Raw genomic sequence first — 57,671 nt, 5'->3', positions numbered from 1 at the left:
TTTGTGAACCACGCCCCGAACACGCAGGGCATACGTCACAAAGGATATGCTCTAAGCTTTCGCGGGTACGTTTTCGGGTCATCTCTACTAAGCCTAGTGCAGATAGGCCATTTATGTTGGCTTTTGCACGATCTTTTGCGAGCGCAGACTCAAGCGAATGCAAGACTCGGCGTTTGTGCTCATCACTGATCATATCGATGAAATCGATAATAATGATGCCGCCTAAGTTACGCAAACGCAGCTGACGGGCAATGGCAGACGTTGCTTCGATATTGGTATTAAAAATGGTTTCTTCTAGGTTACGATGACCAACAAATGCCCCGGTATTGACATCAACAGTCGTCATCGCTTCAGTTTGGTCGATAATTAAATAACCGCCTGATTTAAGCTCAACTTTACGGTGTAGCGCTTTTTGAATTTCGGTTTCAACATCGAACAAGTCGAAAATAGGTCGCTCACCTGGGTAATATTCAAGTGCTCCCGATAAGATAGGCACAAACTCTTCAGTAAATTCTTTAAGCTCTTGATACGTTAATTTCGAGTCAACACGGATACGCTCCATGTCTTCACCAACGTAGTCACGTAGCGTACGAAACGCCAGTGTTAAGTCTTCATGCAAGATGCTTTCTTTACTGATCTTTTTACGCTTAGTGACGATTTTTTGCCACAGCTTTTTTAAGAATTCCGCATCATGACGCAGCTCTGCCTCAGACGCCCCTTCAGCCGCTGTACGAACAATAAAGCTGCCATCTTCGTCGCCATACTCAGCAACAATTTTCTTTAAGCGTAAACGTTCTTCTTCAGTTTCGATGCGCTGGCTTACACCCACATGTGTTGCATCTGGCATAAACACTAAGTAGCGAGAAGGAATAGTGATATCGGTCGTTAAACGTGCGCCTTTGGTGCCCAGAGGATCTTTAACCACTTGCACCATGATGTATTGACCTTGGCGCACAAGCTCACGGATATCTTGTACTTTTTTGATTGGCTGCTCGTCAACGCCTTCTACAATTGAGGCACTGTTAACAATGTCTGATGCATGTAAAAAAGCCGCCTTATCTAAGCCAATGTCGACAAACGCAGCCTGCATACCCGGAAGTACGCGACTAATTTTACCTAAGTAAATATTGCCCACGATCCCAAGGTTGCCAATTCGCTCTAGTTGGATCTCTTGCAGTACGCCGTTTTCAATTAGCGCAACGCGACTTTCGCTCGGTGTAACGTTGATCAGTAATTCAGTGCTCATGTTACCCTCTTAAAAATTCGTTTAATAACAGCTCTGTCTCATATAAAGGTAAGCCGACAACCGCAAAATAGCTACCCGAAATATGGCTAACGAAGCGCCCACCTAGGCCTTGTATACCATAACCACCGGCTTTATCTTGCGGCTCGCCACTGTGCCAGTAAGCATCAATTTCAGCATCACTAAGTGGCTTGAATGTAACATCGGTGATCACAAGACAACTTTTTACTTGCTCACTATCAGCAATTGCCACAGCGGTCATGACTTGATGAGTGCGGCCAGATAAGCGCTTCATGGTGGCGGTAAAATCAGTTTGGTCTAGCGGTTTACCAAGTGCAGTATCGTCAATGACAACCACGGTATCGCTGCCAAGCACAGGGCGGTCTGTGTAACCCATAGCAACGCCCGATTGTGCCTTGAGTCTGGCTAGGCGCTCTACATAATCACGAGGGGCTTCGTTTGGGAATTGGCTTTCATCAGCATCAACGCTAAATTGAGAAAACTCAACGCCAAGTTGGCTGAGCAACTCTTTTCGGCGCGGTGATGCAGACGCCAAATAAATTGCGGTTTGCATTATCTAATCCTGAAATGACGGCGATATTTACGCAAAATTAAGAATATCCACCACCAACAAAGCATGCCGGTTAGCACTGGCCACATATAATGCGGGCTAAAATAAACGCCCATTAAAAAGTGGTTTAGCCAAAATTGCATTAGGTGGTAAAGCGTTAAAAACAAAGCAATTAAAATGCTTTGCTGCCATAAAGAAAAGTTTCTAATTTTTTGGAAGTTACTCGCAGTGATAAATATACACACCGAATAAGTCAGTGAGTTCACACCGAGAGGCGAGCCAGAGGCAAGGTCCATCAATAGCCCAACGACCCAAGCTGTGCCAATATTTAAACGATGCGGCACCGCTAACGACCAATACATTAATACCATTAACACCCAGTCTGGGCGGTACGGTTCAAACGAAATTGGTAACGGCATTAGCGCCATTACCAATGCAAAAAAGATACTGATAGCAATCAGCAAAGAGTGACGACTATTCATTGCTGATGTTCTCCTGCTGATTGCGCCACAGCACAACCAATAAGCGAATACGGTCAAGTTGCGCAATTGGCTCAGCATAAACTTGTGCGAATGGACGCCCTTCATCACGGTTAATTTCGGTCACCACGGCAACCGGATAACCTTCTGGGAAGGTGCCACCAAGACCAGACGTAACCAAGATATCGCCAATGCGAACATCAAGGCTATGCGGCACATGCGACAGCTTTACCACGTTAATTTTGCCAATGCCCTCAACCACGGTACGCACATCATTACGTAATATACGCACAGGTGTGGCATGGGTTGTATCGGTCATTAGCAATACGCGAGAAGTCGTCGACCCGACTTGGGTGATTTGCCCCACTACACCCATTTCGTCAATCACTGCTTGGCCTTCACTTAGGCCATCCGTTGTACCACGGTTAATAACCACTTGGTGGCTATACGGGTTTGAATGAACAGAGAGGACTTGTGCAATGATTTTACGATTTGATTGCTTAGCCGATGAACCGAGTAAAGCGCGTAATTTATCGTTTTCACGAGATAAAAATGACAGTTGTTGTAGTTGTTCGCTTTGTAATAACTGCTTCTTTTTTAACGCTTCGTTTTCGGTTAATAGCTGTTCGCGGGTATGCAGATTCTTCGCGCCAATACTAAATAGCTCATACGGCAAATTGGCAAGATAAATAAGTGGGCTAACTAGGGTATTTAGACTGGTGCGAATTGTTGTACCACCTTGAGTGTAGCGATCGCCCACGATCAACACGACACTCAAAAGCACTGCGACAAAAAGTCGCAGCTGCAAAGAGATGGTACGACCAAACAGTAACTTCATTAGTCGTAGCTAAATACGTCACCACCGTGCATATCAATCATTTCTAATGCCTTACCGCCGCCACGCGCAACACAGGTTAATGGATCATCAGCAACCACAACCGGAATACCTGTTTCTTCCATTAATAGGCGGTCTAGGTCTTTCAATAATGCACCACCACCGGTTAATACCATACCGTGTGCAGAGATATCAGATGCAAGCTCTGGCGGAGACTGCTCAAGAGCAACCATTACCGCGCTCACAATCCCCATTAATGGTTCTTGTAGTGCTTCTAAGATTTCGTGTGAGTTCAGCGTGAATGAACGCGGTACACCTTCGGCTAGGTTACGACCACGTACTTCAATTTCAATTGGCTCATCTGTTTTGAAAGCCGAACCAATTTGGTGCTTAATGTTTTCAGCAGTTGCTTCACCAATTAAGCTGCCAAAGTTACGGCGTACATAGTTGATGATAGCTTCATCAAATTTGTCACCACCAATGCGTACAGATGAAGAGTAAACCACACCATTTAATGAGATAATAGCAACTTCAGTTGTACCACCACCGATATCAACAACCATTGAACCGGTTGCTTCAGATACAGGTAAACCTGCACCGATAGCCGCAGCCATTGGCTCTTCGATTAGATATACTTCACGAGCACCTGCACCCATTGCAGACTCACGAATAGCACGCTTTTCGACTTGTGTTGCACCACAAGGCACACAAATAAGAACACGCGGGCTTGGGCGCATAAAGTTGTTGTTATGCACTTGTTTAATGAAGTGTTGCAGCATTTTTTCGGTCACGTAGAAATCAGCAATAACGCCGTCTTTCATTGGACGAATCGCTTTAATGTTACCCGGAGTACGACCTAACATTTGCTTAGCTTCGGTACCTACAGATGCTACGCTCTTAGGGCCACCAGCACGCTCTTGACGAATAGCAACAACTGAAGGCTCGTTTAATACGATACCTTCTTCTTTTACATAAATTAGGGTATTGGCTGTACCCAAGTCGATCGATAGATCGTTTGAAAAAATACCACGGAGTTTTTTAAACATGAGGCTGGATGACCTTTGAAAATTCGTTCTTATACTAGCTGCTCTCACTCTATCATGCTAATCATGAAAAAGCGCAACTGCTTTAATTAAAATGCTAAAAAAGGAAGCATCCATTGCTTCCTTTTTAAATTCTTATCGTTCGCGTACTAAACGAAAACCGATATAGTTTGCACGAAAATCTGGCGCTAAGATTAAGCGCGTTGATACGCGTGCTAGGCTAGGAGCAAAATTCCATGCACCGCCTCGAACAGCCACATCAGACTGTCCTGACTTTTTGTTTGTCCATTCCCACACATTACCTACTGTATCGTATAGGCCAAATGCGTTAGGAGAAAACGACCCTGTTGGTGCTGCGCTCTTGTTTGACCATTCGCTACCACACCAGCCACAGTTCGCTAAATTCTTACCAATTTCGTTACCCCAAGGGTATTCAGTTTCTTTACCTGCACGTGCAGCGTATTCCCACTCAACCTCGTTAGGTAAACGAAATAGCTGACCTGTTTGACCCGATAACCAATCTGCATACGCTTTGGCATCGTTATAAGTTAAACAAACCGCCGGAAAATCACTTTCTTGATCAAAGCCTGGGTTACGCCAGTTTAGAGTTGCTTCCCATACTGGTTCACCATTTAAATAATACGCACAGCCGCGATCTTTTTCTGCTTCTGTTTTGTAGCCTGTATTCGCAACGAATTGCTCATACTCACCTACGCTTACTTCTTTGCTTTGCATTGCAAATGAACTTGCAATGGTTTTTTCTACTACAGGGCGCTCATTCGCTAAACCATTACCGTTAATATCACCCATTTTAAATTTACCAGCAGGGATAACCACAATGCTGGCAGAACTGGTTTTACTAACAATACTCGCAACAGGTGCTGTGACTGGTTGCTCTGGTACCGCAGTCACTTCTGCAACTACAGGTTCAGGCACTTTTACTAGGTTTGCATTAATGGTTTGTGCTTTACGCAGATCAATTCGCGCTTTGTAGCTTTTATATCCACGTTTGCGAATTTCAATATCATGAAAACCTTTTGGTAATGATGTCGTTAACCTAGTTGCGCCATAGCTCACACCATCAATAAACACTTCGTCATCATAAACATTTGAACGCAGTGTTATTTCAACCATTTTAGATTTTTTTAGATCAGGTAATGGTTCAACCTTTACTGGCTTTTTTACAGAGTAATCGCTTACTGGTTGTTCGCTCATACGCGAAACCGATACCACCTGGCTATTATCCTGAGAGTCACTGAATGTTAACTGACTATCAGAATATGTGGTGCCGTAGTTTGGTTGGAAGTTACCTGCCAGTGGCGAGCCATAATCTGCACAAAAACGGTTATCTAAATTAAGTAAGCTGCATAAACGGCTGCTGTTTACGTCACCGCGCATCGTCACACTTAAGTTAACGTTGTAGTTACCTTGACCACTGAAAGCACTATTTACTACATGACTACTTAAAATCTTAACTTGTGCACCAGCAAGGTTACGTTTTGGTTCAACTAAACGCTCTTCAGTTAAGTTAGCAAAAATTTGGTCTACAAAGCGTTTAGTGGCTTTTTGTAAGCCCATTTGCTGACCACGCTGCTCACAGGCAGCAAGTGTTTCGGTGCGCTTACAGTTAATTGTGTGATTAACCTCTAACGTGCCTTCACGCGTAAACTCATTACGTAAACGTTCAACACGTGCCGTTGCTAACTGCTCTTTTAAACTTTCTAAGGTGTTTAACTGGGTATGCTTTGATACACGAATTTGCTCGATATCTTTTCTATGCGAAGCAATTGCCGCCAATTGCATCGAAATATCATCTTTGTTTTGTTTATGATCAACCACCGCTTTTTGATAACGCGACTGTGCATTACTGATATCAAGCGTTGGGTCATCAATCAATCGGCGATACATCTCGTTCATTGCATCTAGCGCTTGATTCTTTTCTTTGTCTAGCTCTGTTGAGCGGGCGCGCAATAATTCGAGTTGTTTTTGTAACTGACTTTCTTCTTTTAGGTGTTTTTCGAGGATTAAGGTCGAGTTATCGTATTCGGCTTGTTTTTTACTGATCTCTGATTCAATGCCAGTTACCGTAGCAGTATCTTGTGCAAATGCACTAGTTGCTAGCAAACTAACTGAAATTAACAGAGATAAAGGAGCAATTCGCATATATTCCATTCCCAAAAAGCGGCAATTATTTGGTCATTATTATTTTTTTATAATTAAACTCTTATGCTATGTACTTGCAAGGCAAAACACAAGCTTTGTTCAATTATTATCTGAGTTTACATCTATTACCTTAGTTGATGCCAGTAAATAACAAAATCATTTGAGTTTAATTGACTAATTTCTATCTGTAAGACGACTTTGCTACAATTAGGCGTGTTTTTTTATGAAAATTAATGCCGTGAATAGTTCTTTCGAATCACCAGTACAATCAATTCATCACCCCTTATTAGCTGCGCGTAAAATTCAGCTGAGCATCAAGCGAGATGATCTTATTCATCCGCAAATTAGTGGCAACAAATGGCGTAAGCTCAAATTTAACTTAGATACGATGCAGCAACAGGGGAAGTCTGAACTACTCACTTTTGGTGGTGCATTTTCAAATCATATTCATGCCACGGCAACTGCGGGTAAACTATTTGGCTTTAAAACTCACGGTATTATTCGCGGCCCTGAATTAGACGAAGCAAATCCAACACTCAACTACGCAAAGCTATGCGGTATGAGCTTACACCCCGTAAATCGAATTACCTACCGGTTAAGGCACGACCAAACTTACTTAGCACAACTACAAGCGCAGTTTCCAAATGCCTACATATTGCCAGAAGGCGGCACTAACACAGCCGCACTTTTAGGCTGTAAAGAATTAGCGCAAAACCTACCAAGCTCTGATGTGATTGTTTGCCCAACCGGTAGTGGCGGAACACTAGCAGGTTTAATTGAGGGTGCACCACAACACACAACGCTGTTAGGTGTCGCAGTACTAAAGCAAGCACACTACTTAATTGATGAGATAAAGCAGCTAAGTAATAAAGCAAATCAGCAACAAAACTGGCAGCTGCTTTGCGACTTTCATGATGGTGGCTACGGAAAGTTTAGCGATGCTTTGTGGCAATTTTGCCAAACTTTTAGTGAGCGACACGCAATTCCGCTTGAGCCAATCTACAGCGGCAAAATGCTCTATGCCGTTTGGCAATTAATAGAACAAGGTTACTTTAGTGAAGGAACGCACATCATTGCAGTTCATACTGGTGGGCTACAAGGGTTAGATGGCCTTAAGTACCGAGGACTAATTGACTAACTGTAAGGTGTAATATCCGCCAGTTTTTGCAATGGCTCAGCAAAATAAAAGCCTTGAGCAGCAATGACACCTAGATTTTTTAAAGTCGCTAGCTCGTTCTGAGTTTCTACTCCAACTGCATAAACAGGAAAGTTTAACTCAGAGCCTTTGTTGATTATCTGCTTAACCATCTTTTGCTGCTGCGTGTTGGTGTCAATATTATGAATTAGCTCAAATGCCAACTTAATACTGCAAACATTTTTAATATTTTTGTAAGTCGCTAAATGCTCAGCAGTGCGCACATTATCAATGACAATGCCTGCCGACAGTTTTTCTAAACACTCGAACTGATCACTGAGCTTTTTGTGCTGTTTTAAATAATCGTCTTCACTGAGTTCAAACTGCAGTTTTTCTGCACTTTTAAATTCGACCATTTGTTGTTTAAACCATATCCAAAACTCGTCATTAAACCAATTCATTGCGTGCAAGTTTATACTAACAGTCAACGGGCCAGTTTCGTTTTTCAGCATTTTCTTCACTTGAGAAATAACAGTTTGGTCCAATAACAAAACATCTTTTTTACTGCTCATATGAGGAATAAAATGCCTAGCCGCAAGTAAGCCTAAACTCTTGTGACGAATACGGATCAACGCCTCATGCTGTAAAATGTCGCCGGTTTGTAAGTCGAATAAAGGCTGAAAAAACAACATAAAATGTTTTTTCTTTATGTACTCAAAAAGGTGCTCTTTACTATCTGCGAGCATACTTGACTGCGTATGCCCAAAAGGCAAACGATGAATATGCTGCCAAGCACTTTGTTTAGCCAGTGCTAATGCCGATTTAGTAAGCTGATAGACTACCGCCTGATCAGCTCCCGTACGGTAATTACACACGCCTATTTTTATATCCGATCGCGACAAGTCACTACGGTAGTTTAAACAGGCTTGATAAATAACCTGATGTAATCGCTTGGTGTATTTATCAACTTCTGTGGCAGGCACACTGTTTAATGTCACCGCAACGCCACCCGATGGCAGTAATTTAACAGAGCGATTTACTAGCTCACCAAATCCCTTTGCTATGACTAATTTAAAGTAATTATCAACGTCGAGATTAGCAGGAAATGGATTTTTCCAAAAAAACAGTGCAAACAAATGATTGTAGTTAGTTGGCACACCATACAAAATATTTAAATCTTGATGACCTAAAGGTTTTGGAGGGGCTATTTTCTTTGCCGCCAACTGAGTGCCCAAGGGCTCAAATGGTTTAATAACTGGTTTTTCAACCACCGCTAACTGCTTGAACATTTTTTTCCACCAGCGGAAACCCCAATACCCAGTGCCAAGCAATATTAGATTCAAGAACAAAAATAAGTGACTTTCAACCAGCCAAGAAGGCCAATGAAACAAGCGCAGATTAACCGTTTTGTAGCTAAACACCTCTTGCTCAAGGTTAATAAAATTTGCAAAGTTATGTGGCACATCACTGGCACTCATTGCAAAGCCTTGGCTCTTTACCAAGGTCGCAATAATATCTTGCGAAGCAATCGGGTCGAGATTTAATTCATACACTTGCTTTGCAAGCTCAGTACCTGTGCGATGAACTTTATCGTGCAACACATCACTTAAGAAAATATTAAAAACAACTAATAGCAAAAACGCGGCCGCCATATAAATGGCCTCCGGTTGCTTTATTTGTGAAGTTAAGTCTCGTTTCATTTCACAGGTTAGTTGCCCAAACATACACAAAGTGTTGTTCAAGAACCCCATAAATACAAGGCTGCAGGGCGATTAAAAGCAATTTCAGAATTATCCTAGAAATAACGCTGTCAAAAGTTTTGTAATTTTAAACACCTAGCAAAAAGGGTTAATGATAATTATTTTGTAACCAGCAAAGCCCACCTAAAGGAGTAGCAACAAAGTTTGAGTTATTAATAAAGCCAACACATGGGCTGGCTTTAAATCTTAGCTATTACTTTCAGAGGGATATTAATAATACTGACCGCAGCAGTTCAGTTAGTCTTGCTTATTAATTAACTTTAAACATATTGACGGCATTAGAGGTTCTTTGTTGGGCATTTTCTAAATCAACGATAAGCTTTGAAAGTAACGTTAATTCATTTTGCACATCATGCATATTTGCCGTGATATCCTGACTTGCTTTGCTTGCTTCTTCAGCAAGTTGGCTTTGCAATTCAATCGCGTCTGACACCGTGTTTGTTTGTCTGCTCACATCGCTGATATTGTCAGTTAAAATATCAATATTCGTTAGCGCTTTCTCGCTATTATCACTGACCATTTGTGTTGATTCAGAGGTATTCTCCATATACACCTGCAACTGCTGAACTTGCTGCTTTATATCATCTAATACAGAAGAGATTTCAGATGTTGAGGCCTGACTGCGTGTAGCTAAACCACGCACTTCATCAGCAACGACTGCAAAGCCACGGCCTTGCTCTCCTGCCCTAGCAGCCTCTATTGCTGCATTAAGAGCAAGTAAATTAGTCTGTTCTGCAATGCTCGAAATCGTATCAAGCACAGATTGAATACTATTAGTCTTGGCACTTAAGGCATCCGATTGCTCATGCGCTTGCTGGATCAAATCTGACAACGAACTAATACTTGCTTTATTCTTACCGATGATTTGCTTGGTGCTTGCGGATAAATCATTGGCTTTTGTGGTGTTTTTAGAACTTTCTTCCGCAGATACCGCGATTTGTTCAATCTGGCTATATAACCTTGTGAAGTTATCGTGCAACGTTGTCGTTGTTGAGTTGATATTTTCAACACGTAAAGACAGCTCTTTAGCAAACGAGATTAACGACTTAACACTGGATTCACTGGTGTTATTTGATTGCTGAACTTGCCTAATTAAATCGGTAAGCGCATCGACAAGCTCATCAACACTTCTGGAAATTGAACCAATTTCATCACTTGAATTATCGTTAATTCTTACTCCCAAATCATGGCTCGTGGCAATGTTACCAATGACATCTCGCACCCTCGTTACTTTCCTAGCCAGCGACTTAATAACAAATAATCCAAACGCGAGGAACAAACCTATAAGAACAATGGCAAAACCAGTTGTGGCATATACCGCTGTATGTGCACTACTGCGACCGTGCTCTATGAGCGCTTCTAGGTTTTGCTGCTTCTGCAGAATATGTTTGCGGATTTTGCCTATTAACTCGGTCGACTGAGCAAACCAATCCGCTGGTGCTGGATAGTTTTGGGCTAACTCGCCGCTTTCTTGGTTAAGTTTTTCAACAATGCTTTTTACATCTTGATAAGTTTGCGAGTTAGTCAATTCTGCTAACCACTTTTGATCCGCATCATCTGTAAGTGTTAAAGAAAGCAGAAACAAGGTTTCTTCAATGTTGTGAAAATAGCTTCTGATAAGCAATTGATTACTTTCAGAAATAGACTTGGAAGATAAAACGCCATTCACTTTACCTCTCACCTGCCCCAGTCTTTCCTTTAATAAAGACATTTCGATTATCGCAAGACCAGACGCAATCGCTTCACTTTGTTTGACCTGCGAAACGCGTCGGTTAGCCACATCAAGCATGAACTTGTTTGAATCTGAATAAACAACAAATGCATGTTGACCTTGTTGCTTATCGACGCTCTCCCTAAGCGTTGTGATCACTTCATGCTTCGCCAATACGGCTTTGAATAATGTTGATGAAAGCTTTTGTTCTTGGGTATAGCGAGCAAATTTGTTAAACGCTTTATCGACCACTGAACGCTGCTGAGCAACACGCTCTTTATTTTGACTGTAGCCCGAGCCGATGAGACCTGCCGTTAACCCTCGTTCAACAGCCGTTTCGTGAGCTATCTCATCAATCATTAAAGCTTCACGTATATATACGGCATCTTTCTCAACGGTGCTTTTTCTAGCTAGTGACTCATTAATAACAGTATAAGAAGCTGCAATCATGACAACTAAAGCAAAAGCGATAACCGCTGCTAGCGCCTGTTGAAAACTTATCTTCCTTAAAAATTGCATAAATAATAGAAAAGTAGTGGATTAGGATTTTATAAATTTAGACCAGGTTTTGAATATAGCCAATTCCGCCTACCAACTTGCTTTTATACCAATCCGCTTAATTAAGTAGTCTATTTTGAGGCAATAAAACCTCGTTGATAACAAGGCAATAATTTCGTTATTTAGTTGTTCTAAATGAGAAATTTTTAACGTAGTTAGCGACAGGTTTAATCCCTCAAAATGATTAAGTATTATTGCGGGTTGGTATTAGGTTAAGCATTAATTCTCACACATAAAAAAAGCCCCGCTAATGCAGGGCTTCTTAAAAACTAATTACACAGTTTTTGTTATGTCACCAATTAGAACGGAAGTAACTGCCAAAAATCCTCATCTGACTGGATGAGTGAGTGAATGAATCCATTTAAGTCATTGTTTTTAAGAAACAAACAAACTTTTACTAGTGTTCTTTTATAATTTTATTCTTACAAAACAGATCATTCCGTAAAATTAACGCTTAAAGTTGGCCTCAATTAGCTCATTCTTTACACTTTTTAAATTTAACAATCACCCAAGCTCTCCCAGTTTAGCAGCCCTATAGCTCAACTATAATATTTCAATAATTCTTCATACTGAAGCCACTCAGGACTATTTCTTAGCTTTTCAATAAATGAAAATGGCAAAGAGCTATTCAAGTCAAAATCTTCATATAACCCTGGAGCGACCCTTTGAATAAGAGTACGAAATTCTTGCTTATCGATACTACATCCATCCAAAATTTCGTTGAGGGTTGAATAATCACCATCAGCATCTAATGATGCAAAAAGAGCATTTAACCTGCATAAATATAAATGCTCTTTATCTTGGAAGAAGTAAGGCAACTCGTGTATTGGAACTTTGAGCTCCCCTTTGTATGAAATCCAATATTTTAAAAAGAATACTCGCCTGCCATGTCATTGATAGTTTCTAAATGAAATAGAACATAGCTAATACATTTACCAAGCTGCTCAGTAAAATCAAATATTGATTCATTTCGATATGCAAAAGCTAAAACCTTTGCGAAATAGTCATGTGTATCTTCAACATCATAAGCTGCGCAAGGCATACGTTTAATTGCGGATTTCTGAAGTGGAGTGAGGCTTAAATTCTCTGAATATTCGCGCTTTAGGCAATTACATTTCGTCATAATGATCTCCTGTAAGCAGCAGTCCACCCAACCACGGCTTACGTTGAATCATTAGATAAAATGTTGCGGATGCTCGGCTTCGTCATTTTGGTGGCACAGGCTGTCCGCACAGCCCAGCCATAAGCAAATTGCTTACGATTGAAATTAGTCTATATCAATTATCTTCTCTAAATCAACCTGATCAATTTTCAATATAGAAGCTATTAAGGTCAAAGAACTAACATTTTTCAAATAGCTTACTTTGGCAAATCCGCTTTGCCAGCTTGGCCATAAAGATTTAATAGTATCAATCAGCAAAGCTGGATTCGCGTGTTCATGTGAAAGAAGGCAAACTTTTTCTTCCGTTAATTGACCACTATCAATACTATGTTTTAACTTAGCCCAAGATTTATACCCATATACGTCTATCGCTAATGTCATTTGCGCTTGATTTAATTTACAGCCTGACAGTTCAACAATCGTCCTGGCCTGTCGCTGAGCTGTACGTAGTAATTGTGACTTTTGTTCAGGCACTACTAGTCCTCGAAGTATCAGGCAATCCACAACATTTCTGATACTTTGAAAATAAGTAGTTCAAATTAATAAATGGGCTTTCGCTTCGTTATTGTGGTCACAGGCCGCCATCATGGCCAAACTAAACTTTACTAATTGCTAGGTTCTAACTTCAATTTTTTCATGTTCACAAGCTTAGGCTCTGTTTGTATCTGGTATTTATAAGCTAAGAAGTTTGCTACTTTCCTCTCATGAGTTGAAAGAATTAATTGGCTATCTTTAAACTCATATTTTAATAGCTGAACAAAGGATGCTAAGTTCATTTCATCCATTGTTTGTACTGGGTCATCGATCAATAGTGTTTTGAGCTGGGTAGGATAAACTTTGTTCATTGCTAGCATAAACGATATCACTAGCCCAGAAAGTTGTCCTGAACTCATAGTATTCCAAGCGTCATGAGCATCATTTAAACCAGAAGTAAACCTGATAAAGCCATTATCTCTTGTAGACTCGGCACATTGTAAAAAGGCACCATTCCCATCAGGTCTTGTTTGCAATATTTTGCTACTGTAAATATAAAATGGAATAGCTAACTGCTTAGCTACTGACTTTTCGTATTCTTTGATTTTCTTCGTATATTTACTATGTATACCTTTAACCGTAGATTCTTTTCTAGAAAGTGTCCCATGTATAGTCTGTAACTTCTTAATGCGTTCATCTAGGGCTGTTAACTTATCTGAGTTAAACTTTAGTTTAACAAGGTTCAAAAATTTCAAATCTAATTCAACATCTGAACCAGTCAGCTGGTCCGCCTTACTATTGAGAACCTGATTGGATACAACACTTAGGTCAAAGCTTTTTAAAATGGATTTTATCTCATCAAATGAAATCTCACTTTCCATTGATTTCGTTACGTTTCTTAAAGATGATTTAAATTCATGTATTCTATATAGACCTTTCTCGCCTAAGAGAACTGATGAGTCAGCCTTACAAAATTGACTAAACTCAATTTCATTGATGTTAAGCCACTCTATAACTTTACGCATCCGCTCCCATCGCTCTCGGGGTAAGACAACTTCCTCCAATCCTAGTTTGAAATCCAATAATCGGATGTACTTTTCAATAAACCTATTTGCTTTTTCTGCACATTTAGATACTAAGTTTTTCCTTAAATCAGTCTCTAACAAATTAAGAGCTGATAACGCGTCAGATTGAAGCTCCTCAAACACTTTTGATTGCTTTTCATACTCTAACCGCAGTTGTTCATTTGAGTTTTTTAAATCACCACAGAAAGGACAATTAGTTTTGCTGCTTTTCATCTCAGAAATATGAGAATCAAAGCATGTTTTCAAATTTTTCCTACTTTCTAATAACCTAGCCAAAACCTTTTGATAACCACCTACCTCTTTGGAAGCCTTGAAGTAGTCATCTAATTTATCCTTGTGCTTCAAATACTCTTTTGGGAAATAGCTTGATATCTTCTCAAGTAAATTTGGTAAGTCAAAATGTTCATTTTCAGCTAGAGATAAAAAGCTCCTAAAATTATTAATTTTTAGTTCGAGTTTGTTAAGACTTAAAACATGTCTATCTGCTTTTTGCACTTCTTCATAGCTGTTCAAATGACCTGAGAGCATAATATCTTTTAATGCTTGCTCGCGCTGTTCAATTAGTACGTCTAGAAAGTAGTTAAACTCTAAATTCCTATATTCATCAATGTTCTTCGTAAGCCATAACAACGTTTCAAGCGCGTCACGAGCACCACCGATTTGCTCATTAGAAGTAGGAATAAAATTTGTTATGAATTCCAACTTACCGCTAGGTTCCATAACTTGAGCATCTTCATTATTGTCAACTAATAGACCTAAAGACTCACTAACTCTTACTTTTTCAGACTCAAGAACAGTTATATCTTTATCTAAAGAGTTCAATCGGTCATTTATTTTTTTCTTTATTAAATTAAGTTTATCTCTATCTTCATTTTGTCTAATTGAACCAAAAAGGTAACTAATTTTACCATGCCTTTCACTTTCCTTGTTTTTCAAGAAGTGACATGTCTCTTCTTGTTGGACATAGTTAAATAAATCAAAAGTAGATTCTAATTCACTATTACCAAGTAAATCCTCCAAATTTAACGATTCATCGAAGGAGTATTCAGAATCATCATTAAATTGACTTGGCCACTCACTCAAAAGCATTCTTTCTAAAGTGAAAAGTGTAGGTTTGTTTTGTTGTTTTGTTGTCTGAGGAGGAATTTTCAAATATATGACAGCAGCAGTAATGTTTTCCGATTTTAGCTCTAAAAATATCTCCGTAACTTCTTTACTATCTTTCTTTAAAAGATGAGTATCTTTTTGTTTTCCATCTGTATTGACAACTCTTCCAATTTTACGGGTGAGACATATCTCCACCGCATCAAATAAAGTCGTCTTTCCGAATCCATTTGGCCCATCAAAAATAAAAACGTCAGAAGATGAAAAATCTAAAAAAAACGGCTCACCGAAAGACTTGAAGTTTTTCAACCTTAATCTTCCTAGTTTAATCATTTGCTTCCCCTATTGACTTGATCCATTCATCAATCTGAGATTCACTTTGAAGTGCGAGAAGTTCGGGTAAAAGTTCGATTTCCGATTCAACTAAACTTTCTGCAATCATATTATCCAGATTAAGCTTATTTTCCTTTTCGACTTCTAAGTTTAAAAATGGAACTTTTTCGTAAAGCCTAGCAATGAAGTCATATTCTTCATCCTCCCCCAATAAAAACTCCTCATAGCGAGATAGATCTGAGACCACAGAGCAACATTTTTCAGTAAAACTGTTTTGTTGAGATTGACTCTGCAAAAATATGCCAAGTTCTCTTTCAGTAAAATATAATACCTGTTTCTTGAAATAATAATTATTTTCTTCAACGGTAGATACAACTCTATACACCTCCTCATTGGTCAAGAAGTTAGGCTTTTCAGTTGTGATAATCAATGTGGAGTTTTTATCAAAGTAATGATTTAAACTACATATTTCATTTTGCTCAAGATAAGCCCTAATTTTTGTCGATATGGCCACTTGAATCAGGTTATTTACTATCTCGATCAACCTAAATTCAATGTTTAATATTATGAAATACTCAAAGTCATCCTTTGTACATAGAAAAAAATCAATAAATATGTCATCTTCCACATTGAAATCGCTAATTTCATAAACAGCAAAATCTTTCTCTTCTGCTATTGTTGAAATTAATTCTTTACAATTCATTGCTTAATTCTCCCTAAAGCACCTCGAACAGATTCAAACCTTATTGAGATAGGATTACTTGTCGAGAGCCCATGCTCCTGAGTACTTTCCGCATCTATACTTTCCGCAATAGTTTGCATCTGTACGAATTGCTCTGATAAGTCGTGTTCATCTGATGTTTTTATTATTAAATGCGTTGATTTAGAAAGAGGTAATAGTTGATTGTTTTGTTCAATCAGACTCTTTATTTTATGAAGTTCATAATCTCTCTCATATGGTTCATCACCTTCAATCACGATTGCGGATGTATGAAAGACCTGCATTTCATCGACTTTAATCATTAAATCTACAATTTCACTTTCTAGTTCACGAATAAAGTGAAGAAACGCCTCCTTAATTGAACGTTTACAAGTTATGTTGCTGTAGTATTCAGCGACTGGGCTTATAGGTATATGATGTGGGTTGAGTTTTTCTAACAGTTCTGAGTATTTATGCTGCTCAAGCACTCTTTTTCTGTTTTTCTCTAGGTTTAACTTTCTGGAAATATTAATATCTTCTTCAATGTTTCCCTCTATGAAATATTCTAACCTTTCTACTTCTTGCAGAAATGCATCTTCAAAACAATTAGCACATAACCTTTCCCAATAGTCATCATCTTGTTGCTTAGTTAGAACTTTCAAAGGTGCTAATAACTTAAAAAAGAACAGAGAGCTTTTTGCCTCTAAGTATCCATCGCCTTCGTGTATACCACTTCTAATTGCGTTGTGTCTTTCAGAAATATGCTCATCAATTATTCCACATAAAGCTGTTCTATAATTGTCAATTTCATCACTTGAAAATGCTTCACCTGATAACGTAAAGCTTAAGATATTGGTAATTAAGTCATTAATTTCTATAAGAAGGTTAGAATCAGAAAGAACTAAAGAATAGTCAGGAGGTGAATCAAAACCTAGATATATATCCATCCCAGATAAACTGAGAAGTCCACGAGTTAGATCTTTAAGATGCTCTGGGACACCTGCAAATAGGTTGATGTCCTGAGTTGGTTCGGAAACTGACTCAGCTGTATGGAAATAAACTTTCGAATTGCTAAATGTCTGGTCGCAGAATAAGTGAAACTCTCTAAGTAACCTCCTTAGCTGTTCTTGGTCAACCCCCTCAACCTCTGATGTTATGCTGCTCCAATTATCAGTTAATTGATTAAAATCATTTATATAGCCCGATGCTCGCATCGCTTCAAACTTTTCGTGAATGCACTCCAGCTTTCTCTGATTTTTTTGTTCTGTAGTTGAGCAACCAGTATAATCTACATTTAAATCTATATATTTCAAAAAGTCAGTTTCAGATAAACGGCATAGCTTACGATTTAAAATCGTCACAACTGCACTTACATGATCTCCAAATCCTCTCCCTGCTTTGTGTTTCACTTGGTGAAGTGAAACGTATTCCCCATTGTTTTTTATAGAAAAATCTTCAACCCATTCATATTCAACTGAATAACTTCCTAGAAAATTATTAAAACTTTCAGAATCTAATCCATCTCGTTGTAAGTTTTCAAGAATGAGTTTAAGACAAACGTAGAGCCCAACTTTTCCTTGGTAATTAAAACCATTCCATGAAGGCGTTGCATCATGTAATGCACTTTTTACATCCTCTGCCATTCCGTTCCACCAACTGCTAGCTTTCCTAGCTTATTATTTTCAGTCCTAGTCATTACGCAACTCAATATACTCTTTCACGCTGTCATAATTACTTAGGTACAAAGTTTTATTTAAATTAATACAATTAGAGTTACTCTGATAATCTATGTTCCACGCCTTAAGTAAGAAGCTGACAAAAACAGCTCGAACCTTCAACTTCATGCTCCCTGAATTCATCCCATAATCTAACTCTATAGCTTTTGGATAAACTAATTTGGGGTGTGGAATAAGTTCTAATTCACAAAATGAATTCCAATTTATATCTAGATCCACAGATTCAGTGCTTTTTAATGGGCTATTTACTAATTCAATTTTTATAAATCTTGTTAAAGTGTAGCTTTTAAAACTCTTATTTTTTCTATCAAAAGCTCGCACATACCATCGAAGTCCATCACTAAAAACCGCATGAGGCACAATTTGCCCTTTAACTAAACCACAACTAAGCGACTCGTAGTGACAAGCAACTACTGATTTTGAAAAAATAGCTCTCGTTATCGCCGATATGACTTCAGTGGTTGGTTGACCTAACTGCACAGTATCAAAACAAAATTGAGAAGCATCTCGTACCTGCGATATTTCGCCACTAGAGCCGTTTACAAGCGCTTTAAGGGCATTCGTTGGGTTATGCTCAAAAACAGCTCTGAAAGCTTCTGAGCGAACATAACGCTTATTCTCGTGCATTAGCACAGCGTTACCAGGAGCCAGTTCTTTATACAAAGCAAAATCACGAGTACAGGATGCAGGACCTATCCCAAACTTTTGGATAAGTTCTGCCCTTGCTATTTGACCTAAAAACTCAAGATTAAAGTCAATAAAAGCAAGGCGTTCACGCTGTGAATGGCTCATACTATCTAACAGCATTCGGACATATTATATCAATATTTATTAATCTTAGATTAGATGAAAGTCGAAGATGCAGCAATCAAAATGATGAAATCATTTTGATTTTATGTGCTATCTTTTAAGTTCGATAATCAACCTATTAGATACTATGAACGTTAAACCTGAAGGCTGGTACATATTGAAGTTTTACCGTGAAGATGGAACCGAATCCTTCAAGATTTTTTCAACTTGGCAGCAAGACGATACTTGGAGACTATCTTCTGGTTCAGATACGCTATCGAACCTTACTGTCCAAGGAAAATGCCTCATATGGCCACAGATGTCTGGGTCCATTTATGAGCTACCATTCGAAGGGCAAAATCAAACTACGTCATACACACTCAGCATATTGGAACAAAAGATAATTCCTACTTTAACTGAAGGTAGAATAAAACTGACCAGATTGGACTTAATTAACAATGACTCATTTGATATCCACACAGTCACAGAAACTAAGCTTAATGATGTGAAAGACTTTAACCCTCAAGAATGTGTTAATAATACACAGCGACTGCAAAACGATGTACATACGAAAGTCTCAACAGAGAATTCATATACTGAGCTAAGCAATGAGTTTGGTGGGTTGTTTAAAAGGATTGAGTCACCCAAAGATCCTTTATCAATTTTTAGAGCCACCGAAGAGGAACTTCGGGCGACTTATAGACCAGGGAAAACTGAGAGTGAATCATAAAGTAAATGCATGGAGAGTTTCATGAGAATTGAACAAATGCCGGGGTATTCATTGCCAACCCTAGCAGTATGGCCACAACCTTGGTATGAAGGATGTTTATGGCAAATGTATGAACTAAAATTAAGAAAAGATGGTTCACTACACTGGTATATAGGCTTCTATGAGTTTGATACGAATCATGTGAAGGCAGATGTTTATGATACTTATGAATCCGCCGTGCAAATTGCAAAGGAAAGAAACCTTGAGCTGAACATCACCTTCAATCAGCTTGAACTTGCGAAACATGAAAGAGAATCCTTGCAACTCAAAATAGAAAAAGAAGTAACAAGACAGAGCCGCCTTTTTGGAGAAGAGCAACTTATGCTTTCTGAAGGCTTGAGTAGGCACAAAGAAACTCCTCGCCCACGAGCCGAAGACCTGATTTTACCAAGTAATAACGAGAACATTCGCAGTTCATTAACTGAGATTTTAAACGAAACGCCCTACGTAAATTTTGTTAGATTAAAGAGATACGGTATCAGCTTGCTAAAAGAAGGCCATAATGATTGGACCACAAGAGCCAAACACACCAAACAAACTGCCAAATACTTCTATCGAGAAAAAATTGCAGCAGCATTTGGATTAAACGGTGCTGAGCATTGGGGTAAAACTAAATCTAAAATTAGAGAAATTTTGCTGCCTAGAGCAAATCAGCTACTCCAATTAGCAAGCGTAAAAAGGATGCTCGCCGAAGCTGAGATCCTGGGAAAAAAGGTCGTGGTTGCATCAGGCTTTGTGTTTTGGTTTGAAGAAAATAACAATGTTGGCTGGGTTGTTAAAGAAGTGAGTTATACAAGCGCAGAGAAATCAGGAAATACTCTCTGGAAGAAAGGGACTATATTATCTAAAAATCATGGCCGTATCGTTGTTTTGCCGTACATAAAGGAAAATGGAGAGCTCGTTCAAGGCCACACCAAGAATGCACCACATGATGGGATAGCAAAACCAAGACATCCTAAAGAATATGTAGAACTTCCGTATGAAGTATTGGACGATGACTTGATGCTTGGACTGTTTGGTGAGCTGAAATATGAATAGTTTCGATGATTAATTTTTTGAGATATTTAGCATGTCGTGCTTTAGATTACACCTCCAAAAGTATGCTTGTGAGCACAGGTAAGTATCGAAAACCTCTATAAATAATAACTTTTTATTCTCTTATACTCTTTTGGGTATTTAGGCTTTCTTGACTTTCTTTTTATAGCCAAAAGCCTCGATTTTTTAACCTTGTGGGCGTAGTTAATACCGTTTATAAAGCAATTGGATTTGCCATGATAATATCGATAGAAACCGAGCATATCCTTACAAATAAGCTGTTCCAATCTTACCCATGGATCACTATTTTCAAAGTATAAAATAATATCTTTATCAATCCACTCTAAAACAATTCTAATTAGTTTTAGCATTTTTTCGAGACTTGTTAATGTATGACGAGGCTTTTTTGGAAAAAACCCACTCCTCCTAAATTAGATATCTCTGGAAAATTTAGAAGTGAATCATGATGACCAAGCCGGTTTCTAAAAAGACGAACTTGTTCAAGTATAGATGTCAGTAAGTCAATAAAGTCATTATCGTGTGTAGGAGCATTCGGGAACATCGCATTAAGCAAGTCAGTTCTCTTATCATCATGAAACTTTGGTTTAAGTTGCTTGATTACTTGTGGCCAAAAAGCAAAGGACAATTCAGCAATCACAGCGTCAGGAGTTAAAGACTTTCCTTCTCGTGAAAGCTGGCTAATCGCATCTTCAATTTTCCCTAATGATCCTGAATATTTGTAGCCGGATCTTTTGTCTTTAAGTTTTTTCCCCGTTAGTCGATGCTTGATATGTAATGGGGCTTTTTTAGCATGAATAACGGAGATTCCCATCCAATCGTAACTATCATTTACACGAGAATCGTAATAATTAGATAGTGTGAAGTGAATTGTATTTCTCAAGACGACTTCGAAATCATTCATAACCGCAAAAAATGAAGATGATAAAGATTGATGCCAGCGGTAGACTCCCTGGAGTTCCATATCATCAGTTGTTTTAAAAAACTCTGAAACTTACTTTTTCTTGGGATGGAAATTAAATCGTGCATAATCCGTTGCTTATAAGGGCCAGAAAGTAAAAAACCCGCCAAAGGGCAGGTTTTTTACTCAATTTGTATAGTAGCACGTCCAAAAGGTTTAAAAACTACTATCTCTACATCGCTAATAATAGTGATATCTTTATTATGTTGCAAGTTTAAAAAGTAAATTAGGTAAAAAACTTCTGCGCAGAGATACATAGCCAACCGCTTTAACAACTTCAGTAAAGTCAGACTCATTACCAACTATATGAACCTCTTGCTCGGCTCTTGTAATAGCTGTGTAGAGCCAAGCTCGATCAGTTATTCGGCCTTTCTGTAGTGCAACAATCACCCTTGGAAACTGAGACCCCTGTGCTTTGTGGAGCGTAATGCAATAACCCAACATCATACTATCCAACAAGTCCTGGGTAATGCGAACAAACTCACCCGTATCAAGTTGCACCTCTCCGTATTCGTTTCCAGTAGAGTCAACACTGGTCAAAGTCGCCAACGTGCCATTTTGAATTCCTCTCTCATAGTTATTCTGTGTAAATAAGACTTCATCTCCCTCACGTAAATCACCTCGAAAGTACACTTCACCGTGCATGAAAAACTGCATGGCTTGCCCATTTGGGTTCAATGAGTTCTGAATCCACTTATTTATGTCATCGACCAAAGCAGTGGTTGGCGCGATCACACGGCTATTTCCAGGCGACTGTTGATAAAGCTCAGCACAAACATTCTTAAGCTGCTTATCTGGAGTATTGTGAAAGTAGATCTTGCCCGAACTCAATTTTTTCGGAACAACGCCTTGATTGATAAGGCTAGAATACTCCGGAATTCCACTTGAACACTCCTGCCTTTTAACAATATCCAACCTGGTATTTGCGATACGCTTTGAATCAACCAAATCAGCTAAAACCTTACCACACCCGATTGGTGGTAACTGATCTGGGTCGCCAGTAAATATCAAACGGACAGATGGGTGAACATGTGTCACTAAACGATACATAGTTGGTAAATCAATCATTGATGCTTCATCAATAACCAATACATGATTAGGTTTATTGAACGATGGTGTAACAGGCTCTTTCCTCAAAAACGCGGCGATTGTTAATGTTTTAAAACCAATTGACTCATTAAGACGCATCGCGGCTCTTCCTGATAGCGCCACAGCATGTAATTCAAACCCCATTGCTCGATAAGACTTCAACACAGTTCGTAATACGGTTGTTTTACCAGTGCCAGCACCGCCCGTAATACAGCTAATAGCATTACTTAACGAAGTTGTAATAGCTTCATTCTGTTTATCTGTTAACTCGTAACTTAGTTCTCTAAGAGCGAGTTGGTTGGCTTGTCTAGCCGTATCACTATACAAGTTATTATTGGTGGCGAGTAATAAAAAGCGCTTCGCCACTACAGATTCCATTAATAATTGGGCTGTTGGATGATATGTCCCTGTATCGCTATTTAATAGATACTGAACAGAGCTGTAACCAGCTTGAAAAGCTAAACTGACTAGCTCACCGCTTTTAAGGCACTTCATCAGTAAGGGCTTTAGCCGTTGATGAGTAGTAAACGTATGTCCACGACTTACTTCCACACTGATTGAAAATTCAAGTGCGGCACTCAATCTGAGAGGACTGTCTAAATCGACCTCAAACTTTGTTTGAGCAAGTTCATCCACATCTTTAAAGCTCATACCAAATCCAATTAAAAGGTATGGATTATTTCTAATCGAGATAACAGTGTCTTCATCATGGAATTTCAGCAATCGCTGCTGAATTGAAGATGGTATTTTACATTCTGACATCCAATTACAATGAGCTAAGTTTTTATATTTTGCATATCCCAAATACAGCGAGTTAATGGACTCCTCAGATAATACTTGTCGCAGCTCAGCTCTGTTTTTAGTGTTGTCTTTTTGCAATTTTTCATGAAGTTTATTGCCAAATAACTGCCACAGAGCTCGGGCTTTGCTTTCCCCGATCCCTTTAAAGTCTTTTTCTTTCGCAATGAAGCGAATTAGTTGCTCACCGGTCTCAGGTAAAGTACAGATAGTGTTACTCGGTGAAGTGTATGTATGCTGTTGCATCACATAGTTATCGAGCTCTATGTCTTCAATAGCTCTAGTACCTTCAACCCTCCAATATTGCCCGATTGAGGGTTCGACTGGCAGCAACTCTAGTTTTGACTTGATGGTTATATAGTACTTACCATCATTAATTTTGTATGAATCACGTTCTATTGGCACCCCAGAAAAAATGATAAATCCAAGAGCTTTGTATGGAATACTAGTAACACGTAATTGATCTGAATGAATAGTAGAGTTCATCGTGGCATGAACCCCATTTCAGATAGCGTTTCAGATAGTTCTGTATAACGGCTAAGTTGGTTTTTTAGCTCTTTAACTAAACTTCGCAACTCAACATTCTCTCTTTCTAAAGCAGATAACCTGCCTGATTCTCGCTTTCGCTTGCTAGCTTTAAGATCGTATACCTTACCATTACTTGTAACTTCTTTTGCCTCATCAGTCAGCGGTGGAAGAATCCCCTCCTTCCTTAATTGATCTTCCAACTGATTGATACCTGCACGCAACGTTGGATTCTGAGTTAATGCAGAACGCCCACAATCAATGGCCTTTGCAATCTCCCCCCGATTTAACTTTCCTCGATAAATAATTTGGCGATAAGTATCATCTGTCTGAGTTGCTTTCCAAGCTTCAAATGCCTGAACATTTGCAAGGGCCAGCTCAATTCCATTTGCCATACCTAGCCCTCCCTACGATTTACTTCTGAAAGTGGCTTTTCAAGCATTTGCACAACACTGCTTACATCAGTATTTTGATCAACAACTACAGCATGGTCTAAAGTGCAGATACGAACTCCATGTAAATAAGCATTATATTGCCACTTAATAAATCGTTGTTTATAAGCCTTATTCTTATCTAACAACAGCTCAACTTGTGCTTCTAAGGCTAACGCTTTATTCTTCCAGTATTCAAGGTTATAGTCTTCTGACCCTGATGGTTTATCTTGCTCACAAACAGCATTCCTCAACTCTTTTTTCCGTTTAGTAAATGCCTCTTGGATTTCAAGATAACTTGATAAAGTTTGTCGAGTTACACCAACCTTCTCAATGGAGAGATGGCACGCCACCTCTTCACATAATAACCCCCAAGTTAACTTTCCTTGCCAATTGCGAATAATAGATAGAACATCGATAAGTGACTCTTCAGTAACCACTACTTTAGGCATCGTCACCTCTAAGTAGCCCAAAGATTTCGTTTTGCATTTCGAGTTCGTCGGTCGAAGGTATTCCAGTTGTTAAACCTTTTCCTCGCAAAACCTCTTTTGAGGGTGATGGATCATATTGTTCAGGAATAAACAAAGCAGTGCCATCTGGAATGCTTTCATCTTCAAGAAGACGAATTTTGGTTCGGATGTGCGCCAAGCGCCACATATGATTATCAACCCAACGATCAGCACCAAAAGCACCTAATTCATGTTCTTTCATGGCCTTTTCAAGCTGGCTCACTACTGCTTTTTCTCGCTGTTTTAGCAACTCTAAAGACTTGCTAAAACCTTTAATGCAAACTAATTCTTTGCAGGTTTCACAGTCACCATGGCGCTGACAAGGAAGCATTGCATAATCATGAACACATAGCCCAAGCTCAGTCGTAATAGTACACCCTGGTAAGTCACTACCTATATCTTCATATGAAACAGGAATATTTAAGTTAATCTTATCTAGCGAAGAGGCATCTTCAGGGATCATTAAAGCGCCAATTTCATCTGCTTTTTCTTGTTCTGTACGATGATCATAACTAGCATTATCTCTTATTAGAGCGCGTCCAGCCCAGTTTGCTAGGGTAACCGCATCCATGCCACCACGTTCCGCCATAGTACTCAGCCAGTGTCTGGCTCCATGAGTATCGACCCGTAAATAAGTTCCATCTGCTTTTTTAAACCCATGCTTAACCCACAAACTAGCCGCAGAGCGGCTATCTTTTTGTATAAACCGATCATTAACTTGGTTGCATGTTGGAAACAAAAAAGAAAATGGTTTTGCAGCTCTTGCCCTTGGGTTAAATTCATTTTCCCGATATAGCATTAGAGCTTCTGATACCTTTACTTTCCTCTCGTTATCAATAAAAGGCCAGTTCGGGAATTTTGATGTGTAAAAAGCCCACTGATGTTGACCTAATGCTCGATAGGAAATTTTACCGTTGTTTTTTTCGTAAAGATCTTTCAACCATTTAGTTCCATGTTGAAGTGATGACTCATTTTTAATTACCAACCCAAGAGCTGCACCAAGCTGTTGTGGAGTTAGTATCTTATCTTCAGGGTAATCAGGAGGCGTTAGGCAATCACTGTGCCGATAAAATATTCCTGGATTATTCTCAGCAAATTTTGCTGCTAATCTTGCTGACTCACCAACTCTGATTAAGCGACTATGAGCTTCAATAACAACCTCTTTCATCTCTGTTGGAACCCACTTGATTCCCTTCTTTCCTTTCTTTGAGGGATTCCATCTAATACCAAGCCTTTCTATGCCAGCTCTATCTTCTTCTTTGACAAAACAATCGATTGGTAGCGTTAACTCCGAAAAGCGAGATGGTGCGGTCATTAAAATCGCCATTGCTGACGTATAATATTCAGCTTCTACTCCATAAGTAGGGGCTTGACTAAACATATTAGCAACCAGCATCATTTCTTCATTGCTTGGAAGTTGCTCATTCCTATGCTCAATACCTTTTTCATCTAGTGAAATGGTCAGATCTTTCTCTCTGGTATAATTATTCTTCCATTGTGGAAGGCTAGGTGTAATCTGGTTATCACGACAAAAATCAAGTAACAACTCCATTTGATACCCAGCTTTATTCCTACCTTGTTTGTTAGAAAGCCGCTTAGGAAATAAAATATTTACTTGCTCTAAAACCAACCCATCTAGAAGTAAAACATCAGCACTTCCCTTAGCAAGAATAAGTGCCTCTTCCAATATTCTTAACGCTTCAAATTGGCGCTGAAGATTAGATACGGGGTTATATGAAAAAATATAGCGAATATATGCCTTCGCAAAATCGATAAATGGCGTAGCCATTGGGTAATAGTTATATGAATCAAATGGCTTTGTGTTTGTAGCAAAGCGAGCGATCACCTTCTTTGTACCTTTGTGGGTAGCCCATTTACTCTCCTCCCAACAGTTTTTACCAAAAGCACTTAACTTGGTTTTACTGACCTCAATAAATCTCGTTAGGTTTTCTTTAGCTGTTAACTCAGCTTTCGCCACAAAGTGGTAAATGTTATTTTCCATTGTTCATGCCCTTCTCACGTTGCAGCTTAATTTCCTTGCACTTATCCACAACCATCTCAACAGCTAAAATAAGACGATCTTTTGTTGCAGCATATGTCTCACTTTTCGTTTCTTTTAAACGCGCTTCTTTTTCTGCATAAAGGCTTTCAAGAAACTTCTCATGAGGCGCATCGAGTAAGGGCCGAAATTTTTCACATAAATAACAAGCTTCATATCCTTTAATACAAAAATCATTTGTACCACAGGCTCCGACTTCTGAATTGTCCTTGTTGGGAATACGAGCAGCGAGGTCATCACCACGCTCACCTTCTTCAGGTTTCTCAATAACTTTACCCAGAAATGCATGTGCAAATGGCGCGAGTTGCTTGCCAACAGCTTTATCGATGTAAGTCACTGTATCTGCGGTGTTCTCGGTATATACCTTTACATTTTGGGTGTCCGAATGGCCTAGTGCTTTAGCAATAACCTGTGCTCCAAGACCTCTACGAGCAAGGTTAGTCCCTCTGGTATATCGAAAGCGACGAGCGGAAATATGAATAACATCTCCAGTCCGCTCTGAGTAGGCTTGCTGCTTTTTGCGAAATGACATCATGTAATCATTTCGAAGGTCATTAACCCCCATATGAAATAGGTCTAGACTTAGAAGTTCTCGTGATAAGGAAATACCTTCATTTGCAAAATTAGTTGCAACCTTCCAATCAATAAATAAAGGCACTAACCCTTTAAGCTCTTCAGGCAATTTTGTATTATAAAGGCTCTCAAGCCTATTAGTTTGCACCTGAATAAGGTTCAATAAAATCAAGTGCAGCTCTTCGATAATCACAATTGAATCGAACTGAATTCTAAAGTGCCCCCTCTAACTTTTGCTTTAGGAAGATTTAGAGTGTAGCTCTCTACACCTTTACATGAAGGTTTTTTAATAATTAAATCAACAGCTTTTAGTTGCCTAATATTTTCAGGTCGATAGGCGGTCGCTTGTACCGTGTTTACATAAGCATATGTAGGCAAGCAAATACTACCTTCCTTGAATAAACGGATAAGCTCTAAATTGATAGCTGTATATTCATTGTCCGTAAAAGCACCCGAATACGAGCAACGATTAGCAACAGCAACACCTTTAGGTCCTCCTGGGATGGTCAACTTTTCAAGGACATTGACCATTTCATTTGTTACCCCGAAGAAACCATATTCATGCCAACTAAAGAAAAATGCTCGCAGTGAACCTAAATAATATTTATGCTCGTCATCTAATATTGCATTCCAATTTAAGAGCGTATATTCATCAATTGATGTTGATTGGGTATCTCTAATCATGCGCTGAAATCGCGAATAAATATTCAGGGTGTATAGTGCAGATAGTTCCTGTGCATAAATAGAAAGCGAATTACGAAACCCTTCAAGTAGCTTCGGCTGAATAGCTAGGATGTCTGGCATGAAGGATATAGTCACATCTTTATTTAGTTTCCATTTATGACTATCAACATCAAAGCTGTATCCGTCTTTTGATACTTTTAGGCTACTATCAAAAACAGTATTTGACTTCATATCTTGCTTAATTTGCATATGCATTTTTTCTATCATTTAGCGTCCTTTTTTAGTTGCGCTTGTTTAATATCTTCTTGTAACTTTTCTTGCTCTAGCAATTGAACTTCATTGGCTTTTTGGCGTATGTGTCTTTGGTTGTAAACATCTCCCGATGCTTCATTTGAATGCCCCATCAAGTGCATACGCATCTTAGCTTCTTTCCCAGAATCAATTGTTTGATAACCAGTCTCTCCCAGTTCAGCCAACTTATTGTTCGCATCAATTTTTTTAGAAAACTCTTCGTTACCGTTATGTCTAAAAAAGTGCGGATGTAAAATGGAGAAACGGTCATCCATTGATCTCAATTCACTAAATATGTCGTCAAATGCTTTAATAGAAATGGGGTTCCCCAGCGTTCTTCCATTTTGATGCACCACAAACAAATACGGATGTAGCTTAGCCCCAGGAATCTTCGCCCGAATAGTAGTGATATATTCATCAATCAAGCTTGCAGTATTTGCAGAAATAAGAAGCTTTCGCTCTTTTGTTTTAGCAACTGGCTGATGGGGCCTCTTATCGTGTTTATCATCTTGAGTGCGCTCTACCCAGACATACTTTCTAGCCCCCACTAGGTCCATACTTGTAATCTTCATCGAAAGTAGCTCCCCTTTTCTAATGAATAACTCTCTAAGTAATAAAATCATCAAGTAATTTCGTTTTTTGTTTTCTATATTTTTAAATGGGTTATCAGGGTGACTAAAATGGGCTAACTCTAAAAAATCCTGAACTAAACCTTCTGGAATATCGTCATAAGATTTATTTAAATTGGCTCTTCCTTTAGGCAGCCTTGAAGTAATGCTCGCGTTCATATTGGCAATTTCCATAGCAAGTTCTGCATTATTTCGATGCTGAACAGCAAGCTCAGCAATAAAATTTAAGAAGTCTCTAACTGCCGTCATACGTGCATAAAGATGACGCTTGCCCACAGAACGCAAATGAGTAATTGAACTTGGAGAGTCATGCAGGTTAATTACCTTTTTTCGTTTGCTGCTCCCTTTATTGTTTTTATAGAGGCCAATGTCCAAAGAAAGATGGTCTTTAATACTGACGATATCCTCAGAAGTTAAAAACTTTGCATCCTTAAATTCTAAAAATAGATTCCTTTGGTTTATTTTTTCCCAGTGGAATAACCAATCTACCGCTCTGAGCTTATTCGTTATAGTGCTAGCTTTTTTGTTGCGCTGAGTCGCAGTAATCCACAAGGTAGAGTAAAAATGGGGCATGCCATCCTCACCTAATAAAACAGGGTAGCGCTCACCATTTTCAAAAATTAGGGTTTCTAATTTGTACATCTGAAATTCACCATATTTCTCTATTGCTAAGAACCATAGTTCGCAAACTTTAAATCGCCAAGAAAAAATTTGACTTTTTAGAAAAAGTATGATTTTTGACTTAATATACTGATAATTAAAGGGTTGGACAAAATTGAGTAGATTAAGAAGAAATTTATTAATGAGATTAAAAAGAATAGAAGCGCTAAATTTACACTTTTAAAATACAGCAAAACTTCTTTCACAAATTTTTAAGAAGCTAAAATGTAAAAATAAAAAAAACCCAGTTTTTACACTGGGTTTGGTTTAGAATTTTAATAAAAAGTGGCTTATATTTACACTTTTAAAAAATACAGGACCTAGAACGGGATATCGTCGTCAAAGTCGATAGGTGGTTCCATTGGGTTTGATGCGCCGCCTTGTGGTGCATTTTGTGGCTTAGGTGCAAAACCGCCTTGTTGAGGCGCACTGTTTTGCTGCTGACCATAACCGCCACCATATTGGTTATTGCTTTGTTGAGGTGCAGATTGTTGCTGCGGGCGCTGTTGTTGCGCAGGTGCAGACTGCTGCTGTGGCGCATAGCTATTATTGTTGCTTTGCTGCATTTGCTGGCCAGAACCGTAGCCGCCACTTTGTTGTTGGCCACCTTGGTAACCGCCTTGTGATTGACCACCTTGATAGCCACCACCTTGCTGCTCACCACGACCGCCTAACATTTGCATTTGACCGCCCATGTCTACCACGATTTCTGTAGTGAATTTTTCTTGGCCTGATTGATCAGTCCATTTACGTGTTTGTAGGCGACCTTCAATGTAAACTTGTGAACCTTTACGAAGATACTCACCAGCAACTTCTGCTAGTTTGCCAAATAACACTACACGGTGCCATTCAGTACGCTCTTGCATTTGCCCTGTGTTTTTATCTTTCCAGCTATCTGTCGTAGCAATGCTGATATTCGCTACGCCATTGCCATTAGGCATATAACGTACTTCTGGATCTTGGCCTAAATTACCAACCAAGATAACTTTGTTCACACCGCGTGCCATGGAACTTCTCCTATAAAACGTTAGATTAAACCAGCCACTTTGCGTGCTTGGTCTAGGTCAAATTCTTTATCATTAATCTTTAAATAGCTGCGATTTTCATCACAGACAACCGTTGCTTCAATTACGCCCGGTAAAGCAACAAGACGAGAAGCAAGCGCTTGTGCCTGCTGCTCTGAACTTAATTCAGTCATTAAGCTAATTATTTTACTTCTTGGTGGGACTTGCATATTCCAAGCAAGGATAAGCCATATTACCCCAACAAGTGCCGCCGCCGCAAACACTGCTTGCGCACTTAATGCTTGAGCAACGTAACCTCCTAATAAACCACCTAAAAAGGCACCAAAAAACTGTGTTGATGAAAATACGCCCATCGCAGAGCCTTTCTGGTTTGCAGGAGCAATACGTGACACAAGTGCAGGCATGGTTGCTTCTAAAAAGTTAAAAGCAATAAAGTAAACCAACATACAAATACCAATGCCAATCACTGAATCAACCCATAACGACATTGCTAGCATGCTTAAAACAAGCAGCGCGATTGAGCCAATAAAAGCTTGTTTCTCTTTTTCTTTACGAATCGCCACAATCATCATAGGCGCCATTAAGAAAAACGCTAAAAACAACACTGGGATATACAAGTACCAATGATGATCGGCAATTAAACCATCTTTGATAAGCTGACCTGGTAAGGCGACAAATACAGTGGTTAATGTCAGGTGCAGCAGCATTACACCAAAATCAAGGCGTGCTAATTGCGGGTGTTTAATCAGGTGTTTAATGTCATCTAAAGTTGCGAGCGTATCCCCTTTTGGGGCTTTACTTACCGCATTAGGAACTAAAAATAACACGATTAAAATACCTAAAATGGCAAGCCCTGCGGTGAGCCAAAATACCCCAGCGACTCCCCACGATGCAGCAACAATTGGCCCAAGTAACATAGCAACAGCAAAGCTCATACCGATACACATACCAATGACGGCCATAACTTTAGGGCGTTGCTCATCACGGCTTAAATCAGAAGCCAGCGCTAATAATGCACTGGCAATCGCGCCCATACCTTGCAAGGCGCGTCCTAGCGTTACCATTTGTACAGACTCAGCGGTTGCCGCAATCACTGAACCAAGAGCAAACATACAAAGGCCACCAATAATCACTTTTTTGCGGCCAATTTTATCAGACAACCAACCCATCGGTATTTGTAACACCGCTTGCGTTAAACCGTAGGCACCAATAGCAAAGCCAATCCAAAGCGGCGAAAACCCTTCTAATTGCTGACCATAAATCGCCAATACTGGCATCAGCATAAATAGGCCAAGCATACGGAATGCAAAGACGCTCGCCAACGAAACGGCAGCGCGTTTTTCTCGAGAGTTGAGTGAAGATGCTGTCATGAATTACTGATCTTGCTGTCTATTAAAATTTGAGCGTGGATTCTATCACAAGCGAAAACTAAATAATCACCTGTAAGCGATGATTTTTTCTTTGATCAAGGATTAATCTTATCGCGTATTATGAGATACTGAAAAAATAATTAGGTAATAAAACGAGATAGCATGGAAAACATTGAAGTCCGAGGCGCCCGTACGCACAATTTAAAAGACATCAGCCTAACCATTCCCCGTGATAAGCTGATAGTTATCACTGGCCTATCTGGTTCAGGGAAATCGTCTTTAGCGTTTGATACTTTGTACGCAGAAGGGCAACGTCGTTATGTTGAATCATTGTCAGCGTATGCAAGACAGTTCTTATCGCTGATGGAAAAACCCGATGTTGATCACATTGAAGGTTTATCACCTGCTATCTCTATTGAGCAGAAATCAACGTCGCATAACCCGCGCTCAACGGTCGGTACCATCACCGAGATTTACGATTACCTACGTTTATTATTTGCCCGTGTCGGTGAGCCTCGCTGCCCTACTCACGACTTACCGCTTGCAGCACAAACGATCAGCCAAATGGTCGATACAGTTTTAGCGCTTCCTGAAGGGAGCAAGCTAATGTTGTTAGCACCGGTTGTGAAAGACCGTAAAGGTGAGCATGTTAAGCTGCTTGAGCAACTAGCAAGCCAAGGTTTTATTCGCGCACGTATCGATGGCGAAGTCTGTGACTTATCAGATCCACCTACCCTTGAGCTTCATAAAAAGCATACGATTGAAGTTGTGGTTGACCGCTTTAAAGTTAAAGATGGCCAACAACAGCGTTTAGCTGAATCATTCGAAACAGCCCTTGAGCTATCAGCTGGTATTGCCCATGTAGCGGCAATGGACGATTCACTCAGCGAAGACATGCTGTTTTCTGCTAATTTTGCCTGCCCAACGTGTGGCTATGCAATGAGTGAACTTGAGCCTCGTTTATTCTCGTTTAACAACCCTGCGGGTGCGTGTCAAAGCTGTGATGGTTTAGGTGTGCGTCAGTATTTTGATCCAAACCGTGTTGTGCAAAATCCAGAGCTAAGCCTATCGGGTGGTGCAATTAAAGGTTGGGACAAACGTAGCTTTTATTACTTCCAAATGCTGCAAGCTGTCGCTGAGCATTATAAGTTTGACCTAGAAGTGCCTTTCCAGGAGCTTGGTAAAGATGCGCAAAAGGTGATTCTTGAAGGTTCAGGTAAAACTAAAATTGCCTTTAATTACCGTAACGACCGTGGTGATTTAATTACACGAAATCATGAGTTTGAAGGCGTTTTAAATAATATGAATCGCCGCTACCGTGAAACAGAGTCAAACTCAGTGCGCGAAGAGCTTGCAAAATACCAAACAAGCCAAGCGTGTCCGAGCTGTCATGGCTCTCGATTACGCGAAGAAGCTCGCCATGTATTTATAGGCCAAACCAATCTACCAGCAATCACCACGATGAGTATTGGTGAAAGCATGGCATTTTTTGATGGTTTAAATCTAACAGGCCAGCGCGCCCAAATTGCCGATAAGATCCTTAAAGAAATTCGTGACCGTTTATCTTTCTTAATTAATGTAGGCCTTAATTATTTATCACTTGAACGAAGTGCCGACACCCTGTCTGGCGGTGAAGCGCGCTGTATTCGTTTAGCAAGTCAAATTGGTGCAGGTCTGGTTGGTGTAATGTATGTACTGGATGAGCCATCAATTGGTTTGCACCAACGCGATAACGACCGCCTACTAAAAACCCTTATTCACTTACGTGATTTGGGTAATACGGTCATTGTGGTTGAGCATGACGAAGATGCCATTCGCGTCGCGGATCATATTATCGATATCGGCCCAGGTGCAGGTGTTCATGGCGGTCATGTTATTGCACAAGGTACCCATGACGATATTCTTGCCAGCAAAGATTCAATCACGGGTCAGTACCTTTCTGGTGAGAAGAAAATTGAAGTACCAGCGACTCGCCATCAAACCAACGACAAATGGCTTGAGCTATTTGGTGCCACAGGTAACAACTTAAAGAACGTTGATTTACGTATTCCATTTGGCTTAATGACCTGTATCACCGGTGTATCAGGCTCAGGTAAATCGACACTTATCAACGACACTTTATTTAAACTGGCTCATACCGAGTTAAATGGCGCAACGACCGCTGAAGCGGCCCCGTACAAGTCAATCAAGGGCCTAGATCATTTTGATAAAGTGATTGATATTGACCAAAGCCCTATTGGCCGTACTCCGCGCTCAAACCCTGCCACTTACACCGGCATTTTTACTGGTATTCGTGAGCTATTTGCAGGCACACAAGAAGCCCGTTCGCGTGGCTATAAAGTCGGTCGCTTTAGCTTTAACGTTAAAGGTGGCCGTTGTGAGGCTTGCCAAGGCGATGGGGTGATCAAGGTAGAAATGCACTTTTTACCTGATGTGTATGTACCTTGTGATGTGTGTAAAGGTCAGCGCTACAATCGCGAAACCCTCGAAGTACAGTACAAAGGTAAAAACATTCACCAAGTACTCGAAATGACCGTTGAAGATGCCCGTGAATATTTTGATAAAATTCCGGCCATTGCACGTAAACTGCAAACTTTAATGGATGTTGGCTTGTCGTATATTCGCTTAGGTCAAGCTGCGACTACCCTCTCGGGTGGTGAAGCACAGCGTGTGAAACTGGCTCGCGAACTTTCAAAGCGCGATACCGGTAAAACGCTATATATCCTTGATGAACCAACTACGGGTTTACACTTTGCTGATATTCAGCAATTATTAGTAGTACTTCACCGCTTACGCGATCATGGTAATACCATTGTTGTTATTGAGCATAACCTTGATGTGATTAAAACTGCTGACTGGATTGTCGATTTAGGCCCAGAAGGTGGTTCAGGCGGTGGTGAAATTTTAATTTCTGGTACACCTGAAGACGTCGCCGATTGTGAGCGCTCACACACGGGAAAATACTTAAAACCATTACTATAAAAAGGATATTGCGTGCGTAGGTATTTAAAAATTGCAAAATGGCGCGCTAATAAACAGTTTCAACAACAGCAACGTAGCTGGCAGCCTCATAAAACAAGGCTGGTTGAACGGTTACAAGCCATTTGGTTTAACTTAAGTACCGCACAAAAGCTCTACCTTTTAGCATTAAGCAGCCTGATTGTTCTGCAATCGGGCTGGCTAAGTGCCACCATCACTATCATTGCGCTTGTTATTGAGTTTTGGCCCAAGTTTAACCAGCTTTGGCACTCTCTTGCTGGCAAAGCACTGATTTTAATCTTCTATGCCAGTATCGCTAATTTTGTCTTGGCCGGTGCGAGCGGCATAGTTAATGATGTGACTCATGTCTCTTCCAGTCATTTTAACTACACACATAACTTTGCCACCCTGTTGTATTTACCACCCTGGGCAATGGGAATAACACTAGGTACTTTATTGTTATTTCAGCTTTTTTTGCCTTTCTACATTTTTATTTTATTGCTGATAAAGCCATTCGGCTCTGAGCGAGTTAAATTTATTAGTCAAAGCTATTCGCCGCTGTTAACCGCTATTGTGCGCTTTGTTTTAGCGTCAGTGGTCTTTATTAACCTGATTTCGTTCCTTGATGATAAGCCCCCTGAAGAAGTGCTCGACAACATGGTCAGTACCTTTATCGATAGCAAAGTCATTGCCAAAGAATCCGGTGAAGAGCAGCAAAAAGCGGTCGAAGAACTCGGTGAAAAGCTCGAGCAACAACTGCCTGAAAATAAAGAAAGCTCAGCCCCAAGCCAAGACGTAGATATAAAAGGTGACAGCGAAACCGCCGAAAACCTTCGCCAGTTTTTAGATACCAAAGGTTACTTTGAACGCAGCAAACGTTTAATTGCGATGTTTGCTTACAGCTTTGAAGCCGATAGTTATTCACGCTGTTTAAAAGCAGAAAACAGTAAAGCCGTTGAGCTGAATGATTACGAAATAGTACAAGTAACCCCTGATCACAATGCCGAATATGGCTATCGATTTGAAGTGATTGCGTGTGACTCACCTGGTGTCACTCCAGTAGCAAAGTAACGCAGCAATCAATACTACTCGCTTGGCTTACTGCGCTTTTCTCTGATGAAATGAAATATCGAAAGCCCAATAAAGCCAAAGCAAACTAAGGCGATTACTAAGTTGGGTATAAAAATAAGCAGCATTGTTGCGTCATAGCCGACCTTTGCGAAAGCTGCACAAAGGCTACCAATAATAAGCTCAGTTAAAATTAGTTCCCACTCTAATGAGCTATTCGCAGTCACTGTTTTACTCGCATAATGTTTTACTTTAAAGCCCATAGCAAAACCTACCAGTTCCTATTTTGATACACCTACACTAGCATCAAAATACACAACCTCAAAATAATAGGCTTTAAAACCTTATTTCACTCCGTAAGAATTAGACATAAGATACTGAAATTATACAAATTAAATTTTCAAAACCTTATAAATAAATCGCTTAGAACTAGATAAGCGACTCTATGTAAATTCCTCGCTATTGTAGTTTCCATCAACGGGCTACCAACCAATTTTGCTTCGCTGATAAAACTAATCAACCAATGAAAGGAATTAAATTATGACTAACTCAGTATTAAAAATGATGTCACTTTTAGCTGTTACTGCAATCATTATTACATCGCCTAATACCTTACTTAATACGCAAGGTGCTCAAAAACTTAATCAGCAATTAGAGACCTCTATCGAAGCGTCTATTGAGCAAATGAACAATAAAATTGATTTGCAAATTGAGCAACAACTCAATAAGTAATCGTTGGCTTGCTCAGAGTGCTGAGCAAGCTTCTTTCAATTAACAGGCGTAAATAATGAAAACATTGACTCGACACTTTCTCATCTCATCAGTTGCTGTATCTGGCTTATTAACATGTGGCTTTGGCGCTGCTAAAAGTGCTGTTTGGCAGGTAAGTAAAGGCGATGACTATATTTACATTGCGGGTTCAATTCATATTTTGCCTCCAAAAGAGCTACCACTCCCAGTAGAATTTAATCAGGCTTATAAACAGGCCGATACCTTAGTACTTGAAGCCGATGTACCTGCACCTAGCGATAGTTCAGCACAGCTCACAATGTTAAAAACGCTTAGCTACCAAGCAGGTGAAACCTTAAGTAGTAAGCTAACAGCACAAGTGAAGCAGCAGTTAGAAGAGCAGCTTAACCGTTACGGAATGAAACTGAGTGAGTTAGATAGCTTTCGCCCATTTTTGGTAAGTTTGTTAATGACGTCATTAGAATTACAAAAGCAATCACTACTAGGTGAAGGTGTCGACAGCTACCTAACTAAATTAGCAAAACAAGATGATAAAGAGTTGGCTTTCCTTGAAACCTTAGCGTTTCAATTACACCTATTTAAGCAATTAGGTAGCAAAGATGAAAGCGCCTTTATTGAATCACAGTTAGCGCAAATATCTCACTATCAGCATCATTATGCTGCCCTGCTTGATGCATGGCGACATGGCGATATGCAGGCAATGAATACACTCACTATTATGCCGCTCAAAGAGCATGATCCACTCACCTATAACATGCTAATTAAGCAACGTAATTTAACCTGGCTTAGCAAGATAGAGCGCTATTTTACTAATCATCAAAAAGAGCTGGTGCTTGTTGGCGCAGCCCACTTGGCCGGTGACGATAGCTTGTTAGGCTTACTAAAAAATAAAGGCTATGCAATTAAACAGTTGAACACAGATGAGGAATAAGAAAATGGAAAAAACAGACAAAACCGCTGCTGCACTTATCTGTTTGTTTACAGTATTAATCGTGCTTAGTTTTTAATAGCTAAAAAAATACCGCTTTATAGCGGTATTTTTATTTCAATTATTTGCTGAAAGCTTACGGGCGAGGGATAAAGCCTACCGCATCGTACACAGCTTTTAATGTTTTCTCAGCGCGAATACTCGCCTTTTCAGCACCTGATTTCATGATACTGTCAAGCAATGATTGATCTTCACGAATTTCTTTAAAGCGCGCTTGAATTGGCTCAATCATATTAACAACCGCTGCTGCGGTGTCTTTTTTCAGGTGACCATACATTTTGTCTTCATATTCAGGTACTAAGTCTTCAATTGAGCGCTTAGTTGCAACTGATAATAAAGTAAGTAGGTTAGATACACCTGGTTTTTCTTCACGATCAAAGTAAATACGCGCTTGCTCGTCTGAATCGGTTACTGCTTTTTTCAGTTTCTTTTCAATCTTCTTCGGCTCATCCAATAACATGATGTAACCGTTTGGATTTTCATCTGACTTAGACATTTTCTTCAGCGGATCTTGTAAGCTCATTACACGTGCGCCAAACTCAGGAATGTACGGCTCAGGTAGTTTGAACACGTCACCGTATAGGTTGTTAAAACGTGTTGCGATATCACGTGTTAATTCAAGGTGTTGCTTTTGATCTTCACCCACTGGCACTTGATCTGCTTGATATAACAAGATATCAGCTGCTTGCAGCACTGGGTAAGAGAATAAACCCACATTCACGTTATTCGCATGCTTAGATGACTTATCTTTGAACTGCGTCATACGATTAAGCTCACCCATTTGCGCGTAACAGTTTAATACCCAGCTTAGCTGTGCATGTTCTGGTACTTGAGATTGTACAAATAACGCCGCTTTCTCTGGGTCGATACCACATGCAGCATATAGCGCAATACCGTCAAGAACGCGCGAACGTAATTGCTCTGGATCTTGGCGTACCGTAATGGCATGTAAATCAACTAACATAAAGAAACTTTCGTGGTCTTCCTGTAGCTTAAGCCACTGGTTAATAGCGCCAACATAGTTGCCTATTGTCATACCACCGGTTGGCTGAATGCCACTTAACACTACTGGTTTACTCATGATGTTCCTTTATATTTTTTACTAAACTAAAAAGACGAAATTAAAATGCACTTACCTTTGGGTAAGAACGGGTATTATATCTAAGAAATTCTCGCAGAGGTACTCTGGATTGAAATCAGCGAGGTTTTCACCTTGGTTATAGCCATAACCAAGCGCGACAACGTCAACATTTGCAGCTTTTGCTGCCAAAATATCACTTTTTGAATCGCCAATCATAACCGCTTTTTCAGGGCTAACATCTAATTGCTGACAAGCAAAGTGCAATGGTTCTGGTGAAGGTTTCTTAGCCATATCATCGCCACAGACAATAAACTGAAAATGGCTGGTCAATGACAGTTTATCAAGTAACTTTTCGGTAAAACGGCGCGCCTTATTGGTGATCACCACTTTAGGAATACCAGCAAGTGCGGCAAGCCCTGTTTCTACATGCTGATAAAGCGCACTATAGTCACCCACAACGTGGTCATAGTGCTGATAAAATAAATTAATAGCGCGCTCTGCAAGGGCTTCATCTAAATGCTCACTAACTTGCATATCGCCACTCAAACCACGTTTAACAAGTGTTTCTATACCATTACCGACCCAGCTTTCAACTAGCTTTTGCGTAACAACCGGAAACGCTAAGTCGGTAAGAGTCAGGTTCATTGCAATATATAAATCATAAACACTGTCGACTAGGGTGCCGTCTAAATCAAAAAATGCTGCATCGTATTTCATGATTCAACCTTTGCAAGTTCGCCACGCATCGCATCGATAACGGCTTTGTAATCTGGTTGATTGAAAATTGCAGAGCCTGAAACAAACATATCAGCGCCCGCTTCTGCAATTTCAGCAATGTTATTAACACCAACACCACCGTCAACCTCTAGTCGAATATTACGACCTGAATCATCAATAATTTTACGCGCTTGGCGAAGCTTTTCGAGCGTATGCGGAATAAAGCTTTGACCACCAAAACCAGGGTTAACCGACATTAATAGCACCACATCAACTTTATCGAGCACATGCTCAAGGTAGCTAAGGCTAGTCGCAGGATTAAATACAAGCCCTGCTTGGCAACCGCTGTCTTTTATAAGCTGTAAGGTACGGTCAATATGCTCACTTGCTTCAGGGTGAAAGCTAATAATAGAAGCGCCCGCTTCAGCGAAGTCTGGGATTAAACGATCAACAGGTTTCACCATAAGATGCACATCTATAGGCGCTGTGACACCGTAATCGCGCGACGCCTTACAAATCATCGGGCCAAAAGTTAGGTTTGGCACATAATGGTTATCCATTACATCAAAATGTACAACGTCTGCCCCACTTGCTAATACACGATCAACATCTTCACCTAAACGGGCAAAGTCAGCTGATAATATAGAAGGGGCTATTAAATACTTTTGTAATGTTTCCAACATGAGAGATTCCATCATAATTTGCGACTGCAAGAAGAGCGCATAATGTAACCCAATCGACAGCTGATTAAAACACCACAGCAGGTTGTTAGAATGCGATAGAGAGAAGCTAATCCTTTTAGCCTATTGAATTTAAGGTAAATTAATCAAAAGTTGAGCTAAAGCTCTATTAATCAAGATGTAACAATACATGCATATGAAACAAAATATAAACATAAAATTTACTTTAAAGGGCTAATTTTATTAAATTTTTATTTAATTCAGCAGTAATTAAGTTTGTTATTTGAGCAATTGTTATGTATGCTTGTCTAAATAACACAAACAAGGGTTATTCTCATGCGTGCTTTTAAAATAGGGATCTTAATCGCGTCCGCACTTTCTGTTGCTGCGTTTGTATCTTTTTCATCGGCTGATGAAGACGACTTTTTAGCAGTGGCGTCTGGTTGCTCGTGCAACACAGTTAGCGCATCATCATCTTCTGCTCAATGTATGAAAGCAGAACAAGAAACAGGATGGTTTTCTTGGTTAACGGGTGATAGCCGCGACGCTCAATTCCATTATCTTGATTTACTTGAACTATTAACAAGTAACGAAGAATCAAAGAAAGTTAGCGGTTTAGGTTCTAAGTTCTAAATCGCATGAACAAATTCATTAGTGCATTACAAAGTGTCTTCGCGGCATTTTTTGGTGTGCAATCAGAAGACAAGCGTCAAGCTGATTTCAAAGAGCATTCGCTCAGTACAATTATCGTCATTGCCCTAGTTTTATTCAGCCTGTTTGTAGCAGCGATTTATTTCACCGTTTCTTTGGTGCTAAATACATAGCCATTAGCTCATTCACTTTATTACGTGAACCACCCTTAGGGCTAATTGTGCGCTTTACCTGAATTTCATCAAGTGATGCTTGGCTATAGATTTTACGAGTCCATACAGTATCGTGGTTAGAAATAAGTACCGGCGTGTTATTTTCGAATGCCGCTTGCTCAGCTAAATTAGCCAAGTTAGCTTGATCATCTAAATTGAAGCCGCCTTTAGCATAGGAAGTAAATGATGCCGTTTTACTCAGCGGTACATAAGGTGGGTCGCAATACACTACTGCGTTTTCAGGAATAAGCTTAAACACCTCGTCATAACCTAAACAGGTAAAGGTTGCTTGCTGTGCTTTTTCAGCAAAGAAATGCATTTCTTTTTCAGGAAAATACGGGCGCTTATATTTACCAAAAGGCACATTAAAAATACCTTTTAGATTGTAGCGACACAAACCGTTATAGCCATGACGATTCATATATAAAAATAAAATCGCTCGCTCATACACATCGCTGCTCTGATTAAATTGAACACGATACTCATAATAGGCTTCAGGGTGGTTATTGAGCTCTACAAACAACTTTTTTGCATCACTGATGAACTCATCAGGCGTGCGTTTAAGCTCAGTGTAAAGATTGATCAGATCCGCATTGATATCGTTTAAAATATAATGCTTAAAATCCGTATTAAGGAATACAGAGCCAGCACCAACGAAAGGTTCAACTAAGGTGTCAGCATCCACACTCGCTTGCTTCAAGCGGGTATGAATATCTTCAACTAGGCTGTATTTTCCACCCGCCCATTTAAGGAAGGCTCTGGTCTTTTGCTGCATCTGCTCTTAACTTCAATTCGGTGTTGCGCGATTTTACACTAATCAGTTTTAATTTACTGATTTAGTGAAGCGATTTCTTGTTTAATTTTACTTATTTTTTTATAAAACGGCTGATTTTTACGCACATTATCAGAAAGTGTTGTTACGTCCTTCTTCGCGTCATTGAGTGTGCTATAACTGCCATAAGTGACAATCCACCACGGCTTACCGTTACGTAAACTTTGGTAAGTCTTTACCTGCCCTTGCAAGGCATTTTCATTAATAAACTTATCGCTGATCTCTTGCTTAGTCACCGCAAGTAATTGGATTACAAAATTGTCATCTGGCTGAGTTAAATACCACGCGTTACCCACTAACGACTGCTGAGGTTCAGATTCAATTACCTCGTCTGCAATTGGCTCAGCGTTACTCAGGATGGCTGTTGCGACTTCATCAGGCGTTGGCTGATCAGTCTCTTGTGTTACTTGCTGTGCAGGTAATAGGCTATCAACAATCGCGCCGACATTATTGTTATGACTTTCTTTTTCACGGTTTTCTATTACAGAGTTATCAACCGGCCCATTAGCAGCTTGAGTCGTGTCGACAGTATCATGATTGGTAACTTGCTGCTCGGCTTGAGACTCATCTTGAGCGTGCTCCGAAGCTGGCTCTTTGCTTTCTACTGGACCATTAATTACCGCTTCTGCAGGTAATGCGGTTGCCACAGTGCTCGTTGTATCTTGCTGATAGTGCGCTTTCCACCACTCGGTCATGTCTGCTTTATATAGAAAACCAATAATAAGCAGCATGGTTGTGAATAAGAGCAAAATTAAATAAAGCAGTTTATAGCTTTTTTCGGGTGCGCGAATGTCTGCGGTTTGTTGTTCTGGTTGCCATGCAAGTAATAAGGCAGGATTACCATGCGCCTCTTGTAAGAAAGTGCGAAAAACAGGATCTTCTTCCACAGGGAGGCTATCGAAAAACCAACACATGAGCTGTTTACTTTCACTAATGTTTAGCGCTTCAAGATGGATCTCGACCGCTTGACTAAACTGCCCGACCGATTGTGATGCAATCAATATATATAACGTGCTTGGGCTTTGCTTAGCAAGAATTTCTAATTGCTGAATTAACTCTTCCGATAAATGACGGCCTCCATCAATCACCCATAAACAATCACCACAAGGCTGTTGTTTATAGAGTTGATAGAAATTTTCAGACAAACTTAAAGCGTGATCAATCAGCGGGTTACTAAAGCTTTGTTCTAGCAATTCAGTCATAAACTGCTGGTCAGTCATTTTTCCTGACAACTGAACAAACGCTTTATTAAAGTTGTGGTATTTATCAGTAATGAAGGTTTCTAATAAATAGCTTTTACCAAGACCTGACGGGCCAAGTAAGCAAATTAGATTTTGCCCATATTCAAACTGCAGAGCGATTCGATCAACTAGCGCAGCACGGCTAGGCAATATTTGCGATTGCATTAGCGCGCTATTAAATCACAAACCTGCTGATCAGTAACATCACTTACCAGCGCACATTGACCAAATTGGGTAGGAAGAATAAAGCGTATCGTGCCTTTTTTATTCTTCTTGTCTTTACGCATGTGCGTTAAAAATTGCTCGCTGGTCATTTCTGCTGGAATATCAACAGGTAAGTCATAATCTGCAATCAATTTAACGACGCGCTCAAGTTCAGCGGCGGTTAAATCATCACGGGTATGCGCTAGACGTGCCGCAAGTACCATACCTGCCGCAACAGCTTCGCCGTGTAACCAGTTACCGTAACCCATTTGCGCTTCAATCGCATGACCAAAAGTGTGCCCAAGGTTTAGTAATGCGCGTAAACCCGCTTCTTTTTCATCTTGTGCAACAATTAAGGCTTTGATTTCACAACAACGGTAAATTACGTGCTGTAATGTTTGCTCGTCGAGTGATTTAAGGTTGGCAATATTTTGCTCAAGGTAAGCAAATAACTCGGTGTCGTAAATGAGGCCATACTTGATTACTTCAGCCATGCCCGCCGCGAATTCACGCTCTGGCAAGGTATGAAGAGACTGTGTATCGATAAATACTGCTTGCGGCTGATAAAACGCACCAATCATGTTTTTACCAAGCGGATGATTTACTGCCGTTTTACCACCTACTGACGAGTCAACTTGCGAGAGCAAGGTAGTTGGTACTTGAATAAAAGGCACGCCACGTTGATAACATGCAGCAACAAAACCTGTGAGGTCACCCACAACACCACCGCCTAATGCAATAAGGCATGTATCGCGACCACAGTTATGTTCAAGTAAGAACGCCGAAATCTTTTCAAACCACTCAAGTGATTTGTATTGCTCACCATCAGGGATAATAAAAGATAACGGGTTAAGATCTGCTAACGACGTCATTACATCATCAAGATATAAAGGTGCAATGGTGTCGTTAGTGATAATGATTGGTCGACAATCGCCGATGTGCTCACGCAGCCGACCAGTCTCTTTAAGAGCAGATTGACCAATATAAATAGGATAACTTCGCTCGTCCAAATTAACTGTTAATTCAAGCATAGCTAGTTTCCTTTTTATTATTGGTTTTTAAAAATCTAATTTCTCGATGATTTGATTAGCAACAACTTTCGCGCTTTGCTCATCAGTGCGGACAACAAAATCAGCAACTTCTTTGTATAACGGTTCGCGTTCTTCAGCTAAGCGCTCTAGTACATCACGCGGTGCTTCTTCTGTTTGCAATAATGGGCGACGCTTGTCGCGCTGTGTGCGTGCAACTTGCTTTTCGATTGGTGTCTCTAGGTATACAACGATACCGCGAGCCGATAGCTTGTTACGTACTTCTTTACTGATCACAGAACCACCACCTGTTGCAAGAACAATACCTTGCATCTCAGTTAGGTCTGAAATTACAGTTTCTTCACGAAGTCGAAAGCCCTCTTCACCCTCAAGATCGAATACCCAAGCAATGTCTGCTCCAGTACGACGCTCGATCTCTTGATCTGAATCGAAAAATTCAAGGTGTAATTGGTCAGCAATGTGACGACCAATTGTGCTTTTGCCAGCCCCCATAGGGCCCACTAGAAATATATTACGTTTCTCAGCCATATCTTTTTAGTACAAACGAACTCTAAAATTTGAAATAAAACCCCGCCTAACGACCTGGCCCCAAAATTAAGGAGGGGATTATCTCAGTAATTGCTTGGGTATTTCAAGTCAATTAGCATAAAAAGCCAGATAACGAGCAATTAAACATGCTAATTGCTCGTTGCTTAAGAAAAAATCACTTAATCGATTTGAATTTTTGGTGTTACAAAGATTAGCAGCTCTTTTTTCTCGTTAAATTCACTGGTGCTTTTGAACAGTACACCTAAGTAAGGAATATCGCCTAACAGAGGTACTTTCTTAGTTGAGTTAACGATTTGCTGCTGGAAGATACCACCAAGCACCACAGTTTGGCCATTTTCTACTAATACCTGAGTCTGAATCTCTTGGGTATTAATGGCTACAGCGGAACCCGTTGGTGTCTGAACCGTATCACCACGGGTATCTTGCGTGATCACAAGATCCAGAATGACCTTGTTGTCTGGCGTGATATGTGGTGTTACTTCTAAACTTAATACCGCTTTTTTGAACGTTACTGTCGTTGCACCACTTGATGCAGCTTCAACGTACGGGATCTCTGTACCTTGCTCAATGCGGGCTTTTTGTTGGTTCGCCGTGGTGATACGTGGACTTGCGATAATCTCACCGCGGTTTTCTTCTTCAAGAGCACTTAGCTCTAAATCTAAGATAGTGCCATTGGCCAATTTAGCAATTTGTACACCAATGCTACCCGCAGGGCTTGAAACCGGTAAGTTAACATTTAATCGATCAGACAAGCTTGGGATATTGTCGTATGAACCCGCGCCGACCATGCCTCCAGCACCCTCTAGGGTACCAGAGATTGCGCCGTCACTACCCACATCGCTAATCCCCCAGCGAACACCTAAGTCTTCTTGCACGTTATCATTCACTGTCACCATACGTGATTCAATGACCACTTGTTTAACAGGAATATCTAAGGTTTCCACCATACGACGCACGCTTTCGATGCTTTTCGCTGTGTCTTTAATCAGTAATGTATTAGTTCGTTTATCAACAGACACACTGCCTCGCGCAGAAATAATGCTGTTGGTGTCTGTTTTCAATAAGTCTGCAAATTCTTCAGCTTTAGCATAGTTAAGGCGGATATATTCGCTGTATAACGGCTCTAAGTCTTCAACTTGTTGCTTAGCTTTTAGTTCCTTCGCTTCACGAGCGGCAAGCTCCTCTGATGGTGCAACCATCAAAATAGTACCGTCCATACGCTTATCAAGGCCTTTAATTTTAAGCACGACATCAAGTGCCTGATCCCAAGGTACACCATCTAAGCGCGGCGTGATATTGCCTGTGACTGAGTCACTTGTTACTAAGTTAAACTCGTTATAGCCTGCAATAATCTGTAGCACAGAGCGAATTGGAATATCTTGGAAATTAAGACTCATTGGGCGACCTTGATATTCAATTCCGCCATCAAGGTAAGCTCGTCGCGTATCATCTTTTTCAACGGTTAGTGTAAAGATGTTTTCAATTTGTTGATGAGTAAACTTGAACGCTGCATTTGGCTCAACCACGATGCGCGTCATATTGCCTTCTTTGAAGGTTTCGATATTACTAACAACAGTGCCAAAGTCCATGACATCTAATTGATACAATAAATCATCTAAAATATCTGTGTGGTGGAACTCTGCAATAATTTTGCCGCCACTTTCATGTACATCAATTGCAGCTTGCGTATCTTGTAAGAAGACTAAAAGGCGTGCTTCACCTTTTTCGCCGCGACGAAAATCGATCGACTGAACAGTATTGATAAAGTTATTTGATGCTGTCAATCCACTAGCAGTGTCTTCGCTCGCAATTGGGTTATCTGAAACATGCAAAGTAACAATGTTGTCTTTCGCTGAAGTTTTATAGATTTTCAGTTTGTCTAAGTTAACAACAACTTTCAAACCATCAGCGGTCAAGGTGCTTGTTACATGCTTAATGCCTGCTTGGTTAACTGGAACATCGCGTACTTCATTATCCACACCCACATTACTGAAAAGCATTTCGATACGAGCTGGCGAATTATAAACCTGAACCTTAGGTTCAAATGTTAGCGCTTCATCAAACACCAGCTGTAACTGTGTTTCACCTTTCATTAATGGGTTATAACGTACGTCATACAGTAAAGGGGCGGCAATTGCCGTCTGTGCTACGATTAAGGCTAATGCAGCTAACATGAATTTATGCATGTATTTTAACCAAGCCATTCCTTTATGCATCTTCTTTTTACCTTTCATAAGATTAACTTGCACCATTTGTTTCCGCCTCTAACATTTCCAGCTTAGTCAGGCGTTCCTTCCAACAACCAGCCCCATCCGGGATTAATTCTAATAATTCTATATAATTGTCGTGCACTTCTTTAATTTCACCATGGTACAGACCAATATAATTACCCACAGTGACGCGATAGAGCGTATTGTCTGCTGCTTTAATCAGCGCCCAATTGTTGCCTACACGGCCAATAGTCCCTTGCATAACTAGGTTATCTAATGGGTACTTCTCAAGTGGTTGACGAACACGATTAGGATCTGGGTGTAAGCAGTTTTTAACTTGTACTAAGTTGTTTTGGATAATTTCCGGCTTTGGTGCCACAAACGGGCTGCGTAATTTTCCAGCACTATATGCAAAATGCTCAAACTTTGTGATCTCTGGTATCGGTTCAACTTTAGGCGTTGTACTCGCTTTTACTTGATCAATAAACTCTTTTTGTTCTGAAGTATCGTCATTACACGCGCTTAGCACAATAGTCATGGCAATAATTAAGGGAAGTTTCTTCATTTTTTAGCTCCCCCTTCATAACGATAAGTCTTAGCAACAACACTGAAAGTGAGTTCACCATCACCCAGCGTTTGAATAGTAAAGTCGTGTAAACTCACAATACGAGGTAATTGAGCAACTTTACCTACAAACTCACCAAACTCATGATACGTGCCTACCACTTCAATTTTAATCGGCAGCTCTGTATAAAACTCTTTTTCAACTTCAGGTAACCAGCCAATTTTTAAAAATGTTAAACCACTGGTGGTACCAACATAAGATAAATCGTCCAACAAGCCTGGTGTTTCGTTTGAGGTTGGTAAGCGCTTTAATAGCTGTGAAAACTTATCTTCCATCTCAACCATTTGCTGGCGATATATTTCTAAGTTACTCGCAATGGCATATTTTTCTTTATAAGTTTTGCGTAGTTCTGTCTCTTTCGCTACCGCACTGTGATAACTGGCTATTTCGTCAGACACTAATAAGCTGTAGCTAAAGTATAAAACCAGCGCAGCCACAAACGCACAGCACAAAGCCTTAACAGCAATGGGCCAATCGCCCATATTTTCGAGCTCTATTTCATTCCAATCTATTTCAGTTAACGCTTTGATATCAAGGTTCATTACGTGCCTCACCTATCTGATCAAATGGTTTAACGTAAAAATCCATATTAAAGTCACTCAATAATCTTGACGTTTGTTCACCAGCAACAATGCCTTGCATAATAGGACGCTCTAACAAATATGAGCCTTGCACTTGACGCAGCATGGTTGATAAGCGGTTATTAGACTCACTGCGACCGATTACATGAATACGATCATCACGGCGTTCAAGCTTGGTTAAATAAACTCCGGCAGGAACAATATTAGCGACCTCATCCATAATTTGCGTCCCTAAGTTACGGTTACTTTGTAACTCTTCGATGAGGCGCATACGTTGCTGTAAGTTTTCTTTTTTCTTATCGAGTTCGTTTATCTCACGAATACGTTGGTTCAATAATGCAATTTCAGTATTTAAGAAATTGTTCTTCACGTTTTGTCCATCACGCAAGCCGCCATAAAAAGAGCTTAGTAAATACATACTTAAGAAGCTAACGACAACAACGCTAAATAGCACGGTAACGAACTTATTTTGTGAGTCTTTTCTGTGTTGTTCGCGCCAAGGCAGCAGATTTATATGTGGCATGGTGAAAAGCTCCTTAATGCCAATCCTGTGGCTATCGCAAACTGAGTGCGGTGACGCTGCAACATATTACGATCAACTTTTGCCGAAATCTCAATGTTTGCAAATGGTTCAGCAACGACAGTGTGAATTCCTAACTCTTCAATTAGTAACCTATCAAGCCCTTCAATCATGGCTGTACCACCAGTGAGTACAATGTAATCAACTTGATCTTTACCACTGGTCGTCAAGAACATTTGCACTGCGCGTCTAACTTGCTGTAGCAGTGACGTTTGGAATGGAGCTAATACTTCAAAAGTATAATTTGGTGGTAAGTCACCCGTCGTTTTACCAATTTCAGCTTCATCAAAGCTCTTGTTGTAATATGCAACAATGCTATTTGTGTATTGGTCACCACCAAACACTTGGTCACGGGTGTAAATTGTTTCACCTTCTTGCACAACGCTCACAAGCATCAGCACAGCACCAATATCAACAACAGCAACACACTTGTTAAAAGCATCACTTGGCAGTTGTTGGTAATAAACATCCATCGCACGGCTCAGTGCATAGCTTTCAACATCAACAACCGCTGCTTTTAGGTTAGCAGTTTCTAAGGCACCTACTCGCGCTTGCACACTTTCAGTTCGAGCGGCAGAGAGCAGTACATTCACTTTACTTGGATCAGCTTCATTGATAGCCAGCTTTTCAAAGTCAATGTTAACCTCATCGAGTGGATATGGGATTAAACTATCAGCTTCTATTGCTATTTGTGACTCTAATTCAGCATCTGTTAATGATACATCCATAAAAATCACTTTCGTAATTACCGTTTGGCCTGAAACGGCTACAGCTGCGGTTTGAACTGATTTAGGAATTTTTCTTTTTAGTTTAGCGATAACATTACCTATCGCTTCTATGTCTTGTATGGAACGTTCAGACATAGCGCCTTTTGGCATAGGTTCAATAGCTAACGCTTCAAGCCGCAAACCTGCGTCTGTCTCTTGCAACAGCACTGCTTTTATACAGTGCGATCCGATGTCGATTCCTACCATCATAGATGAAGGCTTTTTAAATAGCTGACTTAGCATGTTTGCAACTTGGCCTTTGTTTTAATAATAAACAAGTTATAATTTTTATCTGAAAAAATATTATTCATTTTTTAATCAATATATACTAGCAGTCTCCGATTCTAATTGGGAGTCCATTTAGGGAAAATATAAGTGATTTTATTAAAGCGAACTTTACAATTTATTATCATCTGCTCATTTTTAGGACTAATCACTTTAGTTGGTCTATACTATTACGTTAAACCTGATATTCCTAGCGTACAGGTTCTAAAAGACGTTCAGTTACAGACACCTATGCAGGTATTCTCACGTGATGGATTATTGATTAACCAATTCGGTGAAAAACGCCGCATTCCCGTTACAATAGATCAAATACCCCAACCATTAATCAATGCAATATTAGCAACAGAAGATAACCGTTTTTACGAGCATATCGGTATCGATCCAATTGGTATCGTACGTTCAGCCATTGTACTCATATCTACCGGTGAAAAGAAACAAGGCGCAAGTACTATAACCATGCAGCTTGCCCGTAACTTCTTCTTAACCCGAGAAAAAGCATACATTCGTAAGGTCAAAGAGATCTTCATCGCTCTTCATATCGAAAGTATATTAAGTAAAGACGAAATCCTCGAATTATATTTGAATAAAATTGAATTAGGTAACCGCGCTTTTGGTATCGGTGCTGCTGCACAAGTGTATTATGGTAAAGACCTAAATGAACTAACCTTAGCGCAAATGGCGATGATTGCGGGTCTACCAAAAGCCCCATCAGCACTTAATCCAATTCGCAACCCTGTACGAGCCAAATCCCGCCGTAACGTTGTACTAGGGCGTATGCTTACAGAAAAGTACATCACTCAAAGCGAATACGAAGAGGCTATCAACGCACCAATTACAGCAAAATTCCATGGCGCTGAAATTGAAGTTTATGCACCTTATATTTCTGAGATGGTACGCGCTGAAATGGTTGAACGCTACGGTCATGAGCGTGCTTATAATACGGGTTTTAAAGTTTACACCAGTGTTGATTCGAACATTCAACAAGCCGCGCAAGATGCCATTGTTGATAACCTTCATGCTTACGATATGCGTCATGGCTACCGTGGTGCAACAGCACAATTGTGGGATGCCGAGAGAGAAAGCCCGCTTAGCCAAGAAGACATTTTAAATAAACTAAAAGACGTTAAAGAGTTTGGCCCGCTGTTAGCTGGTGTTGTCACTAATGTCGCTGAGCAATCAATTGATGTGCTATTAAAAAGCGGCGAACAAGTTACTGTTGAGTGGGATGGCTTAAAATGGGCTCGCAAATATATTACCCGTTACCGTCAAAGCTTCGCACCAAAAACAGCGGCTGACATCCTAACCGCAGGCGCGCAAATTTGGCTTCGCAAAAATGCGGATGAAAGCTACATATTAAGCCAGGTTCCTGAAGCATCAAGTGCTCTTGTGTCTCTTGACCCACAAGATGGTCGTATTAAAGCGATTGTCGGTGGATACAGTTTTGAACAAAGCCAATACAATCGTGCGGTACAAGCAAAACGCCAAGTAGGTTCAAACATAAAACCCTTTATTTATTCGGCAGCGCTTGAAAACGGTTACACACTTGCCTCAATTCTTAACGATGCGCCAATCAACCAATGGGATAAAAGCCAAGGTGTGGCATGGCGTCCGAAGAACAGCCCTGCGGTTTATAATGGCCCTATTCGTATCCGCCGAGCATTAGCGCAATCGAAAAACGTTATTTCAGTGCGCTTATTACGCGGTGTAGGTTTAGAGCGTACAGCCGATCACCTGCTTAAATTTGGCTTTTTAAATAGTGATATTAACCGCGACGAGTCATTGGCTCTTGGTAGTGCCTCTATCACCCCTCTTGAGCTAGCTCGAGGAATGAGTACCTTTGCCAATGGCGGCCACTTAATTAAGCCTTACTTTATCTCTGAGATTCAGGATTCAGCAGGCACTGTGTTATTTAAAACAGAACCAGAACTTGCCTGTGATGCACCACAACCAGCAATTACTCCTGAGTTTGCATCACTTGATAATAATCAGCTAAATCTCACGGATGCAGCTGTAACTGATGCGCCTCGTTGTGCACCGCGAATTATTTCAAAGCAAAATGCATTCTTGATCTCACAAGCTATGCACAGCGCGATATGGGGTGGCGGTAGCTGGACTCACAAAACCGGTTGGAGCGGCACCGGTTGGCGAGCTCAAGCATTGGATCGTCGCGATCTGGTAGGTAAAACGGGTACCACCAATGATTCTGTCGATACTTGGTTTAGTGGCTTCAATCGTAATGTGCTTACCTCGGTTTGGGTTGGTTTTGATAATCCAGGTATCACGCTTGGTCGTTCAACTTACAATAACAACCTCGATAAATCACAGATTTCGGGCGCAGAATCAGGCGCTAAAACAGCGCAGCCTGCATGGGTCGACTTTATGCGAGCAGCGCTTGATGGCATGCCTGAAGCACCGATTGAGCTCCCTGAAGGACTCGTATCAGTACGTATTGACTTAGAGACAGGTCTATTGAGCCACAAAAATGACTACACCAGTCGTTTTGAGTACTTCATTAAAGGCACTGCACCAACTAAATATGTACTTACGCAGCCTACTGACGTGTTTGAAGAAAAGCTCAGCACGGAGGAAGAGTTGTTCTAAGTAACTAAGTTGCTATAAGAAATAAAAAAGCGCCCTTGGGGCGCTTTTTGCTTAGCTATTTAAACTAAGATCAGCAAAATTATTTTAGGTTATTTACCAGCCAATACAGGTCTGAATGAACCCCAGCCGCAGTGACTTCTTTACCTGCTCCAGGGCCTTGGATCACTAATGCATTATCTGTATACCACTGTGAATTGATCACAAAGATGTTATCGCCCGGTTTAAGGCTTGCTAATACATCATCTTTGCCAACATTGACTAAACCGACTTGCGCCTGAACCTTGCCATCAACGATTGTAATTGCGCCTGTGTAGCGCACTACTTTATCTTCAGCTGCAGCTTGGGCTGCTTTTTCTGTCATAAATTCATCGAGCAGCTGTTTGTTTGCAAGAAAATCTTGCCAGCTACCTGCTGCCAACGCTTCTGGCATTAGAGGTGTTAAAGCAATGTCTTCAAGCTCTAAATCTAGGCCTAGGTCACGAGCTAAAATTAGCAGTTTACGCTGCATATCGCGGCCAGATAAATCTTCACGAGGATCTGGCTCTGTATAACCCATTTGCTGAGCTTGAAGCACTAAATCTGAAAACGGCACGCTCCCATCGTAACTGCTACATAACCACGATAAAGTACCCGAGAATACCCCTTCAATACGGTTAATACTGTCACCGCTATTTTGTAAATCAGCTAAAGCAAAGTTAATCGGTAAACCTGCGCCTACACTGGTGTTGTAGCGCCATAGTAGATTTCGCTCAGCTAAATTAGTACGTAAGTTTTGATACCAACTATGCGCGGCAGTACCCGCATATTTGTTTGCACTGATCAAATGACAGTTAAGTTCAACAAAGTCAGGGTATAACTGACTGAACGCCTCACTGGCAGTGATATCAATCACCACTTTGTGCTCATAATCAAGTTCATTGATACGTGCTAATAATTCTGCCTTGTCGTAGCTTTGCGCTTCGTTATGCCACTGCTCTTGCCATGTTTCGGTATTTAAACCGCTAGCACTAAAAAGCATTTGCTGTGAACGAAGAAGAGCAACCACTTTTACCTTGTACTGAGCAGATAAACGAGCAAACTGAGCTTGTAGTTGCGCTAAGAACACTTCGCCTACATTACCAAGGCCAGCAACTATAATGGCCAGCTCTTGGCCTTTGTTTACCAACTTGTCATGTAATAAAGTTAAAACGTCACTATCAATTGCCTGATCATTTAAGATCAACACATAGTTATCGTCTTGCTGTACAAAACGTGGATGAATGCTTTGCTCTTTTAAAAGCGCTGTTGCTTGCTCTGCAAGAACACTAACATCAGCAGTAGGTGCAACCACTGCACAACCACTTAAATTAGACTCAACAATATTTGCACGGCCCGCTAAATGGCTCACAACCTGATGAGTACTTTGACCAGGCACCAATAAGTAGGTATCGCCCTCTTTAACAAAGTGATGCAGGCTGTGTTGAATTAACTGGCTTAGTTCACCAACTTCACCACCACTTAGTTTATCAACCCTTAATAAATCGATGTTATCTAAGGTCGTAATAAAACGTTTCGCTTTACTGTAGCCTTCTTTAACTACTTCGGTTGGCGTTGCATCGCAATCAAAGCTACTTCTAACCACAAGCTTGATCTCTGTGTCTTTTAGCGGTGACAAGGTTTTTGCATGCAATACTGGATTGCCCAAACGCGCTAATAGGTTAGCTTGCTCACGGCATACCTTGGCGTATTTAACAGCATTTTTAACTTTACGAGGATCTGTGCTGAATACACCTTGCGTGTCTGTCCAGATAGACACTTGCTTGGCAAAAGTATAACTGGCCAGTAACGTGGCGCTATAATCACTGCCATTACGGCCTAAAGTAACCGTATTACCTTGGCAATCTGCGGCAATAAAGCCCGTTACTACGTTGATATGCGATTTACTTATTGCACTTGTGCATTGCTGCTGATTTTTTTGATGTAAAAGCTGGCCATCATTTAAAGTAAATAGCTGCCTTGCATCAACATCTTGCGCGGCGACACCTAACTGATTTAAGTAAGCGGCTAACAAACGTGCTGACCACACTTCACCATGTGCAAGTAAAGGGGCTTCAAGTAACTGTTGCTGACTAATTAATTCATTTAAAACAGCAAGCTCATCTTTTAGCTGTGCTAACGCCTGTTGTTTATTCTGGCCTGTGAGTAGCTGCTCAATTAAAGCGCGTTGGTTGTTATCAATAAGCAGTAGAATATCGCTAACAGCTTGGCTATCTTGCTGCTGGTAACTTTGCCATAGCTTCACTAGGGTATCGGTTGTTTTACCCGATGCCGACACAACGATGCAATCGCCCTGCTCTGTATTCGCTAAAACAATGTTCGCTACCGCATGATAACGATCTGCTGAGCTTAAGCTTGAGCCACCAAATTTATGAACAATATTTACCATTTCTTCTACCACAATGCCGTATGTGCTGGCGTTAATTTGAATGACGCGTTTTGCTGTGTATCTTGCTGTGTTTGCTCTACAGCCGCTTTTGTAACTTGTTGGCCTTGACCAGGCTTAACTAAATTGAATACACGGTCTAAATCTGCAATGAGATCTTTTACGTCTTCAATACCTACAGAAATACGGATCAGCGTATCGCCTACACCGGCTTCAAGACGCGCTTTAGGCTCCATACCTGCGTGTGTCATTGTTGCAGGGTGACAAATCAAACTTTCTACCCCACCTAGTGACTCAGCAAGGCTAAAATCTTTAAGACTAGTTAAAAACGCTGCTGCATCGTTAATGTCGCCTTTAATATCAAAGCTCACCATACCACCAAAACCGCGTTGCTGTGCTTTAGCAAGCTCATGCTGCGGGTGAGAAACAAGACCTGGGTAATAAACTTGGCTTACATAAGGAGAGTTTTCTAAATACTCAGCAATAGCAAAGGCATTTTCTTGGTGCTGCTTTAAACGCACATTTAAAGTACGTAAACCACGAAGCGTTAAGTAACTGTCAAATGGCGCACCGGTAATACCAATGTTATTTGCCCACCAAGCCAACTCATCACCTAGCTCTTGCGTTGCAGCAATCACCGCACCGCCAACTACATCAGAGTGACCATTGATGTATTTCGTGGTTGAGTGCACAACAATATCAACACCAAACTCAATTGGGTTTTGTAATGCAGGTGATAAGAAGGTGTTATCAGCCGCAACCAAAGCACCGCACTGCTTAGCGATGCTAGTGATTGCTTTAATGTCTGTTAAACGCAAAATTGGGTTACTTGGCGTTTCAATCCAAATCAGCTTAGGTTTAATCGCCAAAATTTCTTGGTGATTATCTGTATTCGTTAAATCCAATACTCTTAGTTTTAATAGACCACGTTTTTCAAGCGAGGTGAATAAACGATAGCTACCGCCATAACAGTCATGTGGGATCACTAAGGTATCGTCACTGTTTAATAATTGGGTCGCTAAGTGTACTGCTGACATACCAGTAGCAGTGATAATGCCTTTTGCGCCACCTTCAAGCTCAGCTAAGGTTTCAGCTAAAATGTCGCGATTTGGGTTACCAGTCGCGGCCATAGTCATATTGGCGCTTAGTATCAAAGTCAGCAAATGAATAGGTGGTTGATAAGTATAAAGGTGGCACAACCGCACCATGATGTTTATCGGCTTCGATGCCGTGACGAACAGCAATCGTCGCTTTATTTTTTTCGCTCATTTCATCACCTATTCTTAAATTGGATGTTTAGACGTCTAAAAGGTTAGATGATCAAATATGAGAAGTCAAAGCATTTATGGCTCACACATAGAAGTTTATACATTTACACCACTAGATGGCTAAATAACTAGTATTTGACTATCTTTTTTAAAGAGATAGAATTTCCGCATCTTGCGCTGTGAATAAGGCGTAAATCACTGACAACCGAGGCAACGAAACAACTTATGGCTAAATGGAACGGTGAATACATTCACCCATATGCAGAACACGGTAAAAAATCAGAACAAGTAAAAAAGATTACCGTATCGATCCCACTTAACGTATTAAAAGTATTAACTGACGAGCGTACACGCCGCCAGATCAATAACCTACGTCATGCGACGAACAGTGAGTTATTGTGTGAAGCTTTCTTACATGCTTTTACAGGTCAACCATTACCAAACGATGACGACCTTCGTAAAGACAACCCTGAAAAGGTGCCTGAAGAAGTTAAAAGAATTATGCAAGAAATGGGGTTAGATATCCCAGTACTTGATTCAGAATAAGTATTTCGGCCATCGGATCACCGCCGATAATCGCAGATATAAAAAAACTCAGCCTTGGCTGAGTTTTTTATTGAACATTATACTTAATAGCTAATTAAATTTAACGCATGTAATCTTCAGGCATGTCGATTTGCGCCACGCCCGACTCTACTGCAGCTTCAGCAACAGCACGTGCAATACGTGGTAATAAACGCGGGTCCATTGGCTTAGGAATGATGTACTCGGCACCAAACTCAAGCGACTCAACGCCAGCTGCTTTTAATACTTCACTTGGTACAGGCTCTTTCGCGATGCCACGAATTGCGTGAACTGCAGCAATTTTCATTTCATCATTAATTGCCTTTGCTCGCACATCAAGGGCACCACGGAAAATAAACGGGAAACAAAGCACGTTGTTCACTTGGTTAGGGAAGTCTGAACGACCTGTTGCCATAATTAAATCATTGCGTGCACTGTGTGCAACTTCTGGCGCAATCTC

At 40.3% G+C, this 57,671-nt stretch carries 49 protein-coding genes and 2 pseudogenes (2 of these 51 only partly in view); 11 read left to right on the top strand and 40 right to left on the bottom strand.

The window, feature by feature from the left end; translation table 11 throughout:
- The 6 genes from rng to P4S60_RS01520 all read right to left on the bottom strand — a co-directional run.
- Window positions 1-1,246, bottom strand: partial view of a ribonuclease G gene (gene rng, locus P4S60_RS01545; protein ID WP_063699882.1) — the 5' portion only. Its footprint begins 227 nt before the window's first position; the window shows 1,246 of its 1,473 coding nt (coding positions 1-1,246); it begins with the start codon at window positions 1,244-1,246; its stop codon lies off the left edge, out of view.
- A 1-nt stretch (window position 1,247) separates the two neighbouring features.
- Window positions 1,248-1,817: a Maf family protein gene (locus tag P4S60_RS01540; RefSeq protein ID WP_063699884.1), complete on the bottom strand. Its 570-nt coding sequence runs from the start codon at window positions 1,815-1,817 to the stop codon at window positions 1,248-1,250.
- Entirely contained in the window at window positions 1,817-2,296 is a 480-nt protein-coding gene (mreD, locus tag P4S60_RS01535) for a rod shape-determining protein MreD (protein ID WP_054552785.1), read from the bottom strand. Before mreD ends, P4S60_RS01540 begins: the two co-directional genes overlap by 1 nt.
- Complete coding sequence (mreC, locus tag P4S60_RS01530) at window positions 2,289-3,131, bottom strand: rod shape-determining protein MreC (protein ID WP_337114791.1); 843 nt, start codon at window positions 3,129-3,131, stop codon at window positions 2,289-2,291. Before mreC ends, mreD begins: the two co-directional genes overlap by 8 nt.
- Entirely contained in the window at window positions 3,131-4,174 is a 1,044-nt protein-coding gene (locus P4S60_RS01525) for a rod shape-determining protein (protein WP_054552787.1), read from the bottom strand. Before P4S60_RS01525 ends, mreC begins: the two co-directional genes overlap by 1 nt.
- A gap of 132 nt (window positions 4,175-4,306) precedes the next feature.
- Window positions 4,307-6,334 (bottom strand): SUMF1/EgtB/PvdO family nonheme iron enzyme, encoded by a 2,028-nt coding sequence (locus P4S60_RS01520; RefSeq protein ID WP_063699886.1) that lies wholly within the window; start codon window positions 6,332-6,334, stop codon window positions 4,307-4,309.
- Window positions 6,335-6,557: 223 nt separating this feature from the next.
- On the opposite strand from P4S60_RS01520, the gene P4S60_RS01515 reads away from it, so the two are divergent.
- Window positions 6,558-7,472, top strand: coding sequence for a 1-aminocyclopropane-1-carboxylate deaminase/D-cysteine desulfhydrase (locus P4S60_RS01515; RefSeq protein ID WP_337114790.1), 915 nt, complete (start codon window positions 6,558-6,560; stop codon window positions 7,470-7,472).
- Here the strand turns inward: P4S60_RS01515 and P4S60_RS01510 are convergent.
- From P4S60_RS01510 to P4S60_RS01475, 8 genes are all read right to left on the bottom strand, one after another.
- Window positions 7,469-9,121, bottom strand: coding sequence for an EAL domain-containing protein (locus P4S60_RS01510; protein ID WP_337114789.1), 1,653 nt, complete (start codon window positions 9,119-9,121; stop codon window positions 7,469-7,471). The two genes, P4S60_RS01515 and P4S60_RS01510, sit on opposite strands and share 4 nt — an antisense overlap.
- Window positions 9,122-9,479: 358 nt before the next feature.
- Window positions 9,480-11,459, bottom strand: coding sequence for a methyl-accepting chemotaxis protein (locus P4S60_RS01505; protein WP_337114788.1), 1,980 nt, complete (start codon window positions 11,457-11,459; stop codon window positions 9,480-9,482).
- Window positions 11,460-12,363: 904 nt separating this feature from the next.
- On the bottom strand, window positions 12,364-12,621 hold the full coding sequence (locus P4S60_RS01500; RefSeq protein WP_337114787.1) for a hypothetical protein: 258 nt from the start codon (window positions 12,619-12,621) through the stop codon (window positions 12,364-12,366).
- Between the two features lie 144 nt (window positions 12,622-12,765).
- Window positions 12,766-13,134: a hypothetical protein gene (locus P4S60_RS01495; protein ID WP_069020078.1), complete on the bottom strand. Its 369-nt coding sequence runs from the start codon at window positions 13,132-13,134 to the stop codon at window positions 12,766-12,768.
- Between the two features lie 131 nt (window positions 13,135-13,265).
- Window positions 13,266-15,656 (bottom strand): AAA family ATPase, encoded by a 2,391-nt coding sequence (locus P4S60_RS01490; protein ID WP_337114786.1) that lies wholly within the window; start codon window positions 15,654-15,656, stop codon window positions 13,266-13,268.
- On the bottom strand, window positions 15,649-16,359 hold the full coding sequence (locus P4S60_RS01485; protein ID WP_337114785.1) for an ABC-three component system middle component 1: 711 nt from the start codon (window positions 16,357-16,359) through the stop codon (window positions 15,649-15,651). Before P4S60_RS01485 ends, P4S60_RS01490 begins: the two co-directional genes overlap by 8 nt.
- Entirely contained in the window at window positions 16,356-17,999 is a 1,644-nt protein-coding gene (locus P4S60_RS01480; RefSeq protein ID WP_337114784.1) for an ABC-three component system protein, read from the bottom strand. Before P4S60_RS01480 ends, P4S60_RS01485 begins: the two co-directional genes overlap by 4 nt.
- A 45-nt stretch (window positions 18,000-18,044) precedes the next feature.
- Entirely contained in the window at window positions 18,045-18,884 is an 840-nt protein-coding gene (locus P4S60_RS01475; protein ID WP_337114783.1) for a WYL domain-containing protein, read from the bottom strand.
- A 145-nt stretch (window positions 18,885-19,029) separates the two neighbouring features.
- Between P4S60_RS01475 and P4S60_RS01470 the strand changes: the two genes are divergently transcribed.
- Together P4S60_RS01470 and P4S60_RS01465 are read left to right on the top strand one after the other, a co-directional pair.
- On the top strand, window positions 19,030-19,611 hold the full coding sequence (locus tag P4S60_RS01470) for a hypothetical protein (protein ID WP_337114782.1): 582 nt from the start codon (window positions 19,030-19,032) through the stop codon (window positions 19,609-19,611).
- Between the two features lie 21 nt (window positions 19,612-19,632).
- Window positions 19,633-20,688, top strand: coding sequence for a hypothetical protein (locus P4S60_RS01465; protein ID WP_337114781.1), 1,056 nt, complete (start codon window positions 19,633-19,635; stop codon window positions 20,686-20,688).
- Between the two features lie 382 nt (window positions 20,689-21,070).
- On the opposite strand, the pseudogene P4S60_RS01460 reads toward P4S60_RS01465, so the two are convergent.
- From P4S60_RS01460 to P4S60_RS01415, 10 genes and pseudogenes are all read right to left on the bottom strand, one after another.
- A pseudogene (locus P4S60_RS01460) lies at window positions 21,071-21,676 on the bottom strand (Abi family protein); the annotation flags it as partial.
- Window positions 21,677-21,865: 189 nt separating this feature from the next.
- Window positions 21,866-24,037, bottom strand: a complete 2,172-nt coding sequence (locus tag P4S60_RS01455) for an ATP-dependent DNA helicase (RefSeq protein ID WP_337114780.1) — start codon at window positions 24,035-24,037, stop codon at window positions 21,866-21,868.
- Window positions 24,034-24,471: a VPA1267 family protein gene (locus P4S60_RS01450; protein WP_337114779.1), complete on the bottom strand. Its 438-nt coding sequence runs from the start codon at window positions 24,469-24,471 to the stop codon at window positions 24,034-24,036. Before P4S60_RS01450 ends, P4S60_RS01455 begins: the two co-directional genes overlap by 4 nt.
- Window positions 24,472-24,473: 2 nt before the next feature.
- The gene (locus P4S60_RS01445) at window positions 24,474-24,959 is read right to left on the bottom strand and encodes a hypothetical protein (protein ID WP_337114778.1); all 486 of its coding nucleotides are present in this window, start codon (window positions 24,957-24,959) and stop codon (window positions 24,474-24,476) included.
- Window positions 24,952-27,018 (bottom strand): integrase, encoded by a 2,067-nt coding sequence (locus P4S60_RS01440; RefSeq protein ID WP_337114777.1) that lies wholly within the window; start codon window positions 27,016-27,018, stop codon window positions 24,952-24,954. The genes P4S60_RS01445 and P4S60_RS01440 overlap by 8 nt, the downstream gene beginning before the upstream one ends.
- Window positions 27,008-27,820: a tyrosine-type recombinase/integrase gene (locus tag P4S60_RS01435; RefSeq protein WP_337114776.1), complete on the bottom strand. Its 813-nt coding sequence runs from the start codon at window positions 27,818-27,820 to the stop codon at window positions 27,008-27,010. The genes P4S60_RS01440 and P4S60_RS01435 overlap by 11 nt, the downstream gene beginning before the upstream one ends.
- 17 nt (window positions 27,821-27,837) lie before the next feature.
- On the bottom strand, window positions 27,838-28,599 hold the full coding sequence (locus tag P4S60_RS01430) for a hypothetical protein (RefSeq protein ID WP_337114775.1): 762 nt from the start codon (window positions 28,597-28,599) through the stop codon (window positions 27,838-27,840).
- Window positions 28,596-29,894 carry a site-specific integrase gene (locus P4S60_RS01425; RefSeq protein ID WP_337114774.1) on the bottom strand — a complete coding sequence of 433 codons (1,299 nt, stop codon included), beginning with the start codon at window positions 29,892-29,894 and terminating at the stop codon, window positions 28,596-28,598. Before P4S60_RS01425 ends, P4S60_RS01430 begins: the two co-directional genes overlap by 4 nt.
- Window positions 29,895-30,232: 338 nt before the next feature.
- Window positions 30,233-30,919: a single-stranded DNA-binding protein gene (ssb, locus tag P4S60_RS01420; RefSeq protein ID WP_105182086.1), complete on the bottom strand. Its 687-nt coding sequence runs from the start codon at window positions 30,917-30,919 to the stop codon at window positions 30,233-30,235.
- Window positions 30,920-30,939: 20 nt separating this feature from the next.
- Window positions 30,940-32,307 (bottom strand): MFS transporter, encoded by a 1,368-nt coding sequence (locus tag P4S60_RS01415; protein WP_337114773.1) that lies wholly within the window; start codon window positions 32,305-32,307, stop codon window positions 30,940-30,942.
- A 162-nt stretch (window positions 32,308-32,469) separates the two neighbouring features.
- On the opposite strand from P4S60_RS01415, the gene uvrA reads away from it, so the two are divergent.
- Both uvrA and P4S60_RS01405 read left to right on the top strand, forming a co-directional pair.
- Complete coding sequence (gene uvrA, locus P4S60_RS01410) at window positions 32,470-35,289, top strand: excinuclease ABC subunit UvrA (RefSeq protein ID WP_337114772.1); 2,820 nt, start codon at window positions 32,470-32,472, stop codon at window positions 35,287-35,289.
- 12 nt (window positions 35,290-35,301) lie between these two features.
- Complete coding sequence (locus P4S60_RS01405) at window positions 35,302-36,357, top strand: hypothetical protein (RefSeq protein WP_337114771.1); 1,056 nt, start codon at window positions 35,302-35,304, stop codon at window positions 36,355-36,357.
- 14 nt (window positions 36,358-36,371) lie between these two features.
- On the opposite strand, the gene P4S60_RS01400 is transcribed toward P4S60_RS01405, so the two are convergent.
- A complete protein-coding gene (locus tag P4S60_RS01400; protein ID WP_337114770.1) occupies window positions 36,372-36,617 on the bottom strand; it encodes a hypothetical protein in 246 nt (81 codons plus the stop codon).
- 277 nt (window positions 36,618-36,894) lie between these two features.
- Between P4S60_RS01400 and P4S60_RS01395 the strand changes: the two genes are divergently transcribed.
- Both P4S60_RS01395 and P4S60_RS01390 read left to right on the top strand, forming a co-directional pair.
- Complete coding sequence (locus P4S60_RS01395; RefSeq protein WP_063699902.1) at window positions 36,895-37,086, top strand: hypothetical protein; 192 nt, start codon at window positions 36,895-36,897, stop codon at window positions 37,084-37,086.
- A 55-nt stretch (window positions 37,087-37,141) separates the two neighbouring features.
- Complete coding sequence (locus tag P4S60_RS01390) at window positions 37,142-38,035, top strand: TraB/GumN family protein (protein ID WP_337114769.1); 894 nt, start codon at window positions 37,142-37,144, stop codon at window positions 38,033-38,035.
- A gap of 133 nt (window positions 38,036-38,168) precedes the next feature.
- On the opposite strand, the gene trpS is transcribed toward P4S60_RS01390, so the two are convergent.
- Genes trpS through rpe form a run of 3 tightly spaced genes read right to left on the bottom strand, consistent with a single transcriptional unit; the run spans window position 38,169 to window position 40,573 of the window.
- The gene (trpS, locus tag P4S60_RS01385; protein WP_054552798.1) at window positions 38,169-39,173 is read right to left on the bottom strand and encodes a tryptophan--tRNA ligase; all 1,005 of its coding nucleotides are present in this window, start codon (window positions 39,171-39,173) and stop codon (window positions 38,169-38,171) included.
- 51 nt (window positions 39,174-39,224) lie between these two features.
- A complete protein-coding gene (locus P4S60_RS01380; protein WP_188731149.1) occupies window positions 39,225-39,890 on the bottom strand; it encodes a phosphoglycolate phosphatase in 666 nt (221 codons plus the stop codon).
- Complete coding sequence (gene rpe / locus P4S60_RS01375; RefSeq protein ID WP_337114768.1) at window positions 39,887-40,573, bottom strand: ribulose-phosphate 3-epimerase; 687 nt, start codon at window positions 40,571-40,573, stop codon at window positions 39,887-39,889. Before rpe ends, P4S60_RS01380 begins: the two co-directional genes overlap by 4 nt.
- Before the next feature lie 333 nt (window positions 40,574-40,906).
- Here rpe and P4S60_RS01370 point away from each other — a divergent pair, with 333 nt between their 5' ends.
- The gene (locus P4S60_RS01370) at window positions 40,907-41,203 is read left to right on the top strand and encodes a hypothetical protein (protein WP_337114767.1); all 297 of its coding nucleotides are present in this window, start codon (window positions 40,907-40,909) and stop codon (window positions 41,201-41,203) included.
- Between the two features lie 5 nt (window positions 41,204-41,208).
- Entirely contained in the window at window positions 41,209-41,394 is a 186-nt protein-coding gene (locus P4S60_RS01365; protein WP_119853853.1) for a DUF2970 domain-containing protein, read from the top strand.
- Here the strand turns inward: P4S60_RS01365 and P4S60_RS01360 are convergent.
- The 9 genes from P4S60_RS01360 to P4S60_RS01320 form a co-directional block, all read right to left on the bottom strand.
- Entirely contained in the window at window positions 41,366-42,208 is an 843-nt protein-coding gene (locus tag P4S60_RS01360; protein ID WP_063699919.1) for a Dam family site-specific DNA-(adenine-N6)-methyltransferase, read from the bottom strand. The two genes, P4S60_RS01365 and P4S60_RS01360, sit on opposite strands and share 29 nt — an antisense overlap.
- A 53-nt stretch (window positions 42,209-42,261) precedes the next feature.
- The gene (locus P4S60_RS01355; protein WP_337114766.1) at window positions 42,262-43,671 is read right to left on the bottom strand and encodes an AAA family ATPase; all 1,410 of its coding nucleotides are present in this window, start codon (window positions 43,669-43,671) and stop codon (window positions 42,262-42,264) included.
- Window positions 43,671-44,741 carry a 3-dehydroquinate synthase gene (gene aroB / locus P4S60_RS01350; RefSeq protein WP_188731154.1) on the bottom strand — a complete coding sequence of 357 codons (1,071 nt, stop codon included), beginning with the start codon at window positions 44,739-44,741 and terminating at the stop codon, window positions 43,671-43,673. The genes P4S60_RS01355 and aroB overlap by 1 nt, the downstream gene beginning before the upstream one ends.
- A 27-nt stretch (window positions 44,742-44,768) precedes the next feature.
- Window positions 44,769-45,287 carry a shikimate kinase AroK gene (gene aroK / locus P4S60_RS01345; protein WP_036973192.1) on the bottom strand — a complete coding sequence of 173 codons (519 nt, stop codon included), beginning with the start codon at window positions 45,285-45,287 and terminating at the stop codon, window positions 44,769-44,771.
- A 179-nt stretch (window positions 45,288-45,466) separates the two neighbouring features.
- Entirely contained in the window at window positions 45,467-47,560 is a 2,094-nt protein-coding gene (locus tag P4S60_RS01340) for a type IV pilus secretin PilQ (protein ID WP_337114765.1), read from the bottom strand.
- Window positions 47,547-48,083 carry a pilus assembly protein PilP gene (locus P4S60_RS01335; protein ID WP_063699925.1) on the bottom strand — a complete coding sequence of 179 codons (537 nt, stop codon included), beginning with the start codon at window positions 48,081-48,083 and terminating at the stop codon, window positions 47,547-47,549. The genes P4S60_RS01340 and P4S60_RS01335 overlap by 14 nt, the downstream gene beginning before the upstream one ends.
- Window positions 48,080-48,685: a type 4a pilus biogenesis protein PilO gene (locus P4S60_RS01330; RefSeq protein WP_063699927.1), complete on the bottom strand. Its 606-nt coding sequence runs from the start codon at window positions 48,683-48,685 to the stop codon at window positions 48,080-48,082. Before P4S60_RS01330 ends, P4S60_RS01335 begins: the two co-directional genes overlap by 4 nt.
- Window positions 48,675-49,247 (bottom strand): PilN domain-containing protein, encoded by a 573-nt coding sequence (locus P4S60_RS01325; protein WP_337114764.1) that lies wholly within the window; start codon window positions 49,245-49,247, stop codon window positions 48,675-48,677. Before P4S60_RS01325 ends, P4S60_RS01330 begins: the two co-directional genes overlap by 11 nt.
- The gene (locus tag P4S60_RS01320; protein WP_337114763.1) at window positions 49,235-50,314 is read right to left on the bottom strand and encodes a pilus assembly protein PilM; all 1,080 of its coding nucleotides are present in this window, start codon (window positions 50,312-50,314) and stop codon (window positions 49,235-49,237) included. The genes P4S60_RS01325 and P4S60_RS01320 overlap by 13 nt, the downstream gene beginning before the upstream one ends.
- A gap of 132 nt (window positions 50,315-50,446) precedes the next feature.
- On the opposite strand from P4S60_RS01320, the gene P4S60_RS01315 reads away from it, so the two are divergent.
- Window positions 50,447-52,957 (top strand): penicillin-binding protein 1A, encoded by a 2,511-nt coding sequence (locus P4S60_RS01315; protein WP_337114762.1) that lies wholly within the window; start codon window positions 50,447-50,449, stop codon window positions 52,955-52,957.
- 79 nt (window positions 52,958-53,036) lie between these two features.
- On the opposite strand, the gene metL is transcribed toward P4S60_RS01315, so the two are convergent.
- Together metL and metB are read right to left on the bottom strand one after the other, a co-directional pair.
- Window positions 53,037-55,382 (bottom strand): bifunctional aspartate kinase/homoserine dehydrogenase II, encoded by a 2,346-nt coding sequence (gene metL, locus P4S60_RS01310; protein WP_337114761.1) that lies wholly within the window; start codon window positions 55,380-55,382, stop codon window positions 53,037-53,039.
- A 5-nt stretch (window positions 55,383-55,387) separates the two neighbouring features.
- A pseudogene (gene metB / locus P4S60_RS01305) lies at window positions 55,388-56,648 on the bottom strand (cystathionine gamma-synthase).
- 224 nt (window positions 56,649-56,872) lie between these two features.
- On the opposite strand from metB, the gene metJ reads away from it, so the two are divergent.
- The gene (gene metJ, locus P4S60_RS01300; protein WP_036973203.1) at window positions 56,873-57,193 is read left to right on the top strand and encodes a met regulon transcriptional regulator MetJ; all 321 of its coding nucleotides are present in this window, start codon (window positions 56,873-56,875) and stop codon (window positions 57,191-57,193) included.
- A 100-nt stretch (window positions 57,194-57,293) separates the two neighbouring features.
- On the opposite strand, the gene P4S60_RS01295 is transcribed toward metJ, so the two are convergent.
- A protein-coding gene (locus P4S60_RS01295; RefSeq protein ID WP_337114760.1) for a malic enzyme-like NAD(P)-binding protein crosses the window boundary here: on the bottom strand, window positions 57,294-57,671 show its final stretch. The gene runs 864 nt beyond the window's last position; only the last 378 of its 1,242 coding nucleotides appear in the window; its start codon lies beyond the right edge, outside the window; its stop codon occupies window positions 57,294-57,296.

It is taken from the genome of Pseudoalteromonas sp. Hal040, assembly GCF_037162425.1.
GTDB lineage: Bacteria > Pseudomonadota > Gammaproteobacteria > Enterobacterales > Alteromonadaceae > Pseudoalteromonas > Pseudoalteromonas gelatinilytica.
The sequence above is the reverse complement of the archived record's forward strand: the minus strand, read 5'-3'. Positions and strand labels throughout refer to the sequence as shown.

Excerpts from the sequence above, each read along its gene's own strand:
- mreD (WP_054552785.1), bottom strand. The coding sequence starts at position 2,296 with ATGAATAGTCGTCACTCTTTGCTGATTGCTATCAGTATCTTTTTTGCA.
- P4S60_RS01320 (WP_337114763.1), bottom strand. The coding sequence starts at position 50,314 with ATGCTAAGTCAGCTATTTAAAAAGCCTTCATCTATGATGGTAGGAATC.
- P4S60_RS01540 (WP_063699884.1), bottom strand. The coding sequence starts at position 1,817 with ATGCAAACCGCAATTTATTTGGCGTCTGCATCACCGCGCCGAAAAGAG.
- P4S60_RS01450 (WP_337114779.1), bottom strand. The coding sequence starts at position 24,471 with ATGGCAAATGGAATTGAGCTGGCCCTTGCAAATGTTCAGGCATTTGAA.
- P4S60_RS01390 (WP_337114769.1), top strand. The coding sequence starts at position 37,142 with ATGAAAACATTGACTCGACACTTTCTCATCTCATCAGTTGCTGTATCT.
- ssb (WP_105182086.1), bottom strand. The coding sequence starts at position 30,919 with ATGGCACGCGGTGTGAACAAAGTTATCTTGGTTGGTAATTTAGGCCAA.
- P4S60_RS01370 (WP_337114767.1), top strand. The coding sequence starts at position 40,907 with ATGCGTGCTTTTAAAATAGGGATCTTAATCGCGTCCGCACTTTCTGTT.
- trpS (WP_054552798.1), bottom strand. The coding sequence starts at position 39,173 with ATGAGTAAACCAGTAGTGTTAAGTGGCATTCAGCCAACCGGTGGTATG.
- P4S60_RS01415 (WP_337114773.1), bottom strand. The coding sequence starts at position 32,307 with ATGACAGCATCTTCACTCAACTCTCGAGAAAAACGCGCTGCCGTTTCG.
- P4S60_RS01470 (WP_337114782.1), top strand. The coding sequence starts at position 19,030 with ATGAACGTTAAACCTGAAGGCTGGTACATATTGAAGTTTTACCGTGAA.
- metL (WP_337114761.1), bottom strand. The coding sequence starts at position 55,382 with ATGGTAAATATTGTTCATAAATTTGGTGGCTCAAGCTTAAGCTCAGCA.
- P4S60_RS01520 (WP_063699886.1), bottom strand. The coding sequence starts at position 6,334 with ATGCGAATTGCTCCTTTATCTCTGTTAATTTCAGTTAGTTTGCTAGCA.
- P4S60_RS01335 (WP_063699925.1), bottom strand. The coding sequence starts at position 48,083 with ATGAAGAAACTTCCCTTAATTATTGCCATGACTATTGTGCTAAGCGCG.
- P4S60_RS01355 (WP_337114766.1), bottom strand. The coding sequence starts at position 43,671 with ATGCAATCGCAAATATTGCCTAGCCGTGCTGCGCTAGTTGATCGAATC.
- aroK (WP_036973192.1), bottom strand. The coding sequence starts at position 45,287 with ATGGCTGAGAAACGTAATATATTTCTAGTGGGCCCTATGGGGGCTGGC.
- P4S60_RS01515 (WP_337114790.1), top strand. The coding sequence starts at position 6,558 with ATGAAAATTAATGCCGTGAATAGTTCTTTCGAATCACCAGTACAATCA.
- mreC (WP_337114791.1), bottom strand. The coding sequence starts at position 3,131 with ATGAAGTTACTGTTTGGTCGTACCATCTCTTTGCAGCTGCGACTTTTT.
- P4S60_RS01500 (WP_337114787.1), bottom strand. The coding sequence starts at position 12,621 with ATGACGAAATGTAATTGCCTAAAGCGCGAATATTCAGAGAATTTAAGC.
- P4S60_RS01440 (WP_337114777.1), bottom strand. The coding sequence starts at position 27,018 with ATGGAAAATAACATTTACCACTTTGTGGCGAAAGCTGAGTTAACAGCT.
- P4S60_RS01455 (WP_337114780.1), bottom strand. The coding sequence starts at position 24,037 with ATGAACTCTACTATTCATTCAGATCAATTACGTGTTACTAGTATTCCA.
- P4S60_RS01380 (WP_188731149.1), bottom strand. The coding sequence starts at position 39,890 with ATGAAATACGATGCAGCATTTTTTGATTTAGACGGCACCCTAGTCGAC.
- P4S60_RS01445 (WP_337114778.1), bottom strand. The coding sequence starts at position 24,959 with ATGCCTAAAGTAGTGGTTACTGAAGAGTCACTTATCGATGTTCTATCT.
- P4S60_RS01400 (WP_337114770.1), bottom strand. The coding sequence starts at position 36,617 with ATGGGCTTTAAAGTAAAACATTATGCGAGTAAAACAGTGACTGCGAAT.
- P4S60_RS01475 (WP_337114783.1), bottom strand. The coding sequence starts at position 18,884 with ATGAGCCATTCACAGCGTGAACGCCTTGCTTTTATTGACTTTAATCTT.
- P4S60_RS01505 (WP_337114788.1), bottom strand. The coding sequence starts at position 11,459 with ATGCAATTTTTAAGGAAGATAAGTTTTCAACAGGCGCTAGCAGCGGTT.
- P4S60_RS01510 (WP_337114789.1), bottom strand. The coding sequence starts at position 9,121 with ATGGCGGCCGCGTTTTTGCTATTAGTTGTTTTTAATATTTTCTTAAGT.
- P4S60_RS01425 (WP_337114774.1), bottom strand. The coding sequence starts at position 29,894 with ATGTACAAATTAGAAACCCTAATTTTTGAAAATGGTGAGCGCTACCCT.
- aroB (WP_188731154.1), bottom strand. The coding sequence starts at position 44,741 with ATGCTTGAATTAACAGTTAATTTGGACGAGCGAAGTTATCCTATTTAT.
- uvrA (WP_337114772.1), top strand. The coding sequence starts at position 32,470 with ATGGAAAACATTGAAGTCCGAGGCGCCCGTACGCACAATTTAAAAGAC.
- P4S60_RS01395 (WP_063699902.1), top strand. The coding sequence starts at position 36,895 with ATGACTAACTCAGTATTAAAAATGATGTCACTTTTAGCTGTTACTGCA.
- P4S60_RS01525 (WP_054552787.1), bottom strand. The coding sequence starts at position 4,174 with ATGTTTAAAAAACTCCGTGGTATTTTTTCAAACGATCTATCGATCGAC.
- metJ (WP_036973203.1), top strand. The coding sequence starts at position 56,873 with ATGGCTAAATGGAACGGTGAATACATTCACCCATATGCAGAACACGGT.
- P4S60_RS01490 (WP_337114786.1), bottom strand. The coding sequence starts at position 15,656 with ATGATTAAACTAGGAAGATTAAGGTTGAAAAACTTCAAGTCTTTCGGT.
- P4S60_RS01360 (WP_063699919.1), bottom strand. The coding sequence starts at position 42,208 with ATGCAGCAAAAGACCAGAGCCTTCCTTAAATGGGCGGGTGGAAAATAC.
- P4S60_RS01325 (WP_337114764.1), bottom strand. The coding sequence starts at position 49,247 with ATGCCACATATAAATCTGCTGCCTTGGCGCGAACAACACAGAAAAGAC.
- P4S60_RS01480 (WP_337114784.1), bottom strand. The coding sequence starts at position 17,999 with ATGGCAGAGGATGTAAAAAGTGCATTACATGATGCAACGCCTTCATGG.
- P4S60_RS01465 (WP_337114781.1), top strand. The coding sequence starts at position 19,633 with ATGAGAATTGAACAAATGCCGGGGTATTCATTGCCAACCCTAGCAGTA.
- P4S60_RS01340 (WP_337114765.1), bottom strand. The coding sequence starts at position 47,560 with ATGGTGCAAGTTAATCTTATGAAAGGTAAAAAGAAGATGCATAAAGGA.
- P4S60_RS01365 (WP_119853853.1), top strand. The coding sequence starts at position 41,209 with ATGAACAAATTCATTAGTGCATTACAAAGTGTCTTCGCGGCATTTTTT.
- rpe (WP_337114768.1), bottom strand. The coding sequence starts at position 40,573 with ATGTTGGAAACATTACAAAAGTATTTAATAGCCCCTTCTATATTATCA.
- P4S60_RS01330 (WP_063699927.1), bottom strand. The coding sequence starts at position 48,685 with ATGAACCTTGATATCAAAGCGTTAACTGAAATAGATTGGAATGAAATA.
- P4S60_RS01485 (WP_337114785.1), bottom strand. The coding sequence starts at position 16,359 with ATGAATTGTAAAGAATTAATTTCAACAATAGCAGAAGAGAAAGATTTT.
- P4S60_RS01430 (WP_337114775.1), bottom strand. The coding sequence starts at position 28,599 with ATGATAGAAAAAATGCATATGCAAATTAAGCAAGATATGAAGTCAAAT.